Origin of the sequence: Ruminococcus albus 7 = DSM 20455 (assembly GCF_000179635.2) — a bacterium.
GTDB lineage: Bacteria > Bacillota > Clostridia > Oscillospirales > Ruminococcaceae > Hominimerdicola > Hominimerdicola alba.
In genome coordinates, this window is the sequence record NC_014833.1 from 996,713 (window position 1) to 1,054,383 (window position 57,671).

Below are 57,671 nucleotides of genomic sequence, written 5' to 3' on the forward strand. Positions count from 1 at the left end.
CAGCGAGCCAATTTTGCATTGGATAAAGAACTTTCCGATGCTTTGCTTGCTATATCCAATGGAAAAAGCGCTGTCCTGAAAATCCTGATCTGGACAGCATACAATATTTTTCTGAACCGGCTGACAGGACAGAAACAAGTAATATGCAGGTTGTATCAAAAAGGAGATCTGTGTTCCTATACAGTGGATATTGACGAAACGCGAACCATTCGGGAACAGCTGAATTATCAGTTGAAGCTCTGGAAATGTGAAGATACTGCTAATGACGGAATGATAGGCGCTGCGATACTGATGCAGAATGAAATAAAGGATACGGAAAGTCCTTACAGTATTGTGTACAGCAGCGATACGGTAAGCTGGATATATAACGAAGCATCATATTCAAAGGAACGTATCAGATACTATGGTGAAAAATACCTTAAGATCCTTCGTGAAATCCTGGTTGATCAGTATATTCCTATCAGCAGTATCGAATGGTATGATCAGGAAGAGCTGGAAGCATTTTCACGTTCGGAAAACGGCTTCAGGAAGGCGATAGATAGTTCTGGATCATTTCTTGTACGTTTGCAGAAACAAGCGCAGGCATCACCTGAACGTATCGCAGTTTTTCATCGTGACGGGAATGTGACCTATCACGAATTGCTATGTATGGCGGAGCATATACGACAGGAACTTTTGCGCAGCGGCTGCGGTGCGAAGGAAAAGATCGCTGTATTCTGTGCACATCGTCCGTTCACTATTGCTGCGATCGTTGCTATTGCAGCAATTGGGGCATTTTATGTTCCTGTGGATGACCGCACACCACCACAGCGAGTTCAGGAACTCTTGACTGAAAATCGTATCCGTGTTCTTTTATGCGAATCGGGGGACAGTCCGCAGGCAGATGGGATCTGTATCCTGCAGGTCTCTTTGGATCGCACTGAGATACCCATTCCTCCTGCAGAAGATGAGCAGACAGGATATGTGATCTTTACTTCCGGAACTACAGGAAAACCCAAGGGCATCCTGATCGATGAACCTAAGCTTATGAACCTGTGTGTCTGGTATGCAGAAACCTTCGGGATAGATCAGAACAGCCGTGTGATGCTCCTCAATAACTTTAATTTCGATGCATCAATAAAAAATCTGTACACGCCGTTGATGCAGGGAGCTGCTGTGGTATGCACGAAGAATGGTTTGTTCAATACATTTGAGATCATTGAAGATATACGTCAGTTTCAGGTCACGCATATAAACTGTGTCCCTTCGCTGATGGCAGCCATTCTGGATACTGCAAGACATGAGAATTTCAGACATCTTGAAAGTGTACAGGACACAATTCTGGGCGGTGACGTATTTGAATGCGGACCGCTGCGTCTTTGGGCAGGTGCGGAGAATTGTCACAGTACATTTGCTAATGTCTATGGCCCTGCAGAATGCACCAGTGTTTCTACCTTCTGCTGTATTGATCGGAGCGAAGTGCTTCAATCTGATAAAACGCCGATCGGAAGACCGATCTATAATAAAAACGTCTATGTACTTAATGATACACTGCGGCGTGTTCCGATGGGAACAGTCGGGCAGATATTTATTTCAGGCTTAGGGGTGATCACTGGGTATGAAACCGCAGTGAATGAGCAGGCACGTTTTATGCAGGCTCCCTGGGATTCAGATGAGCTGTTGTATGCAACAGGAGATCTTGGTGCATGGGATGAAAACGGAGAACTATTGTATTTTGGAAGAAACGATAATCAGCTGAAAGTCAACGGACAAAGGATCGAAGCGGAAGAATTGGAGATCCGTGCGCAGTCGTGCAGAGAGATCGAATCCTGCATAGTACGTCTTTGGAAAGATGAAGGCAACAATGGACATCTTGTGCTGTACTATACTGTAAGTCCCGGAGTCAAGGGGACAGCAAAAGAAGAGATACGTTCATATCTTCGCAGTATTTTCCCGCCGTCACTGGTGCCTCAGCAGTATGTCTGCCTGGAAAAGCTTCCGTTGACAGCAAATGGCAAAAAGGACAGAGATCATCTTCCGATGCCTGTGCAGGAACACACAGAACCTTGCATTTCTGATGCAAGCGAGCTGGAACAGAAGATACTTGAGGCGTGGAGACTTACACTTAACAGGCAGGATATTTCACTCAAGGAACATTTTTTTGAAGCCGGCGGTTCATCGCTTCTGCTATATAAGTTAAAATCAGAGATCGACCGTATCCTTGGTACGGACATCGAACTTGTATCGCTGCTCAATTATACAACGGTGAAGGAACAGGCAGTCTGGCTTTCCGGAAAGGATGAAGTTAAGACCGCAACGCTACAGTCTGAACCTGAGATCATGATACAGCGCAGCCAGATCCGCTCTAAGAGAAAACAACTGTTGAGAGGAGGGAAACCTTGAAATTTGATGAAATTGCCGTGATCGGAATGAGCTGTTGTTTCCCTAAGGCAGATACGATCGATTCCTTCCGCACTATGCTCTGTGAGGGCAAGGATGCTGTGCGAAGGATCTCTCAAAATAAGAAGTCAAGATACGGATACACTGACAGGATAGATGAGAAAGAATATGCTTTTCTGGAAACCGAAGATCATTTTGATCCGGAATTTTTTGGAATTTCTGAAACCGAAGCACTGGAACTCACCGCTGTTGGACGAAATCTTCTGAAGCTTTGCGTGCAGGCGGTTGAACAAGCCGGCTATTCGTTGGATGAACTGAAAGAACATCGCACCGGTCTGATAGTGAGTCTGTCTGAAGAAGAACTGACTGATCAGACAGATCTGCTGTCAGGAAAAGGCGGAATGGTGCTTGGTAAGATCGCACATTATCTTGGGGGCATTCATAAGGCTTATCTCGTAGATACGACTTGTACTTCGGCTTTGACGGCGATCCATCAGGCTTGCACTGAGCTGAGGGCAGATGAATGCGATATGGTAATTGCTGCATCATTTCATCTGACGCAGTTTCGGAATACTCCCCAGGGCTATCGCTGTGTGGAGGAACTGACGAAGATCGCATCACCGGATTTCCGCTCCTATCCGTTCCAGGAGCGTGCGAACGGAACGGGGATCGGTGAAGGCGGCGGTGCTGTTTTACTGAAACGAATATCGGATGCCATCAGAGATCGTGATTCTGTCGATGCAGTCATCTGTGGGTCTTCAATGGCTTACACAGGAAGTGAAAAGACAGATCTTTCGATCCCTGAGGAACGTACGCTGCTCAGGAATGTGACGGAAGCTATGAAGTATGCCGATGTTAAAGTATCGCAGATAGGTTCCATTGAAGCGCATGGGACAGGTACAAAGATCGGTGATGCCATAGAGCTCCAGGCTTATGCAAAGGCATTGACAGGCAGTGAAAGGAAATGCAGGATCACTGCTGTCAAATCCAACATCGGTCATCTGGAACATGCTGCCGGCATGGCATCATTTATTAAAATGGTCCTGCAAGTATCAGAGGGTAAGCATTATCCGATCTGTGGTTTTCATGATAAAACTACAGCAGTAGCATGGGAGAACTCAACCCTGCTGCCTTGTGATACACTTCTTGATTGGGATGAGGAGGAACGCTTTGGTATTGTAGGAAGCTATGCGATGAACGGCAGCTGTGTACATATGGTGATGCGGAACGCCAAGAAACAGCAGGTAGATGAAGTTGTGCAGCGTCCTTGTGTTCTTCGGCTTTCTGCACAAGCGCATGATCTTCTTGAAAAACTGATCGACTCATGCTGTACAGCACTTGGAAGTTTACCGCAGCAGGATCTGGCTGATTTTGCATTCACCATGAATACTGGTCGTCCAAAATGCAAATATACAGCAGCAGTCACAGGTTCTACCTGTGAGGAGATGATACAAGCCTTACACAGCTGTCAAACGGAAAAGATCACAGAACGGCTGAAAGCAACAACAGTCGTTTTATTGTGTTCAGGATCGGGAGAAACAAAAGCACAGACTCCTGAAGAATATGTCAAGGAGAAATTCAGGCAGATCAGTTACTTGAGAGATCTGGGCATCCCGGTCCATTCGGTGCTGGGATGCGGTCTGGGTAATGTTGTTGTAAGACATTGGCAGAATAACAGCATATCGGATGAAGAACTGCAGAGTGATATAGAACGTTGGAAAGATCAGAATGGCTGTAATGAAGAAAAATTTCTACAGTATATACACAAACAGACATCTGGCGGGGCTGTTATCTATCTGACCGCAGAAGAAGGGCTGCTCGGCAGTCTTTTAGAGCATGACGGCACAGCGGAACTGGTACGGCTGGAGAAAATAGCAGGAGCGGAAAAACTCCTTCAGATACTTTGCAGCAAAGGTGCAGATATCGACTGGCATATGTATTACCGTACTACAGGTCAGCATCTTCGTCGTATCGCAGTCCCTGCCAGTCCGCTGAAAGACAAAATAATATGGAGGAATATGCAGTGAAGCAATTATTGTCAGTATTAAGATCGCTGTCACAGATCAAGGATCTGCGCGTTAAGCGAACAGAAAACGGTGAGACCGAGATCTATCTGCTAGCAAAAGAGCCGGTTCCGGATGCGTACCTTTCCTATCTGAAACATCAGGAGCCGGATGCAGATACCATACGAATATATAAAGTGGATGAAGCTGCATTCTGCGGCATCAGCAGTGAACTGCAGGTATCTGTGGACGATCTCGAACAGGTACAGGCAAAGCTTTCTTCAAATGTCTTTTTTGAGCAGGAATTCTTCCCGTGCGAGGATAATCTTTGTATTCCCGACCTTACGCAGTACCCGGTCAGCTTTGAGAACAAGGCTAACAGCAAAAAAGCTATCTGCCATGGACGCGGTGACATCAGTTCTGAACTTGAAAAATTCCGTATCGGAGATCTGTCGCAGTTCCTGTTTCGCGCTGCAAAGTCAGATCAGAAGGTCGTTTTCATCAAGGCAGACGGTTCAGTTACGGAAGAATCGTATTCACTCCTTCTGGAACGCGCTAAGCGTATTGCGATGCAGGTACGCAAGCTTCCATACGGCAATTATCCGGTCCTGATGTTTCAGTTTACCGATAATCAGGATTTTATAGAAACATTCTGGGGATGCGTCCTGTCGGGTATCGTTCCTGTGCCTGTGCAGACCTGTGCGAATTATGGGATTGCTGATGCAAACACATCACGTGTTTATAATATCTGGAAGATCCTTGATAAACCCCCGATAATCACTTCGGATGCTCTTTACGGCAGTATGCTGGATATACAGGAAGTATATAAAGAACAGATGCAGATATTCCCGTTCAGCTGCCTGATGAAGGAGAACGATGAACCGTTTGAGCATATCGAACGCCCGATCGACGATCTGGCACTTATCATGTTCACATCAGGTAGTACGGGATTGCCTAAAGGCGTTAAGCTTTCACATTTTAACCTGATCTCGCAGGTCATCGGTCAAGTATCACTGAACGGATTTACGTCCGCGGATATCAGTATGAACTGGATGCCGCTGACGCATGTAGGCGGTATCATTTATTTCCATCTTCGTGATGTGTATCTGTGTGCCTTGCAGGTACATGTGGATACAGATCTGGTGCTGAAGAATCCGCTTTCATGGCTTGATATAATTGATGAGTACCGTGCGTGTATCACATGGTCACCGAATTTTGCATATAAACTGATCGTTGATGCACTGGAATGCGGCGATGTACACAAAGAATGGGATCTTTCCTGTATGCATACGTTCCTGGACGGCGGAGAAGCAGTAATAGCAGAAGTGGGACTTGCCTTCTTGAAGGGATTAAAACCATTCGGACTCAGGTCAACGGCATTCGTACCTAGTTATGGTATGTCGGAAACATCATCTGGTGTCATATATTATTTCGGATTTAATGAGGATACTATCCGCCCGACTGATAATTTTGTACCTGTCGGTGAGATCGTTCCGGGTGACAGTGTGCGTATTGTCGATGAACACGATCAGCTCAAATGCGAAGGTGAGATCGGACGATTCCAGGTGAAAGGCAATACTATCACCAAGGGGTATTTCAATAACGAGAAGGCGACCCGTGAAAGTTATACTGAAGACGGCTGGTTCAATACCGGAGATCTTGCATTCATCAAAGACGGAATGCTTTCGATCACGGGACGTGAAAAGGATGTCATCATCATAAATGGTGTGAACTACTACAATCATGAGATCGAGAGCGAACTGGAAACTCTGCAGGAAGTCAGGAGTTCTTTCTGTGTGGCAGGTGCTGTCACCGTGGTACCCGGAACTCCGGAAAAACTTCTTATACTGTACAGTGCTCAGGAAATATCCGATGATGTACTGCTGGAGCAGTCTGATGATACTATGGCGTACATTGATCGAGTAAATGAGAAGATACGTCGCGACCTTGCTAAAAACTTTAATCTGTTTCCTCATGATGTGGTTTGTATACCGTCATTTGAGATACTTAAAACGGATATCGGCAAACTGCAGCGCAAAAAGATGATCGAACTGTACCTGAAGGGAATGTACAGAAAATATACCGACTCTGCTGCGGGAATATCCACTTCGGAAACGGACGAGAAAAACAAACCGCTGATGACCAGGATCTGGCAGGAAAAGCCCTGCACCCATGAGGCGGAGCAGGACTGTACGGTACTTCTTGTCGGAACGATAAGGGGATCAATTCACTCTTTGATTGAAGATAATTATACTAAGGTACTTCCGTTCAGTAAATATGATACACTGCCTGCAGATACGCACGTATCCGTGATCATGGACTTCGGACAGGACAGCGATATTCACACTAAGATCACCATTCTTCAGGATACTGTCCGCTCGCTGGAAGAATATGGACTTGATCGGGTAGTGCTAAATGTTTTCACAAGCGGAGGATTCTATGCAAAACCGGGAGACAGTGTGAATGAAAATGCTGTATTCAACGGGATCCTGCAAAGCTATCAGATGGAAAACGGAAATATATTTGTCAAGCAGATCGATGTGGCGGAAGGCGATATGTTGCCGGGTGCTGAAGAGATCACGCAGACTAACGACCATGTTATAGTCTACCGCAGCGGTGTCAGATATGTTCCGTATCTTGTGTCAGCAGATGTGGATACATCTGTCACACAGCCGATCACAGAAGGCGGTCTTTATCTTGTTACCGGTATAACAGGCGGTGTGGGAAGAAAGATCACGTCCTTCCTGGCAAGAAACTATAACTGCCGTTTTATTGCTGTAGGCAGAAAGTCTGAGGAAGCTGCACGAGAGATATTCCGCAGCGAGCAAATGGATGAAAGTGTTCTTGCGTACCGAAACATCGAGCTTTCAGATACGGATCAGCTTTCTTCCTTTGTTGCTGATGCAGAGCAAATGGATGGAAGTACCCTCGCAGGTATACTGCATTTTGCAGGCAGCGTATCCGAACTGCATGGCGGCAGAGATCATTGGGAAGAGTTCCGATTGCATTTTCTGGTATCCGAAACGATGGGATCCTTCGATGAGGCATTGGCGCCAAAGGGATATGCGGTTTCATCTCTTTGCAAGCTGCTTGAAGGCAGACCTGATTGTCGTATGCTTCTGCTATCGTCGGTAAATGCATTTTTCGGAGGTTCCTCGCTTGCAGCTTATTCAGGTGCGAACAGTTTCCTTAATGAAATGGCATTGTCTTGTATGGAAAAGCATCCTCAGGTGTACTGCATCAATTTTGCAAATCTTTCTAATATAGGAATGTCAGCCGATATCCCCGACGGTCTTAAAGAATCATCGAAGAAGAACGGTTTCTATTTGCTGACACTAGAAGAAGCAGCTAGCGTTATGTTGTATGTGCTGGCGCATCATATCCGTTTCTCGTTCTATGGCATCAATTTACAGAATCGGAATATGCAGCAGTTCTGCTGCGAGCCGATGCAGCAGCGGATCATAGCTTATCTGCCCAAAGCACAGGAACCCGGACAGATCTCATCGATCCTTGGCAATACCGCAGAACTTCGCTTTGGCAGGCTGGCTGACTATGAAGTTCGTATACAATCTCTTCACAGTCGTATGCCGCAGTTGGAGGCGTGGAAGGATACTCTGCGCAGCAGAGGATTATTTGCTTCGGCAAGCAGACTTCTTCAGCCGTCAACTGAAACAGAACAGGCAATTTATAACATCTGGAAAGAGGTATTGCAGATCGAAGATTTCGGAATAGATAAGTCCTATTTCACCATTGGCGGAAACTCTCTGAACAGTTTCCGTACGCTTGAGAAGATGAACCGACATTTCAATACAGAACTGACAATAGCAGATTTCTTTACCTACAATTCGGTACAGGAGTTTGCTGAATTACTTGACCAAAGATCAAAGAATGACAATCAGGAGGAGGGCATGTTCTGATGAAAGCCCGGAAGGAGCATAAATGAAACGAATTGCCATATTAGGTGCATACGGGACAGTCGGACGTGAGGCACTGCAGCATCTGTACAGTACAGGGGATTATGAGTTATATGGGTTAGTCAGACAGCCTGAACGTGTGAAGGAGGATCCGTTCTTTGACGCTATGCCTGATGTCCGCTGGGAAAGGCTGGATATCACAGAGAATGAGCGATTGACTGATGCGATCTGCGGAATGGATGTTGTTCTGAATACAGTTTCCTGTTCAGGTAAGTACAGCAGAAAAATAGCAGAACTATGTGCCGAACGGAATACAGCCTATGTGGATGCAGGTATCCCGGATAATATCGGTGATCTGTCAGGACAGTCAGATAAAACTTTACTGTATGGCGCAGGTGCTTTGCCCGGATTGTCTTCAGTACTGGGGGTATATGCTGCACAGGGATTTGATACTGTCAGCGGATATCAGCACATCGCATCGATACACGGTGCATTCTCGTACGGTGCAGCTTATGATTATCTGCGTGGTGTCAGCGGAGAATACGGCGGACATCCTGTGAAGAAAACGGAACTTCCTCTGCTGGGCTGTACTGAGATCATGCAGTATACAGATGACGAGACACACTATGTTCTGCAAAAGATCGGCTGTCCGGACGGAAAACATTATGTCACGCTCGGATCACGTAAGTTATATGCTACGATCGAACGGGCAGTTTTGCGCTTTGAATCAGATCCTGAAGGTGCAGCTCGTGAACTGGTGACTTACAGTCAGCTATACCGCGTTCGTTCTCAGGAACATATGGCATTCATTATAGAGGTGCAGGGGACAACGGAGCAAGGGATACAGCAGACGAGAACTCTGCTTATGAAATACGATTCAGCGGCAGCACTCACAGGACTGTCTTCAGGACTTAGCACTGAAATTGCTGCAAATGCATCACAGCCGATAGGTGTATGCAGTCTGACACACTTCCCCGACGATCCGCTGTATGCCAAGGAAATGCCGCGGATACTTCGGGCGATCGATGAAAACAGACACAAGGTCGTATTTGAGACCTGCGCGTGCAGTATCAACGAGTGGATGCAGGAAAGTGAAGGGGAAATCTAATGAAATCAGGAGGGCAATATGCCAAGTAAATATGATGCAGCGCGGGAGCTGCTGGAAGCATTGGAAGCCAAGGGCATCACGTTCTGGTGTGAGGGAGATAAGATAAAATACAAAGCCGGTGCCGGTGCAATGCAGAAGGATGATATTCTCAGGTTAAAAGCCTGCAAGAGTGAGATACTGGAGCTTCTCGCAGCTGACAGCGGAAAAGTGAAACTTATGGAAAACAAGTCAGAACGATATGAACCGTTCGTACTGACAGACGTTCAGCAATCCTATCTGATGGGGCGCGGCAACTTGTTTGATTATGGAGGTGTAGCGTGCCATATCTATATACAGCTGTGTTATGAACAGCTTGACCCTGTTCGGGTCGAGCGTGTATGGAATGAGCTGATCGCCAAGCATGAAATGCTTCGTGCGGTGATCCATGAGGAGGGTTATCAGCAGATAATGAAGGAAGCACCTCCTTTTAATGTCCGTGATTATGGTGATCTTCCTGCCGATCAGATCGAGCAGGAGATGGGACATGATGCTTTTGAGATCGGCTCATGGCCGTATTTTGCAGTTGGTGTTTCCAATTATGAAAAGAAAGCGATAATGCATATTTCGATCGAGTTTATCATAGCGGACTGGACTAGCATCTGGATGCTGATGTATCAGTTTGAGCAGTTGTATTTCGGAGAACTGCAGGAGATACAGTCGGTACCGATAAGCTTTCGTGATTATGTTCTTACCGAACGCGAACAGAAGGAAAGTGCAGTGTATGCACAAGACAAAGCCTATTGGATGAAGCAGCTGGAAACTTTTCCGACACGTCCGCTGCTGCCTGTTATCCGCAGTAATGACAAGGAAAAAGCATATTTTGAACGTAAATATGTGCGCTTGTCACCTGACGAGTGGGGACGTGTCAAACAGTACGCGCTTGTAAACGGGATAACACCTACTACGCTGGTGTTGATGCTGTATGCAGCGGCACTGGAACGATACAGCGAAAACAAACGATTTGCCATTAACCTGACCGTACTGAATCGTCAGCCGTTTCATCCGGATATAGACAAGGTCATAGGTGATTTCACCACTCTGAGCCTTTTGGAGATCGACTTCGGAAGCGGAAAGGATTTTCTGGAAACTGCAAAGATCACTGGTGAAAGACTTTTCGGAAACATGGATCACAGCAGCTACTCAGGTGTGGAGTTTATGCGTGAGATCTCTCGCAGCAAAGGTCCGGATGCAGCATTCATGCCTTATGTTTTCACCAGTGCAGTCGGACTCTTCTCGTCAATGCCTGATATGATGATCCGCGGCATGGGGGAAGGAAGCGGCATCAGCCAGACTCCGCAGGTGTTTATTGATTGTCAGGTCATGGATGGAAACTTTGGTATGCAGGTCAACTGGGATATCCGCAAGGGTGTTTTTGAACCGTGTATTATAGAAGATATGTTCACACTGTTCCGTGAGATGCTGTGTTCCATTGTGGACGGAATGCCTGTGATCCCTGATCATCCGGCATATCAGGCGCAATTGCTTGCCGATGTCAACAGGACCGCTCAGAAACTTCCGACTCCGCTCCTGCATGAGAATATACTTCGTGCCGCGGCAGAATATCCTGATAAGACCGCAGTGATCTCGGGAAGGAATACCTACACCTATTCACAGCTGCTTTGCATCGCTGGAGGAATTTTCCAAAAGCTTAAAACTCTGTCGCCTTTGCGTGAAGAACCGATCGGTATCGCCGCAGAAAAATCTGTATACCAGCCTGCAGGCGCACTAGCTATACTCTGCGCAGGCTGTGCCTATGTTCCGATCTCGGTGGAGCAGGGAACTCAGCGTATCGAAAGTATACTCCGACGTTCAGGGATACGTATTATACTGACAACCACGCAGGATAATACACCGTATCCTGAAGATATAACCGTTATCCGTGCTGATACCCTGTCTGAGTGTGAACTTGAGCCCGAAGTGCTGCAGGATCGGTCTGACAGCGAACTTGCTTATATTATCTTTACATCAGGTTCTACGGGAGAACCAAAGGGCGTTGCTATTTCCCACGCGGGAGCTGTCAATACCATTGAGGATATCAACCGAAGATATAATGTTACAGAAAAAGACAGTGTACTCGGTGTATCTCAGTTAAGCTTTGATCTGTCGGTATATGATATCTTCGGTGTGCTGGGAACGGGAGGAACGCTGGTATATCCTGAAGATGAGCGCAAAAAAGAGCCTGCTCATCTGGCACAGTTGATCGCGCAGCATCACATAACGCTGTGGAACAGTGTACCGTCACTTCTTCGTATGGTAATGGTATATCTTGCATCCGAAACGAAAACTACGGAGATAGAATCATTAAGGCTGGTGCTGTTGTCAGGAGACTGGATTCCGTTGGATCTGCCCGATACACTGCTGAGATATGCACCTGATGCACAGGTGGTCAGTCTTGGCGGTGCGACGGAGGCTTCTATATGGTCAAATTATCACGACTATCACGGATTGTGCAGTAATTTTAGGAGCATACCGTATGGAAGACCTCTGGCGAATCAGGAATTTCGGGTGCTGGATGAACATCTTCGGAATTGCCCTGTTGGTGTCAAGGGTGATCTTTATATTCTGGGCAAAGGACTTGCCCAAGGGTATTACAGAGATCCTGAACGCACACAGAAGCAGTTCTTCATACATCCTATCACCGGTGAGCGTATGTATCGTACAGGCGATGTTGGTATGTATCATCACAATGGTGAGATCGAATTTCTGGGTCGTTCAGATGATCAGATCAAGTTCAACGGACACAGGATCGAAGTGGGTGAGATCGAAAGTGCCGTCAGCCGAACTCCTGGTATCGCACGAAATATTGTGGTGTATACAGATGTAGATGGAGAAAAGACATTGACCTGTTACTATGAAACAGCCGTTGCCGATGAAGCAAAGCGTACAGCATACACGGATGAATGGAATGCCATGACTGCCGACTTTCAACATGATCCATCTTTCGATCTGTGTGTTCTTGAATTTGTGAAAAAGTATGCTGCCCTGAATGCTGCAGCGAGGATACTGATCATCGGAGATGAAGAGTTCGCCGGTCATCTGGCAGACGAATTGCCGGATATTCACATTACACAATGGGTAGCCGACATATCGGAACAGGCAGATACAAATGCTTTTGATATCGTGATCTCCCGTGGTGGATTTGCAGGAGATGTACGTGCAGCAGTACGCACTGTAAGATCGTGCCTGAGACCCGGCGGGTATTTCCTTACAAGGGATGAAGCTTCTTACACTCTGCTTGATGAGATCGATAACAGCAATACGGGTGGTCTGCTTAATACAGAGTGTTTTGCCATGCAGTGCAAGACCGACAGATATAATGTAACGGTAAAGGAAATACTGGATACGATCAGGGATCGTTTGACGACCTATATGATTCCGACTGCATTCTGTATGCTAGATATTATTCCGGTCACATTCAATGGTAAGACTGATATGCGTGCGTTGGCTGCTCTTGCTGCTGCACGTAAACATTCAAAGGCAGGCACAGCGGCTCTGTCTTCGGGAACAGACCACATGACTGATCTGCAGAAGCAGCTTGCAGAGATCATTGAGCAGTCGGGGATCCACGGTGCAGGCTTGACAGATAACTTCTATGATCTTGGCGCGGATTCGCTGATGATGGCACAGCTGACGGGAAATCTCCGTAAAAGTGTGGCACAGGCGATACCATTTGATGAACTTCTCCGTTTCTTGCTAAATCATCCGACACTCGGTCAGCTGTCCGTTTTTCTTGCTGATAAATAGAGTGTACATCTGTCATAAGACCTTATATTGCTCTGAAGGAGGAAAAAACAGTGTACTCTGAATTAACCGGTATTTGTCATGAAAAAGTGAAGTGTGATCCGTTTCTTGTGCTGTTTGATGCACAGACCATTACCGATGCACAGCTTGAGAAGTTGGAGAGTATACTGCCTCCGTATCGGGTGAAGTACGCTGAAAGATATCGTAAACGGGAAGACCGTGTAAACAGTATGGTTGCATTTGCAATGCTGGCATATCTGCTGAAGACCTGCTATCATACTCAGCTGCCACAGACGGAGCATAGGAACGCTTACGGAAAACCGCTTCTGGATGCACCCCTTCAGATGAGTATATCGCATTGTAGCTGCGCCGTATGCTGTGCTGTTGCATCAGGGGAGGTTGGTGTGGATGTGCAGGAACTTGTGACAGATTGTTCAGGGATCGCCGAATTGGTACTGTCAGGATCACAGTATGAAACCTATTGTGCTTCTGATGCACCTGAACGATGTTTTACCGAATTCTGGACACAGAAAGAAGCATATCTGAAACTGCAGGGGACAGGACTGACCGATGATCTTTCACAAATTGATCCCATGATCTGTGCAGGATCACTGCAGCATAAAACTGTCTGGTACGATAATATCTGTATAAGTACTTGTTCCGAGAACCCGTTGGAGCATCGTATCATAACAGTGAATGAATTGCGTGCTGTGCTTCAGAGATCCTGATCCTGATATATATTATCAGATACAGACGGTGTTTTCTGTATGAAAAAATATAGTATCCTGTTCAACATCAAGGCAGATTATGTTGAAATGAACATTGGTCATAAAACACCGCTCTGTGATTTTGTAAGATAGTTAGAAAAAACTAACCGAGGCGTTTATCTGCATTGACATTACTCCTTCAAAGTGATATTATATTTTATGGTTAAGTACAACTAACCCGAACATAAGTGATCAAATCCCTTGTGTTTGATAAATATGAAGGAGAGTTAAAAATGAAAGAAACAGCGGTAGAATTCAAGGATGTTGTAAAGATCTATGGTAAAGGGGAGGGTGCTCAGACTGCTGTAGACAATGTAAGCTTTAAGATAGACAAAGGTGAGTTTGTGGTCATACTGGGTCAGTCGGGTGCAGGAAAGTCCACTGTGCTGAATATGCTTGGCGGCATGGATGTACCCACATCAGGCAAGGTGATAGTTGACGGTCAGGAGATATCGTCATTCAATGATAAAAAGCTTTCGCAGTACCGTGCGGAAGTTATCGGTTTTATTTTCCAGTTCTATAATCTTATCCCGGGGCTGACGGCTTATGAGAATGTTGCGCTGGTCAAGGATATTAAAAAGTCTGCACTTGATGCAAATGAAATGCTTGACCGTGTGGGGCTATCAGACCAGAAGCATAAGTTCCCGGCGCAGATGTCAGGCGGCCAGCAGCAGAGAGTTTCTATCGCACGCGCACTTGCAAAAGATCCCAAGATCATTCTTGGCGATGAGCCTACAGGTGCTCTTGATTCCGAAACGGGCAGGATAGTCATCGAACTGCTGCAAAAGCTTTCCACTGAGGACGGAAACACAGTCATTCTCGTTACCCATAACGCGGATATAGCGAAGTGTGCAAATAAAGTCATCCATATGAAGAATGCGAAGATAAAGTCTGTAAAGATAAATGAACATCCACTCTCGGCAGATGAGATAGAGTGGTAAGGGGGCGGCAGTATGCTTAGGAAAAAAATGCTGCGCGATATCAGAAGCAATTTTGCACAGTTCTTCTCAATATTCATTCTCGCTGTAGTGGCGATGTGGTGCTTTACGGGTTTTCAGTCGGATGTCATCGGCGGAAGACGTGCCATGAAAAACTTTACTGAAAGTACTAATTTCTCTGACGGCTGGATATACGGCAGCGGATTTGACAGCAAACAGGCGGATAAAGTAAAAAATATCGACGGCATCAAAGACGTTCAACTGAGATGTGAAGTTCTAGGCAAGGCAGATGAGAAGTACAACACAGCTGAGATATGGTGTTATTTTCAGAACGATAATATCGTAACAAGACCTTATACAGTCAGGGGCGCTGAATTTGATCCTGCAGATACCGATGGTTTGTGGCTGTTCGAGGCTTTTGCAAGTACATGGGGTCTTGATGTCGGAGATAAATTCACCGTACATGTTATGGGGCAGGACATCGAAAAAGAGATAAAAGGTCTTATAGAATCACCTGAGCACATTTTCTCCTGTGCTTCAAGTGATACCGATACCGATTTCCATAATATCGGATCTGCGTATCTGTCACAGAAAGTACTTCCCGAGGAAATGCGTATAAACAATGAGATGGTATTCACCTGCGATGGTAAGGCGCTTTCTTATGAAAAAGATATCGACAATGCCCTTGACGGCGGTTATTCCTTTATTGCTGACCGCAAGAGCATTGACGGCTACAACCGCCTTGTGGATGAATTGGATCAGCATGACGGTTTTTCATACATATTCTCATTTGTGTTCGTGGCGATAGCTATGCTCGTCATAACTACAACAATGAAGCGTATGGTGGCACAGCAGCGTACACAGATAGGCACTCTGAACGCACTGGGAATGAAGCGCCGCAAGATAATGCTTCACTATCTTGGGTACAGCTTTATTCTGTCTTTACTTGGCTGTATTACGGGCATGGTGCTGGGTATATATACTTTCGGCAGAATGATGATAGATATGTTTTCGGCATTTTATCGTTTGCCCGATTGGAAAGGCGGATTCGATTACAAGAGCGCCGCAGTTGCGGCTGTCATCGTGCTGGTATGCACAGGCGCAGCGTATTTCAGCTGTTATCAGATACTAAAGATACACCCGTCGGAAGCTCTTCGTCCTGCTGCGGCAAAAAACGCAAAGCCCTGCATATTCGAGAAAATGCCATTCTGGGATAAACTTGGATTTACTACACGTTACAGCCTGCGTGATATCTCACGTTCAAAGCTTCGTGCGGTTATGGGGATATTCGGCACTTGTGTCGGCATGATGGTGATGACCCTCGGTCTTGGTGCTTTGGATACACTTGACTATGTGCGAAGCTGGTACTTTGATGATATACAGAATTACAGCAGCCAGGTGATACTTTCTGACAGCTGTACAATTGAAGAAGCAGAAGACCTTTCGGAAGAATATGACGGCGAACTTATCGGTATGGGGCTTATATCCATAGCTTCAGACGACCACCCTGTTTCAGATGATATCATAAGCTGTAAACTGTCTATAACAGAGGGCAAGGGGTTGTTCTGTATATCAGACACCGACCTGAATGCGGAAAAACTGAAACCGGGAACAGTGGCTTTGACGATGAAACAGGCTGCTAAGCTTGGTCTTGAAAAAGGCGACAGCGTTTACTGGAAGACATCAGATGGTGATAAGTGGATAAGAAGTGAGATCGGATCCATATCACGTCATCCGTCAATAACCGGCATTACTATACTCCGCAAAGACTATGAAGGCGAAGGCTTTGAATTCAAGCCGCAGATGATGGTCACAAGGAAAGACTGTTCCGAGGCGGAGAACAGAGAATATGTATCCGCAGTGCACAGCATGGATGACCTAAAAGCCGCTTTTGACAAGACCATGGAGATCATGGACCTGCTGGTATATTTCATGGTTTTCTTCTCTTCACTCCTGATTATCATAGTTCTTTACAATTCCGGCAATCTCAGCTTCAACGAACGTGAGAAGGAATTTGCGACTCTGAAAGTTATCGGCTTTGGAAGTCCGAGAGTACGCAGACTTATATCTGTGCAGAATCTATGGCTGTCACTTATAGGCACGGTATGCGGAATACCATTCGGAAAGAAGATATTGCAGGCGATGATGGATTCAAACGGTGATGCTATCGACTGGCCGTGTTATATCAGACCACTGACATATATGCTGTCTGGCGCGTTCGTTATAGGTATTTCGGTATTGGTTGGATTCATGTTCTCAAAGAGGATAAAGCGTATAGATATGGTTGGTGTCCTGAAAGGTCTGGAATAATATCTTATATGGGTATCCCTAGGACACAAGAGAATAACTATACATATACTGTAAAAAAACTCTCCGCCCGTTAACTGGCAGAGAGCTTTGGATGTTATTATTTGAAAAAGTTTATGATATGATCTTTGTCGTCTTCCATGGACAAGAATTCAAAATCACCTGTATTTTCATTGAATTTTTCATTTGAAATCTTATCAGAACCGATATCCGAAATACTTTTTTCTATTGTTTTTAACTCATTTAGATTACCATCAGCAGTCTCATACAAAGTGAACTTCATCTTGCCATTATTTGTATTTACCGATAAAGCATATTTACCGCTTTGTGACAAGCAGACATGACCATTATTGCCGTTTGTATTAAGATCATATTCAGTTACAGTATAATTTTTGTCGCCGACTTTAACATTACCGTTAGCATCGGGTCTTATTGTTGAAACACGGTTATCATTTTCAAAAGCAAGATAAATAACGTCATTATCTTTTACTACGTGTGGTATGGGATTCGGATGGTCATTGGTTCCTTTCATAACATTGTGTGCTGCATTTTTATTGCTGCTGTTGGTGTCAAGGGTGTAAAGATCAATACCGTTGCTGCCATCTTTGTATCCGCATGAAATGACAAGCAGATCATTTGAAATTGCAGTTTGCTGGAAGTATAAATAATCTTTACTATAAAATTCAGCGATCTTAAATGCTTTTTTCTGATTTTCATAGTCGAAGCAGTAGTAAGCTGTTTTGGTAGCATCTTTATTCCAGATGTCAAAGATCAGTTTTTTACCGTTTGGGGTAGCATTTACCCCAGAATACTGTTTTTCGTTGTCGAATATACCTGCTTTTTTAATATCGATATTATAATCGTAAACCAAGTTTCCGTTTGTGTCATATATGGAGTATTCCACAGGGGCATCGTCAGGATTATATAATGTTGCAAATTTATCATCAAGTGTACCACTGAAGTTTTTGTCCATGGGAACAGTAGCGATAATAGAATCAGAAGGTACATCATATATCATATAATCACCTGTTGCATTTTCGCTCCAATCATATACAAGATACCTGTTATCATTTATTCTGTAAATTCCATGATTAGGATAAGCGTTGTCCAACTTTGCATCGATGTCTTCACGGATCCTGTCTTTCAGGCTATTCGTATCATCCGTCTTGTTTTCGTTGATATTATTATCCTTGTTGTTCTCTTTGTTGGCATCAACAACTATTACCGACTCATTATCATTTCGGTTGTCTGTTTTAGCGTCTTTCTTGTTATCTGTTTTGCTGTCATTATTGTCGTCTGTGCTGTCGTTTATGATATCTTCAGTATCCGTTTCGCTTTCGTTAGTGCTGTTTTCATTATCATCCTCGGGGTCTGTGGTGACAGCTTCATTGTATATTGAAGAATCTCTGTCGTTATTGGGAACAGTGTTGTGCATATTTCTGTTCAACGAGAATATAACTCCGCCTGCAGCGATTATTGCGATACAAGCTGCTATCGCACCGCCGCGCCTCAGCTGTATCTTTCCTGTGGACTGTTCTTCATTTGTACTGTTCGTTCTTGATGTAATATTTCTTTTTGCTGTTATCACACTATTTGTATTGTTCATCTCAAATCCTGCCTTTCTCATAACGGAAGAGAGTATGCGCTGCTGTTCCTCATCTGTGAGCTTGTCATCATCGAAGGAAGCAAGCTCATCAGCAAGCTTTTCTGCATCTGACAGAGATACGCTTTCTGTCAATGCGTTCAGTTTATCCTTCATTACACACCCTCCTCTAATATTTTCTTTAGCTTTTTCAGTCCGCGAGACAGCTTCATATTCAGCGTGCTGATATTCATGCCAAGGTCTTTGGCGATGTCTTTGTTTTTCTCGCCAAGATAGTATTTGCGTATAAATATCTGTTCATCAGGTTCGCCCAGCTGTTTTATGGCATCTATAAGGTCGGAATTTTCGCTGTTGTCTTCTGCGATAGTATTTTCCAGATCATCATAGTCAAGCATTTCTTCCTGTTTGCACTGTCGGTGAAATACATTTATACAGTGACGTTTTGCTATCACCATAAGCATCGCACGCACCGAACGCATATCAAAGCCGTTTTTCTTACCCAGCTCGTAAAAAATAAGAAAGATATCACTTACAGCTTCTTCGATGTCCTCTCTGGTGCATACATCACGAAGCCGTGTATAAGCTATCTTATGTACATAAGCACTATACTGCATTACAGTCTGTGCAAGTCCTTGTTGCGTATTGCTTTTCAGCAATTGCAGCAGTTCTTTATCATTCATATGAAAACCTCGCTTATTGAAACGTTTCACTATATACAGTCAAATGATATAAGCAAAAAATCACATAGGCATAAAATTATTTGCAAAAAATATTGTAAATAATCTATGAACGCATCCAAACGCGTTGATAAGTGTGGTATAACAGATCATAATATACCCGGGATCAGGCATATTTTTTCAGCCTTTCAATTATACACTAAATGCTCATAGTTGTAAAGATTAAAAGTATCAAAGCACTGCTGTACGTAAACTCCACAGATACTTCCTTGCCAAATATACATAAATAAGCTATAATGATATCAGCAAAAGCGCTTTTGTATCAGTACAAGGAGTGATAATGATGACAATAGGTTCAACTATCAGGCAACTCAGACAGGAACAGGATATCACACAGGAACAGTTAGCCGAAGCACTTGGCATAACATCAAGGGCGGTGAGCCAGTGGGAGTGCGACAGAACGACCCCGGATATATCTCAGCTTCCCGCCCTTGCGAATTTCTTTGATGTAACGACCGATCATCTGCTGGGTGTAGATATAAGCCGCAAGGAGTACGAGATAAGCAAGATACTGAAGCATATTCAGATATCGGGAGTATCCGGTGATCGTGAGGAAACAGAGAGATATCTCAGGGAAAAACTTAAAATATATCCCAACGAGCCCGTTTTGCTGTGCCATCTTGCATCTGCATTACAGGATATTTATTTTCGGCATGGTAAAGCAGATACAGATAAACTGAAAGATGAGATATCAGATGAGATCATATCTCTTTGTGAAAGAGCGCTGAGATACTATAAGCCCACTGAAGACAACAGCTTTCCGAAACTGCTGCTCATATTTCAATACGAATATATGAATGAAAAGGAAAAAGCAAAGGCGATCATATCGTCACTTCCATACATCAGCTGTACAAGAGAAATGCTTGAAGCTGATGTGTTTGATGGAAAAGAAGCGCTTGAAAAAAGACAGTCGGCACTGTTCAGCCTGACGGCATATATGCACAAAATGTTCTATGAGATATATCGTGATGCATCATACAGTAATGAACAGAAAACTGAGATACTGAAAGCAGACTCCGCTATGATCGATCTCATAACAGGCGGCAAACCAAGGTTTTTCCATGGTGCTTTGGCGGTCAATGCAGCGGAACAGGCTGTTTTGCTGCTAAAAACAGGGAACACGGAAAAAGCTCTTGATATGCTTGAAGCTGCATACTTTCATGCTCATAGCTACGAATCCCGCCCAGATGGTGAAAAATATGCACCCTGCTGGCTGTCCTAACTTTACGACAAGAGTGATCGTGTAGTCAAAACAAGTACCGATACCGCTTATGATCACCTTTATAAAAGAATTATCGATAACGATCTTTGTAAAGAATTATACGATAGTGAAAGATTTGAGAAGCTTTTTGAGAGCCTGAAAGAAAAGATAAGCAGATAACAGTACAAACCCGAAATGATATTTTTTTCGGTATTTATCATAGTCCTTTGATGATATGCAATAAATAACATAGTAAATAACTATTCAATCTGTAAAATATTAAGATATATGATATATTTATAATGTAAAACTATTGACTAATTATTATTCGTGTAGTATAATGAGACCGTCTTTGTAAGACCAATATCAGTTGAATGATATTGAACATCTGGCTAAGGAGGGTTTTTCAACATGAAAAAGACAAAAAGAGTAATTGCATCCGTGTTAGCGCTGACGCTGACAATGGGCTGCGCAGTACCTGCTTTTGCGGCAACAGATCCCTATGAAGATTATGATGCAAAAACAGATATTGAAGGTGCGGTGGCGATAGTTAAAGGTATAGTCGATCCTTTGGCTGCGGGCCAAAAATTTGCCGATGATCCTACTATCACGGATCAGGCTAATGAGTACGCAGGGTTTATAGACGGTGTGTACGACGCACTTAAAGATCCATTTGATATACTGAAATATATAGATGGTTTTAAAGAGTATTATGACAAATATGAAGAATACAAGGAAACAGGATATGTAAGTATCAGCAGAGAGTATGTAAGCGAGAATTTTGATGAGCAGGCTTCCATAGTTATGACAAAGGAGGACTATGAGGATCTTACTGCAAATCCCGAGAGATATGAGCTTCATTTCATCAATGGAGAAGCTGTGATTTACCGTGACGGACTTGTATATGGTCTGGAAAACAGACCTGATGCTCTCCAGGGAGATATATTTGTGGAAATAACTGTCGCTCAGGCGTGTGAGATACTCAAGCGTATGGACAAAATATTTATGGCAGTAAATACACGAAATGAAGCCCTTCAGCAGATAGAGGATTTCATGACAGAGTACGGCTACTGGAACATTGTGGAAGATGAAATAGTTATAAAGCCTTCTCATGGCGAGTACATCACCCCCTACAATGCAGGTTCGGGCAGCGATACATACAAGATACAGAAAGGCAGCGGTTATGTATATATCGGCGATTACTGTGAGCGCAATTCGGGTGACGAGGATACGATAATATTCGACTATGACACATCGGATACTCACTTTGCCCTTTACCGTGACGGTGGTGATCTGTATATACTTGATGTTGAAAACGAAACTCTCGTATTTGTTGATGACTACTTTGAAAACTCGCTGAGTAGGGTAGAGAATATACAGTTCAGTTCTGATATCACTCTTGAATATAAGGACGTAATCAAGCTGGTAAACAAAATAAAGGGCACAGCTGAGGATGATGAGCTGACTGGCTATAAAGAGTCTACCGTTATCTGGGGCGAAGAAGGAAATGATACCATTACAGCCGAGGGCGGTGATGAATACTATATCCACGCAGGCAGCGGTGATAACACTATTACTGCTTCTAACGGCAATGACATTATTATTTCTGAAAATGGAAACGATTACATTACTATATCGCGTGAAAGGAACAGGCTGTTTACTTCGGAAAACCCCGGATATAACGTGATAATCAGCGGTAAGGGTGATGATACTATAAATCTTGACGGCAATAATATAGTTGTTGCAGGAGAGGGCAATGATATCATAAACAGCGGTTTCGGTGACGATGTATTCGTATATTACTATGGTGACGGCGATGACAAGATAACAGATAGTGTAAACGCATGGTCAAACGGAGGAACAGATGTTATCTATTTTGCTGACCTTACTCCCGATGATGTATATGTTCGCAGAGAGAACGGCTTTACTTTCTATGTAAAGGGCGAAAAGAAGGGTTCTGTAAATATACCCGGTACTTATCAGAACGGTGCTTCAAAGTACAGGGAGCCAATCGAGTACGTGGCATTCAATGACGGTACTGTATGGAATCTACACGATTACCTCGAACAGACCAGATATGTAGAGGATACTACCTACTTCATTGGCAAGGATTCCTTTGGATATATTATAACAGGAACAGATGATGATGATACTTACTATACTGCAAACGGCGATGATTATATTGTTCCCGGCAAGGGCAACGATTACGTAAATGCAGGCGGCGGTACCGATACATTTGTATTCAACCGCGGTGACGGACATGATATATTTGATGAATCTAACGGTGGTTCATATCCTGCCAGCGGAGAAGACACTGTTTTCTTTGCAGATATCAATTCAGATGAAGTTCATGTGACCAAGTTTGGCAATAAAATTACCATAAAGGTCAACGACTCCGATGATGCAGTTGAACTGCCCGTTATATATCAGTCGGGATTTTCCGGTCCTCTTCACCCTATCGAGAAGGCTAAGTTCGCTGACGGCGTCGAGTGGACATTCCTTGAAATGCTGAAAATGGCGTGTGTAGAGGGTACTGACGGTGATGATGATTTCATAGTAGGTGACGAAACTCCTGCTATTTATTGTGGCAAGGGCAATGATAAGATACGCGGCAAGGAATTTGATGACGTGTATATCTATAACCTCGGTGACGGACATGATATTGTCAGAGATTACACTATATGGGGACGTTCATACGATGAGGTACGCTTCGGCAAGGGTATAACTTCCGATATGCTGTGTGTAAAGGTTGACGGAAATGAAGCAGTTATGTCCATACCCAATACCGAAGATTCCGTCACCATTATAAAGGGCGAGATCGAGCTCTTTACTTTCGTGGACGGAACAAAACTGGATGAGAGCGAGATCTTCGCAAAGGCAGCCGATCATCACTACTCCGAAACACCTGAGTGTGTATGGACAAATAATGAAGGCAATTACTCTGCAAAATTCGTGTTCGTATGCTCCGACTGCGGTGCAAAAGTAAGCTATGCAGCAGAAGTAGAGTGTGAAGAAGGCGATGACGGTGTTAAGGTATATACCGCCAAAGCGACTGTTGCAGGCAAGGAACATACAGCTGTATACAAGAAAACTCCTGTATCATATAAAGCCCCAAAGATATCTTATGAGGCTGGCGCAAATTCTGTAAAACTCAGCTGGACAAAGGTCGATGCTGCTGATATGTACGGTGTATACGGCTATGTAAGCGGCAAGTGGCAGCTGATAAGCGAGAGCAAGGATACTTCTTTCGTGCTTAATTCTCTGAAGGCAGGCACCGAATATAAGGTCGCTGTTGTTTCCAAGATCGACGGCAAGTGGAATAAGGATACCTCAAATGCTGTAACTGTAAAAACACTGGATCAAGCACAGAGCAGATATCCTTCTGTAACAAGTACACAGTACAATGATAAGTATCACCAGTTCAGACTCAACTGGACAAAGGTAAATGGCGCATCCCAGTACGGTGTCGCTGTTAAGATCGCAGGAAAGTGGAAAGTATACGCATATACCGATGCCAATACCACAACATTCACATCTCCCAAGCTGAAAGCAGGCAGCACATACGAAATGGTGATATGTGCTAAGGTTAACGGCAAGTGGGACACTTCAAACCTTAATGCAAGAGCATTCAAAGTCACTGTAAAGTGATCATGTGTACAAAATAACAGACAACACAACCGACGGTATCTTTTCGGATACTGTCGGTTGTGTTTGTATGACATCATCTCCATAGCGATTTAAATGACAGCTATGTAAATAACATATTAAAACTATTGACTTAGTATGATTAAGGTGATATAATAGATAAGATATTGAAAGGGGAGTAGATGATAATGGCACTCACCGATGAACAGCTTGAACGTTATTCAAGGCACATCACACTGAAAGAGATAGGTGTTAGGGGGCAGAAAAAACTGCTTTCATCAAGGATACTTATAATAGGCGCAGGCGGACTTGGCTCACCTGCAGCAATGTACCTGGCAGCCGCAGGTGTGGGCACCATAGGTATCGCTGACAGTGACAAGGTAGAGCTTTCAAATCTGCAAAGGCAGATAATACATACTACCGAGGATATCGGCAAGTCTAAAGCTGCTTCCGCCGAAGATACCATAAATGCCCTGAATCCCGATGTTACGGTCAATACCTACGAGATAAGGGTCAACAGCACTAATATCCTTGACCTTATAAAGGACTACGATTTCATCATCGACGGCACAGATAACTTTGCGGCAAAGTTTCTTATAAACGATGCCTGCGTGCTGGCAAAAAAGCCTTTCTCCCATGCGGGAATACTGCGTTTCACAGGTCAGCTGATGACCTGTGTTCCCGATAAATCCCCATGTTACCGATGTATCTTTGAAGCACCTCCCCCGAAGGACACTGTGCCCACCTGCCGTGAAGCAGGTGTCATCGGTGCCATGGCAGGTATAATAGGCACCATGCAGGCGCTTGAAGCCATAAAATATATCACGGGTCAGGGTGAACTGCTAACCGGCTTTATGCTTACCTTTGACGGACTTAAAAATGAATGGCGAAAGATAAAGCTCCCCGAGAGAGTAAAACACTGTGCCGTCTGCGGTGAGCATCCTGCTATAACCGTCCCCGTTGACTTTGAAGAAACAGAATGTGAGCTTTGCAAGGAGTAATATGATGAGCGAAAATATAGTGATACCCAACGATATCGAGCTTTCGGTGGTGAAAAAATTCCGCCGTGAGATATGGTCAGGATTCTTAAAAGGCATAAAGGAGTATGACCTCATCCAGGAGGGGGACAGGATCGCTGTCTGTATCTCGGGCGGCAAGGATTCAATGCTGATGGCACTTTGTATGAAGCGTCTGCAAAGGTATTCAAAAGTCCCCTTTGAAGTAGTGTTCCTGGTCATGGATCCCGGGTATAACGAGATAAACTATCAGAAGATAGTCGAGAATGCCGAAACACTGGAAATACCTATACAAGTATTTAAAACGGGAATATTCGATGCAGTGGCAAAAGTGGATGAGCACCCATGCTACCTCTGCGCCCGCATGAGGAGAGGTCACCTGTACAAGACAGCCAAGGAACTTGGATGTAACAAGATAGCGCTTGGCCACCATTTTGATGATGTTATCGAAACCATACTTATGGGTATGCTATACGGTTCACAGGTGCAGACCATGATGCCCAAGATACACAGTGAGAATTACGAGGGTATGCAGCTGATACGCCCAATGTATATGGTCAGGGAAGCGGATATCATCCGCTGGAAACAGTACAACGACCTGCAGTTCATCCAGTGCGCCTGCCGCTTCACCGAAAACTGTACCATGTGTGATAACGGCGGCGGAGGTTCTAAGCGTCAGGAGATCAAAAATCTGCTCAAACAGCTTCGTGCTGTAAATCCCGCGGTGGATAAGAATATTTTCAGAAGCGTTGAAAACGTTAATCTGCAGACTATCATCTCTTATCATATAGGTGATGAATACCACCATTTTCTTGACAGATTTGACGAAGGCAGAAGCGTTCGCGGCACTAAGGCGGAGGAAGAAAATGGATAATATATACCTTGACTATTCCGCAGATACTCCCCCCGATGAACGTGTGCTTTCGGTATACCTTGATACAGCCAAGGCTTGTTTTGCAAACCCAAATTCATCCCACAGCGCAGGCAGGTCAGCTAAAGCTATAGTCGATGATGCACTTGAAAAAACTGCCCGTCTGCTTGGAGTAGCTCCCGATGAGATAATATTCACAAGCGGCGCCAGCGAAGCCAACAACCTCGCAATAAAGGGTATCGCCCATTCATACAGAAGACGGGGCAAGCATATCATATCAACTTTTTTAGAGCACAGCTCCGTCAGCGGAACACTCACCTGCCTTCAGGAACAGGGCTGGGAGATAGACTTGGTCAATATACTCCCGAACGGTAAAGTTGATCTTGACCATCTGAAAACTCTCCTGCGTGATGATACTGTGCTTTGTGCCGTATGTGCCGTTGACAGCGAGCTTGGAACGGTACAGCCACTATCCGATATCGCTGATATACTGAAAAACTACCCGAACTGTCATTTCCACATTGATGCTACCCAGGCTATAGGCAAGACCCATACAGACCTTTCCCTTGCCGATACAGCAAGCTTTGCACCACATAAATTCTACGGGCTGAAAGGCAGCGGAGTGCTTTATAAGAAGAAAGGCGTCATCATCGAACCGCTGATACACGGAGGTGCAAGTACGACCATCTACCGCAGCGGTACCCCCGATGCACCTGCGGCAGCTGCACTTTCGGCTGCTCTTGGTCATGCTGCGGAGGAGTACAGCGAAAGATATAAGCGTGTAAAACTGCTTAATGAAAGGCTCAGGGAATACTTCAAAGCAAATAAGGATATACGCATAAACAGTCCCGATGATGCAGTCCCCCACATACTAAATATCTCCGTGAAAGGTATAAAGGGTGAAGATATGCGTCGTATGCTTGATGAAAAGGGCGTGTGCGTTTCGGTCAAGTCAGCCTCTTCTGTTGCGAACACTCCATCGCGTGCGGTAATGGCAATATCCCATGACAGAAAAAATGCTCTATCGTCATGGCGGATAAGCCTTTCACATCTTACAAAAGACAGCGAAATCGATGCTTTGATAAGTATACTCAATGCTGTGATATGTTAAATGAACAAGGGAAGAATAATGACCGTCAGATCAGGTGCACTCAGCATTTGGTCAGACGGTCATTTTCTCTGGAAGCAGAGAATATATCAAAAACATAAACTTGAATATCAAATATTTAAAATCTGAATTAAAATGTAATATCATTTAATGAATTTGCTGTGAATGCACAGCGAACTTGTTTCAATATGATTTTATGTTTGAAAATATTTACATATCGTCAAAGTGTTTGATCACAAAAGCGGTTGACATTTGTTTAAAAAAAATGTATAATTAAGCAAATGAAAAAATTTATTTTCATTGAAGGAATAGTTCTGTGACGTGAAAGGCATCCTCATGTCGCAGAGAAAACCGGTAAGCCGTTCATGGCGGAGAAAAGAAATCTCCTGCTGAGGACGGCAAAAACTATCGAGAGGAGAAATATCCTATGAAGAAGACAATTCAGGGCAGAGTTTTGTCAGTACTTTCTGCTGCGGCTATGGCTGCATCAGTAGCAGCTGCTCTGCCGAACACAGGCATCAAGGCCTCCGCACTTTCCGGACTTGATGCAAAGGGCATCGTTTCCCAGATGAAGATAGGCTGGAACCTTGGTAATACCCTTGATGCTCACAATTCAAAGGTACCCTCAGGTTCATCACCCGAGAAGTACGCTACCCAGTGGGGTATGCCCGCACCTAATGCACAGCAGTTCCAGGCAGTAAAGGAAGCTGGTTTCAACACCGTTCGTATCCCTGTGACCTGGTATGAGCATCTTGAACAGCGCGGCAACAGCTACCATGTAAATGATCAGTGGATGAGCTATGTAAAGCAGACCGTTGACTATGCTATCGACCGTGATATGTTCGTTATCCTGAACATTCACCACGAGGATTTCATCAATGTAGGTCAGTTCACCGATAACACCTACTATCAGGCAGAGATCAAGATGAAGAGCATCTGGTCTGAAGTTGCTGAGACATTCAAGAACTATGACCAGCACCTCATTTTCGAGGGCATGAACGAGCCCCGTGAGACAGGCAGAGGTTCCGCTATTGAGTGGGGCAGCGGTGATTCCAATTCCTGGAACTACATAAACAGACTGAACGAGACATTCGTAAGAACTGTACGTGCACAGGGTTCCAGCCAGAACCGTGAGCGTCTGCTGATGCTTCCCGGCTACTGCGCTTCCAGCAGCTACGATGCTATAAATAATATCGCTATCCCTAACAATGCAGGCAACGTGGCACTTTCTGTCCATGCGTATGCGCCTTACTTTTTCACAATGGCGAGCGATGCTCAGGCTAACCACAACTTCCCCGGTCAGTCCGGTTGGGGCGAGGATTATGAGTCTGCACTGAGCGATATGTTCGGTTACTTTGGTCAGCTCCAGTCCATAAAGGGCGCTCCCATAATCATCGGTGAGTTCTCTGCTTCTGATTTCAACAATACTGAAGATCGTGTAAGATGGGCTAAGTCTTATCTTTCAAAGGCTAAGGAAAAGGGTATCCCCTGCGTTCTGTGGGATAACAACGTTATAGGCGCAAACGATGGTGAAGCTCACGGTTATCTGAACCGTGCAAACTGCACATGGTACACCAATTCCAAGCCCGTTATCGAAGCTATGATGGAAGTTTACGACATCAACTCCAACACAGGCGGAGAGGTAAACTCCAACTACATCTGGTCTAAGGTAAATGTTGGTTCTAACTGGATAGAGCTGTTCAAGAGCAATGACGGCAGAACTATCGAGGCATGGAAGAACTTCACAGTTGCTGGCTGGAATAACTTCGCTAACGACAACTATGACTTCGTTCTCGTTTATGATTCCGCAAATGAGCCTGAGCTGGTTCTCCAGGATGCAAACTATGATTACTGGAACCGTGTATCTTCAAGCGATACCACCGGTACTCCTTTCGTTAAGAAATTCACTTATAATGATCTTACAGCTGCTATCGCTAACAGCGGTCTGTCCATGAACGATATGAGCAACCTCTTCATCAGCGCTACTACCAGCAGCATGACAGCTTATGGTCTGTATGCAGTACCTAAGAACGGTGGTACCCAGATCATTGATCCTGATCCTTATCAGCCTTCAGGCGATACATATCCTACAAATATCAGGGTTAACTACAGCTCTCAGTATCATCAGATCCAGTTCGTATGGGATGAAGTTCGCAATGCACAGAACTACGGTATCGCAGTTTATCTGGCAGGTAAGTGGAGAGTTCAGACTTCCTATATCCCTGCTTCTACCAGAAGCTATGTAACTCCCAAGAACCTGACACCCGGTCTTTCCTATCAGGTTGCTATCGCAGCTAAGGTAAACGGTACATGGGATACTGCAAATGCTATCAAGAACGCTGTATATGTTACTGTAAGATAATTATACAGTATCTGTTCCAAGCGAAAAAAACGTATTAAACAGATCACACCGACATCCTCAAAGGGTGTCGGTGTTTTTTGTATGCTTATTAGCGTTATACCATGACGTTTGTGAGGGCATACCATTATCCGTATCATATTTTGATACGCAAAAAAGAACGGCAGACCTGTCACGTACTGCCGTCCCTTTTAGAAAGAATGGTTGATTATTTCAGATCACTTTACAGTAACTGTAAATGCTCTGGAACCGATGTTGGATATATCCCACTCTCCGTTAACCTTAGCGCAAACAACCATCTGATAGGTGCTGCCTGCCTTCAGCTTGGGAGAAGTGAAGTAATTTGTATTTGCATTGGTGTAAGCCTGTACCTTCCATCTGCCAGCCAGCTTAACAGCTATGCCGTACTGGGTAGCGCCGCTAACCTTGTTCCAGATTACTCTGAACTGGTGGTACTGATCATTGTATTCTACTTTTGATACGGTAGGATAAGAAGATGTATTGTTTTCAGCATTGGGTGTTACAACGATAGCGTTGGAATCATCCATGTTCCACTGACCGTTTTTCATAGCAAAAACAACTACCTTGTAGTCAGTGCCAGCTTTCAGATCATTGATAACGTAAGATGTACCTGTGGTCTTGGTGATCATTGTCCACTTGCCGTTAACCAGACCTGCAACACCGTACTTTTCAGCCTCTTTTATTTCTGTCCATGTGAGCTTTACAGAACCATTACCTTTCTGGTAAGATATGGTAGGATTGGAAACTGTATCAAAGAAGTACATCTTAGCACTTGCCAGTACATCGTTGTTCTCACCGATCTCAACAGCATTCCACTTAGCATGTGAACCGTGGAATGTAACATTTTTTACAGTGGAGTTATTGAATGCCTGAGCACTTATAGTCTTCAGTGTAGAAGGCAGTACGATATCTACCAGTGACTTGCAGCTGAAGAATGCAGCGCCGTCAATAGCAGTCACACCCTCAGGTATCTCTATGTAGGTTATGCCTGTTGTTGCAAAAGCAGCCTGAGGTATAGCAGTCAGGTTCTTTGAAAGAGTCACACTGCTCAGAGCATGGCAGTTGGTGAATGTCCTCTTGCCGATAGAAGTAACGCTGTCAGGGATAGTGATGCTTTCAATGAGTTTGTCGTTTGCAAAAGCATCGTTTCCTATAGTAGTCAGGGTGGAAGGAAGGTCTATATTGGTAATGCCGGAGCAGGAGCCAAAAGCTGAATCGCCGATAGTCTTCAGACCCTCATTGAAATATATCTTGTTCATGCTGCTGCAGCCGAAAAATGCATATTCACTGATATCTGTAAGGCTAGAGGGCAGAACGATACCTTTAAGGTTCTCGCACTTGTAGAATGCCTTCTTACCTATAGTAGTGATGTTGCCCTTGAATGTGACATTCTGAAGATATTCGCACTCCTGGAATGCAAAAGGCTCGATAGAGGTTACATTTTTCGGTATGGTTATAGAAGTAAGACTAGGGCAGTTTTGAAATGCACCTTCACTGATTGCAGTCAGATTATCAGAGAGTATCACAGTGCTTAGGGACATACAGGTTGCGAAAGCACCGCGTCCGAGAGTTGTTACACTGCTGGGTATCAGAGCTCTTTTCAGATAAGAACAGCTGCAGAAAGCAAAATTGCCAATCTCTGTAACAGTGCTGGGTATAGAAATCTCTGTCAGAGCGTTATTTTTTATGAAAGCATTATTGCCGATCTTGGTAACTGTCTTGCCGTCTATCTGAGAGGGGATAGTTACTGTTGAACTGCTGCCTGTATACTTTGTCACAGATACAGTTCCGTCGGAAAGTACTTCATAGTTGAAATCACCGTAAACAGCATCAGCATTAGCTGTAACTGCGGTGTCAGCAAATATGCTGCCTATAGCAGTGCCTGGTACGTATGTAGCCGCACTGATAACAGCCAGCACACTTGCCAGTGTGGACTTCATAATCTTGTTAGCCATAATTGTTATTCTCCTTATAAGTTTTACCTTAATAAATTGTTGTCAGTACCCGGTATATCAGCATGAGATATGGATATATCAGTTTTCTCACAGCTTATAAACAGGCATCTGACTATGTGTTTGTGATATAAGTTAAGCAAACGTTTACTATTCTTAGCACCATTATTATATCATAGCAAATTGGGACATTCAATAAAAAGTATTAGATGATTTTTAAACTAACTGTACGAAATCACACAGTATAATGTGAATAACAATAATTTACATTAAATTATATTACATTTATGACTATTGTTAACGAATTAACGAAGTGAGATCCAAGTTCTGTAAAGTCCATAAACTTCCGAATATAAATGCCCCCGATACATCATGGTATTAGGGGCATATTTTCTGATGTTAAATTATTATCACGCAATCATTTTGCTGCATTTATGAGTTTTTCAACGCAAGCTTTGGGAGCGTGATGTATATCGAACAGCAGGGGATACTGCTTAACAACAGGCGCATTGTCATGTGGAACAAATCCGTCCATCCAGGTGTAGTCATCTGCAACGCCCCATGTTGTAACACAGTCGATAACATCGCTGTAGCTGCGGTATATCTCAAACAGCTTCAGGTATATGTCCTCCACCCTTGCGATATCCTCGGGCGAAGAAGCTTTCAGCCTTTTGATATCCTCCTCCGAAGGCGGAAATACATTGTGTCCGAAGCCTGCCATGATGGATACATCAAGCTCAGTTATATGCAGACGGAGTCCCAGCTGAGCATATACCTCTATCGAGCGTTTCAACTCGTCATAATCGGGGCATGAGAAGTAATGCTGCTGCATACCCATGCCGTCGATTCGGCAGCCTTGTTCCTTCAGACGCTTGATGAGCCTGACTATACGCTCACGCTTTTTCGGATCGCATTCGTTATAATCATTATAGAACAGCTGAGCGTTTGGCGAGTATTTGTCCATAGCTCGGAATGCGGCTGTTATGAAATCTGCACCGCAAAGCTTGAAGTATTCGCTGCTGCGGTATATAGCTGCATCTCCCTGAGCGCCGTCCTCCACTTCGTCTGTCACAGCCTCGTTAACAACATCCCATGCGTAAACATCATCGTTATATCTTTCACAAAGCGCCTTTATATGAGCATCTATACGCTGATATATAAGCTCGGGGGAAGCATCATGGTCACCGTCCTTGTACATCCATCCACCCGTCTGGTTGTGCCATACGGGCGCATGAGCACGTACTTTTATACCCAGCTTCCTAGCTGTGCTGAATATTTTGTCTGTTCTTTCAAATGTGAATCTGCCTTCCTCGGGCTCGGTCTCACTGTATTTCATTTCATTTTCAGGCGTAACACTGTTGAAATGCTCACGCAGCACATCTTCGTAGCTTTCAATATTGTGGGCGGCAACAGCAGCGCCTATCTTGAAATACTTCTCGTAGCTCTTTGCAAGTGAAAGGATATTGCTCATGATACTCCTCCATTTTTAGTTTCGATGTAAAATAAATAGTTTTCAATATAATAACATATTGTTCTCGGATGTTCAAGCGATTCCCGAACAATTGTAGATTTTTTCAATTTTCGTGTATAAAACTCATACATTTTCACCATGAACAGTGATATTATGTATATGCAACAAAATTCAGCTGTGCTGTTTGTTCTTCAGCCGGAACTGTTTTGGCGTCTGATCGCGGTATTTCTTGAAACTGCGTATGAAGTGGCTGCAATCCGCAAAGCCTGTCTTCTGACTTATGAACGTCATATCATGGTCGGTGAAAAGCAAATATTCTTCTGCCTTGAATATCCTCATGCGCTCGATGTACTCCTTGCAGCTCATGCCGTACTGCTCACGGAACTTCGCTGCAAAGCCCGAATAGCTCATGTGGCATATCTCGGCTATGTCCGCCACGCGGATATTGTCTTCAAGGCGGCTGTCTATGTATTCGGTGATATTCTCTATGCCGTATATGTCAGCTGAGTTCACAGGGCATTTGTTCATATCGAGTCCCTGTGTTGTCCATTCCCTAACAATGCCGAATATCAGCCTGTAGATATACGCTCTCATCATTATATCTCTGCCGTAAAGATAGTGTTCGCCTTCCTTTACGCATTCAGCGAATATCTCTTTGCATTTAAGCCGTTCAGATTGTTCGCGGCTGAAATGTATCTGCATATCATTTGTACGTGCGTACCGAAGTATAGCTGTTGCCGAAGGCGCATAAGAGGATGTGTTCGGGAATTTTACCGTGTCGAATTTCAATCCTGAAAAGAGTATGGTGCCGTCGCAGGCAGAATGGATAGAATGCACAGATGACGGATAAAACAGAAAAAGTTCACCCTCAGATACGGTATAGGCTTTGCCGTCGCAGGTCACCGCAACTTTTCCGCTAAGTATATATATGAACTCGGCAAAGTAATGCCAGTGCTGTTTTACAGGAAACGGATTTTTTTCGGTATCGAACAGGAAGGTTTCGATAGGCGAGTTCAGACTGTCTTGTTTTTCAAATAAATTGTTCATGATACCGACCTCTTTTCTGTTCAATGTTTTATAGAATTTTACAATTTATTGGATGATTTGTTTTGCAAGTTTTAAATATTTGTGGCGACGTTCAGGCAGGTGTTCGATCTTCAGAAGACCGCATATTTTATATAGTATATTATACCATATTATTACAATTAAATCAATAGTTAAGGAGAGTATTTAATGAATAATACCACCGATCTCACAAAAGGTGATCCCCGAAAACTTATACTGCGCTTTTTCTTTCCCCTGCTGATGACCAATACTCTTCAGCAGCTGTATTCTTTTGCCGATACTGCAATAGTCGGTAAAGGTCTGGGTGATGATCCGCTGGCAGCAGTGGGCAATATGTCATCTCTGTGTTTTCTTATAATCGGATTCTCTATGGGTCTGTCAAACGGCTTTTCCATTCTGATAGCCCAGAATTTCGGCAAAAAGGATATCAAAGCCCTGCGCAGGACAGTGGCGCATTCCATTGTGCTTGCAGTCATCATCACTGTGCTTCTCACAGCATTCAGTATGATATTTTTAAAACGTATACTCATCCTCATGCAGACTGACCCTGCTATCCTCGGGGACAGCCTTCGCTATGGATATATACTCTTCGGCGGACTTGCAGCGACTATCGCCTACAATATGTGTGCAGGTGTCCTGCGTGCCCTTGGGGACAGCAAAACTCCCCTCAAAGCCATAGTGATATCATCGGTTATGAATATCACCCTGAATTCTTTGTTTATATTCGTATTCCGATGGGGTGTCAGCGGTGCCGCTGCTGCTACAATAATCTCACAGCTGTTCTCAGGTGCGTTCTGCTTTATAAAACTCAGCAGGCTGGAGGTTCTTCATCTTACCCGTGAGGACTTCGCACATGAAAGCACCATGTATTTAAGACTCCTTAAAAACGGCATACCTATGGCACTTATGAATTCCATAACAGCTGTGGGCTGTATGGTGGTGCAGTATTTCGTCAACGGCATGGGCGTGGCATTTACCTCGGCTTATTCAGCTTGCAGCAGATACCTCAATATGTTCATGCAGTCCGCAGCAACAGCAGGCGCAGCAATGTCTTCCTTCACAGGACAGAATTACGGTGCGGGACGTTTCGACCGCATAAAGAGCGGATTGAAGGTATGCCTTGGTATATCCGCAGTAACCTATGTAGTGTTCGGTTCAGCTATGGTGTTTCTGCCAAGACAGCTTGCAGGTCTTATCCTCAACGGCAGCACACAGATAGGCTATGCAGCACAGTTCTTGCCTATATGCGGAGTTATGATATTCTCAGTGGATATGCTGTTCGTTATAAGGAACGGTGTACAGGGCATGGGTTTCCCCTTTGTACCTATGCTTTCGGGCATAGCTGAGATGTTCCTGCGTATCGGTGCCATGTACTTTCTTATCGACAAGTTTGCTTTCCGCGCTACCGCAGTTGCAGAGATATCTGCGTGGGTCGGTGCGCTTATAATAAATGCCGCAGCATTCGTGGTAATATTCATGCGTGAAAAAAACATCATCGAGAATAAAAAACTCAGCAAACACGCATTGTCCACGGTCTGAAAAAGCTATCTCCTGTATCATTCACCTTATAGATCAGAAGCCGAAGTCTTTGTACTTCGGCTTTTGTCTTATGTATCATTTAAACAACTTTACGGATTGAAATTTGTGCAGATATACAAAGTTTGATCTCCGCCATTGACTCTTACGTAACGTAATAGTTTATAATATAAGCACACAAGGAGGTAAGGCTTATGAGAACTGTTAATGAGGTAAGCAAGCTGACAGGGGTGAGTATACGCACCCTGCAATACTACGACAAGATAGGTCTGCTGATACCTGCGATGCGTACGGATGCGGGTTACAGGCTGTATGACGATACAGCGCTTGAACGTCTGCAGCAGATACTTCTTTTCCGTGAGCTTGAATTTCCCCTCAGCGATATCAGAGCCATGCTTGAAGCTCCCGATTTTGACAGAAAAAAGGCGCTCACACAGCAGGTCGAACTGCTCACACTTAAAAAGCAGCGTCTTGAAGCCATCATCGAAGCGGCTTGTGAATTAATTGACAAAGGAGATATAATAATGGGATTCAAAGCATTTGACACAAAAACTATCGAGGAATATAAAGCACGCGCAAAGGCAGAATGGGGCACGACTAAGGAATATGCCGAGTATGCAGAAAAGACCGGAGATCGTTCAGCGGAGGATGAGAAAAATACTGCCAACGATCTTATGAAAGTATTTGCAGAGTTCGGAGCTCTCAGGGAACATCCCGCAGACAGCCCCGATGTGCAGTCGCAGGTAAAGAAGCTTCAGCGCTTCATCACCGATAATTACTACAACTGCTCCGATGATATGCTCATGTCACTGGGGAATATGTATTCTGCCGATGACGAATTCAAGCAGAATATTGACTCCGCAGGCGGCGCAGGCACCGCTGATCTTGTCACCCGCGCCATAAGTGCATACATCAGCAGTAAGTGACAGCGGAACATCTACAAAAATACAATATATAAACCAAGCCCCGGAACGTACTAAAACGCTCCGGGGCATTGTGTTAGTCTTCATCATCCAATCCGCAGTTGAGTATCATATTGTAAGCCGCATTCGCCTGAAGGCTCTCCTTGCGTTCGCGCCATGCGTCTATCTCGCTTTTTATCGCAAGCATCTCATCGACTATCAGTTCGGTCTTTTCGGGTCGTACGTAGTTCACATACCACGTCATGCGCTGGATACCCTTGGGACTGCCGATGTACTTTGCTATCTCGTCTGCAAATTCCGTTGGGTAGCCAAGGGATGCGAGGGCATTTCTCAGCTCATCGCGGTTATCCGACCATGTGCGCTGGCTTTCTGCCGCATCGAATATATCCCTGTTCATGCCCATGTACCGTTTCGGAATATGGCGGTCCTTGTTCCATCGGGACGTATGCCGTCTATGGAGAGGTCATCAGCGCCCACCATGAAATCAACGTGTATTACCGAATCATTTATGCCTCTTTCCATAGCTTCCTCAACGCTAAGGTCATCCCCGTCGGGCAGCACTTCCTTGAAGCCAATTCCCAGCGCACAGTGACAGCAGGCGTTCTCATCAAACAGCGTTTCATAGAAAAGGAACCCGCACTGATTTACAGGGCTCTCCTTAGGAACAAGTGCCACCTCGCCCAGCATACACGCCCTCTCGTCCATTTTTATCATCTGCTCCAGAAGCTCCTGCCCCTTTGCCGCCTTGCATGATACAGCCTTGCCGTCTTTGAAAGTTATGGAAAAATCTTCTATAAGCTGGCTGTTCCACGAAAGAGGCTTTACTGCCACCAGTGTGCCGTCGCATCTTCCCGCATACGGCGATGTGAAAACTTCCTCCGTGGGAATGTTTGGTATATATGCAGCACCGTTCAGCGGATTTACGTCCCCTGCGCCCTCCCAGGCAGCATCAGGTATAAGCTCCACCCTGAAATCAGTGCCGTTGGAACTCTTGTATTCCAGTGAAGAAAATCCCTGCTCGTTCAGCCATGCCGCCTTTGACTTTATATTTTTCATGTGAGCATCCCATTCTGCAACAGGGTCATTGTCCTCGCTTACACGGACTGTTTTCAGTATAGCCTCCCACAGTCTGTCAACAGCATCCTCCGCATCCGGGAAACATTTCCTAGCCCACTTTTCCAAAGGGTGCGCTGCTATTACCCACTGATGCTTGCCTTCAATGGCGTTGCGGTAGGGCTTGAATACAGCTGTCCTGCTCTGTGTCACCGCGGATATCTTCTTCGGGTCGATGCCGCCCAGTGAATCGGGGTCATCGGATACTATGAATATCCTGCATGGCAGATCATCCACCATTTGCTTCATCTTGGCTTCCTCCCAGGGAAGTACCTCTGCTAGCACTTCCTGCTCCGCATAAAGGAAATCGAGCCTGTTCTTCATATCGCTAGTCCAGTTCATATTGACTTTCCGCGCCCCTGCCTTGTAGCATTCCTCTGTCACAAGCGCAGCAAATTCGTGCTGTTCCACAGCGGCGGTCAGCTGAACTGTCTGCCCTTTCTGGACATTCGCACCTGTGCATACTATAAGATGTGCATATTTTTTCAGTAAGTCTTTTGATATAGACATATTTTATCCTCCGTGTTCTATGTGAACTTATAATGTTCCGTAAGATCATTATACCACACCCTGCCCGAAACGTCAAATCCCGAATGGACATACCCGGTCACGATGATATCAGTCGGGATTTTTGCACAGCATTTCTATGTTGGATATGCACATATCCGAAACATGGATGCTGTACAAACAAATGATTTTAAATTTAACTCGGACATATTTCTGCAAAAGTTGTACAAAAACGTACAACTTTTGACAGTTTTTCGCTGTATATAGAAGGGGTTCATCGGGCAGACTCACCGATGACCTTTCGGTAAGAAACAGAGAACTTCCCGAATGATCCCTTTTATTTAATGCAAAAAGATCCCGGCACAAAAAATGCCGTTTACATATATAGATCACTGTACGCACGATGGCAGGCTGACGCTTGCCAGGACCCACTTCCGACACTGTCGCAGTTAAACTCTCTCTTGACCGTAGTGAGAGCAAGGTTTCGGGCGGGGTAGGGGGAACCCCATTTTAAATAACGGGATATGAAGCAACGTGTTATACTGTACAGAGGTCATCAGCATCTTGACAATTCCCGCGGAGACAGACATTCAATAAAACCATATCAGGTAATGGCTGCCGCGGGTACATATTATTATTTCGTCATAAGCATTCTTGTTTGAATATCTTGTGAAATACGCCTTCATCGCAGCGGTATCCGGATGTTGCCGCCAATACAGGTATTGAAAAATATCTGTGGATATGATATGATGAAAAAAACGTGCAGTACTATTATATATATGCATAGTACTATTATAATAAGACCACTCAAAAAAGATAAGGAAGGTGAACAGTGTGAAGAAAGCACTTATGGTCATAGATATGCAGAACGATTATCTGTGGGAAAAACGAAAGAGTAAATTTGCCTATGATACAGAACAGCTTGTAGCATCGGTAAATAGGCTGATACATGAGTACAGTGACAGCGGAAATGATGTTATCTATATACGTCATATCATACAGGATCTGCCCACTAACCGCCTGCTTTTCGGATTTTCCATAGCAGGAACCGAGGGGGCTGAGCTTTACAGCGGTGTTGATATCGTATCCGAACTTTGCTTTGATAAGCTGTTTGGCGATGCATTCACAAACAAGCAGCTTCTTGCCTTGTTCAGAAAAAACTCATACGATGAACTTCATATATGCGGCATTGATGAATACGGCTGTGTAACTTCAACTGCCTGCGGAGCAGTAAAGCGTCATATCCCTGTCAGGATAATAAGATCCGGTACTGCTACCGTGTTTACTGAAAAGAAAGCCGCAAAATACAGAAAAAAGCTGGAAACTGCAGGAGTCGAATATATATAGATATCAGTGACTGTTATCCATATAAAGGTCACGCTTTGTTGAATGTGTACTAATATATTCTGTGAGATTTGTTGATTATAACACCAAAAAAAGAGTATGCCTCATCCGTATATATATCGTAAGACAAAACAAAGGTGATGACCCCGAAAAGGAGGAAACAACATGAAAAATAATACTTTAAAGAAAACTGTATGCGCAGCCCTTGCAGGACTTATACTTACCATGACAGCCTGCGGCAGTGTGAATGAGAAGACGGACACTGACAGTAAACAGCCTGCGGCAGCAAATGCCGATTCCGAGACTACTCACGAAGCTGATATCCCTGCACCTGAAAGAACAAACAGTGCCAAGCCACTTTCTGCCGAAAAGCTGGCAAAGTCAGATTCAGCACCGGATGCGGCTTTCTATGACAGTTACAGCGATTATGCGGCAGAACTTTTCAGGCAAAGCTGTACCGAGGATATAAGAAACGGAAAAAATGTCATGGTCTCACCCGAAAGTGTTATGATGGCACTGGGTATGACAGCAAACGGTGCAAATGGCGAGACTCTTTCACAGATGCAGAAAGCACTTGGCGATATCAGTATAGATGATATCAACACTGCTATGCAGTATCGTCTTAACAAGTATGCTCAGGATAACGATATCAGTTTCAATGCGGCAAATTCCGTGTGGGTGCGTGATGACGAAAACGGCATTACATTAAGACAGGATTTTTACGATAAGGTAAAAAGTGCATATAACGCTGATACCTTCGCGCTGCCATTTGATGATGCAGCACTGAATGCTATAAATGGCTGGGTCAAGGAAAATACAAAAGATATGATTCCCGGCATACTGGACAAAATGGATGATCAGGCAAAGGCGTATATCATAAATGCCATGGCTTTTGAGGGCGAATGGGAAGAAGTATACGAGGATCACCAGATAAACGAGGATGATGTATTCACGAACAGCCGAGGCGAAGAGGAAACAGTAAGCATGATGTATTCCAAGGAAAACGGCTACTTTGAGGACGAGGATACTACGGGCTTCATAAAGTACTACAAGGGCGGAGATTATGCATTCATGGCTATGCTGCCTGCTGAGGGAACCGGGCTTGTTGATTATGTATCGGGCATTGACGGTAAAAAGCTTTCAAAGCTATGGTCATCTGCAAGCGGTGAAGTAAATGTAAGCATACCAAATTTCAGCTTCGATTATGAAAATGAACTCAGTGATGAACTCTCAGCTATGGGAATGCCCGCGGCTTTCTCGGATGCCGCTGATTTCTCGGGAATGTCTGATACCGATCAGCTTTACATAAGCGATGTTATCCATAAGACCCATATTGATGTGGATCGCAGCGGAACAAAAGCTGCAGCTGTTACAGCAGTAGAGATGAAGTGTGCAGGTGTTATGGGGAACGATGAAAACCGTAAAGAGGTTTATCTTGACAGACCCTTTGCCTATGCTATAATAGATACCGAGAGCGGAACACCTATATTTATCGGTGCTGTAAATACCGTAAAATAATGGCAGTTTACACAGTATGATAAGCAATAAATAAACAAGACCCGCAGTAGATCGAACCTGCGGGTCTTGCGTTATATCATTTGAGCAGAGCCTTTGCCGACTTTGCTATATTATCGGGAACTATGCCCAGCTCTTTGAGAAGCTCGTTAGCGTTGTAGCGGTCATAGAACTTCTTGCCAAGACCGAAGCACTTGACCTTCATATCGCTGTCGCCATAGAAAGCTGCGATCTTCTGACCGAAGCCGCCGTCAAGAACACCGTCTTCAAGTGTCACTACTACCTTGTGATTCGCTTTGAGTTTCTCAAGCAGTGCGGTATCCAGACCAGTGATATATCTTGGATTTATCAGTGTAGCGTCAATGCCGGAAGCTGCAAGTTCAGCCACTGTCTGCTCACCGATCTGATAGAAGTCACCGAGAGCTATCACTGCTATGTCCTTGCCCTGCTTTGTAACTTCAAATTTATTGAGGTCACTGTAATCGGTTGGGAATTTCTTATCGGAATGCTGAACACCGTTGCAGGGTACACGTATTGCTACAGGATACTTTGTCTGCTCTACTGACCAGTCCAGCATAGCGAGATACTCCTCTGCACAGGTAGGTGCCAGGTATACCAGTTCAGGCATATTGGAAAGCATGGGGATATCGTAGATACCTATATGTGTAGCGTCGCTCATTCCCCATACCGAAGCTGAGTATACAGCGATGGTCACGGGGTTGCTGTTGAGGCATATATCCTGCATTATCTGGTCGAAGGCTCTCTGCATGAAGGTACTGTTTACACCGAAAACAGGCTTGCCGCCGTTCTTGGCGATACCCGATGCCAGTGCAGCTGCAGTTTCCTCTGCTATGCCAACATCAAAAAACTGATCCTTGAACTGTCTGCGCTTATCCTCACCAAAGCCCATAACACCTGGGGTAGCGGCATTTATACCGCATACTGTCTTGTCGGAGCTCATCTTCTTTGTAAGGTAGTCTGCGGTCATGGAACCGTAGCTTTCACCGCTCCAGTCCCATTTGCCCTTACCTGTTTCGGGGTCAAAGGGCATATGCCAGTGCCATTCCTCACGATTCTCCTCGGCAGGCTTGTAGCCCTTGCCCTTCTGGGTGACGATATGCACTGCAACAGGCTTTGTGCTGTCCTTTACACTTCTGAATGCTTCTATCAGCTGAGGGATATCGTTGCCGTCTTTTACGAACACGTAGTCAAGCCCCATAGCTGTGAACAGATTTGTATCTGCCTTGCCGTTGCCTTCGCGGAGTGCTTTGAGGTTTTTGTACATACCGCCGTGGTTCTCTGCGATTGACATATCATTATCGTTTATTACTATTATAAAATTGGTATCCATCTCACCTGCGAAATCTATACCCTCAAGGGCTTCGCCGCCGCTGAGAGAGCCGTCACCGATGATAGCGATTATATTCTCCTTGCCGCCTGTCAGATCTCTGCCCTTGGCAAGACCGGCAGCAAGGCTGACGGAGGTAGATGTATGACCGATAAAGAACTGGTCATGCTCACTCTCGGGGGGATAGGTGTATCCGCATACATCATCAAAATGAGCTTCATCGGTGTAAGCGAGCCTTCTGCCTGTCAGCATTTTGTGGGGATAGGTCTGGTGAGAAACGTCAAACACCATTTTATCTTTTGGTGAATCAAATACATAGTGCAGTGCGATAGTTGCTTCTACCATACCGAAATTAGGACCGAAATGTCCGCCGTGTTTTGTAAGGCGGTTCATCAGGGCATCTCGTATATCGCCTGCCAGCTGTTTCAGTTCTTCGGTGCTGAGTTTTTTTACATCAGCAGGGCTGTTAATGTTGTTAAGTATCTCGTACATATCATCATCCTCGTTTCATATCTTAATAACATTTTCATAAAACTAAAATTGATCGTGCTGCATCACTGTAATATTATATCACATGCCGTCAGCGATGAGTATAATATTTTTATAAACAAATAGAACAAATCTATATTGTGTGTATTATAGCCTTATAAGTATATACTATACCGGTTATCCCGTTAACACAGCATCGCAAAGTGATACATAACAATGAAACATTGTGCAGATGTTATCTTTCCCACCGCCTGCAGCAGGGGAAGATGACCGCCGGGTATTTAAAGTTTTGATATAACACAAATTAATTATGGTGTATCAGCGGGATGATCATATATACTATTTATAATAGCATTCTAAGATCTGTCAGCAGGAGTTTTGATGCAGGCTGTTTATAAATTATACCATATCGCTTGGAGTTTATCAAGCCTATTTATACGTTTTTGTGAAATTTATTAAGTCGAAAAACATTTGATTAGCTGCAACAATGGTCGGCGGATGAGTATATATCAATAGATTTACCCCATTATACAGGCGTGTGAAGTGGTTGGCTGAACGGTCGATCATATTATTTGATGATGTTATGTAGATGAAAATATTTTTATAAATTTAAAACGTTTAAGTGGATTGACTAATTATAATAATTGTGATATAATTCATACAAGGTTCCTTTGATATGTATATATTATTGAGGGCAGGTGATCCTTTATGAATGATATGATCTCCCGAAAATCGCTGACGGTACGTATGCCGGTGCTTCTCACCATGAGCATACTTATGATACTTCTGTTTGTTCTTGCTGCTGTATTCATCAGATTCAGAGGGCGAATGATAGAAGACTATACCGACATGGGCAAAGGTTTGACTAACCTTATGGCTGCCTAGATAGATCCCGATATGGTCGATGAGTATATCGAAAAGAATTTTGAGATGAAAGAATATAACGATGTTCGCAGAAGGCTTGAGATGCTGAAGACCAATTCACCGAAGGTGCTGTATATGTATGTTTACAGATTCAAGCGGGACGGTGCTGTAGTCATATTCGATATGGACAGCGAGAATGGTGTTGCTGATGCGGATGCTCCGGGAGATATCTATCCCCTTGATCCTGAGCTTGAAAAGAACATTGATGATCTTGTGGCAGGAAATGAAACACCTGCGCTGATAGGCGATACTGAGGACGGTTACCTGCTTACGTACTGCAAGCCTCTGTTCGGTTCGGACGGAAAATACCAATGTCATGTCTGTGTGGACTTCTCGGTTGAAAAACTCCACCGTGAGGATATGAGATTTGTACTGGGTACGATGATACTATCGCTTGTGGCAGTAATGGTGATACTTATAGCGGATATTTATATAGTACATCGGCGCATAGCGGGACCGCTGAACAAAATGAAGCTGGCGACAGACGGCTTTGCCTATGAGAGCAAGGAGGATCATGAGAACAATATCCGCTTAATGGAGGCGCTGGATATCAGGACAAATGACGAGATAGAGGATATATATCATCTGTTCCTGACGTTCATGAGAAATAATCTTTTATATATGAATCGGCTTGAAAAAGCGAATGATACTATTATAGAAAAGGATACACGTCTGGGACAGGTGAGCATGAGGGCTTATTTCGATCCTCTTACAGGAGCGGCTTCAAAGGCGGCTTATGATGAGATGTCGGCAGGAACGGAATGGAGCGGGAAAGCGGTTCGCTGTGCTGGTATACGATATCAACGATCTGAAATATATAAATGACAACTATGGGCATAATTCAGGTGATCTTTATATAAAGGGCTGTTACGGAATACTTTCGGAGGTGTATGAAAGCTGTGTGGTATACCGCATCGGCGGAGATGAGTTCGCGGTAGTGCTGATGGATGAGTATTATGACAGAAGGAAAGAGCTGTTTGCAGAGGCGGCGGAAAGATTTGAATACGCAAGGGCTCAGACAGACCGTGAACCCTGGGAGAGATATTCAATGGCAGGCGGTATATCCGAATACACAGGATCAGATAAAAGCTATGAAGATGTATTCGAGTGTGCTGACAGGGATATGTATGAGAACAAGGACAGGTTAAAGAAAAAATACGGTGTTAAACCGAGATAAAAAAGACTGCTCAGGCAGTCTTTTTTATGTCTGCATCCCGAAAGGGACTTATATTGCCGTTACAGCTGTCGAACCGGAAGAGGCTCAGGATAACCAAATATTGTGATTTTTTGGAAACGGCTGTAATTGTGATCCTAAAGTATGATGATCAGGAAAGTTTCATGTCAGATATCATCGGCAGAAAAGCCTTGAAAGGTCTGTGTTCAGGGGAATGACGGCGCAAAAAACAGAAGTGAAAATATTACGAAATTATTTCATACTGTTTATTGTGATTTAAATGGTCAAAATATTTACATTTATTATTATTCGTATAATGTTGTGCGAAAAAGCCCCTAAATTCAATCAATATTGGACGGAATTTTTATGACTGATGACCATTAATCGCAATAATTGATATGTGGAAACGTTTCCCGCGCAAAAAATGACTTGTATATTTTCGCAAATTTGGTAAACTTGAATTTAAGGACGGTCGATTATTGCGAAAGCATTCAGATACTATATCACGGCCGCTGTATGATCTAAATGCGGGATGTAAACGTCGGCCGCGATGGTTTATCTGTGGGCCCGTGCTTTTGTACATATCCGGTGTAGTGTTCCTGATAAGATCATTTCACGATCGTCCGATCATAAGACATGAACTTAAAACTTGGAAAGCGAGGAGAATAGTTTATGAAAACAACTGTTTCTAAGCGCATAATAAGCGCTCTTGTTTCCGGTGTGCTGATGGCAACGCCAATAATGTCGGCTGTTACAGCATCTGCTGCTAAGACACTCACTACGAGCCCGTCACACACACAGGAAGTCGGCTGGTACAATGACTACCACCATGAGATCTGGCAGGCAGATACTCCAAACTCTTCTACAATGACACTGCACGACAATGACGGTGGTTTCAGCACACAGTGGAAGTGCGGTCCTAACAACTCGAGAGGTAACTTCCTTGCACGTCGTGGTCTGTACTGGGGCCTGAATAACCCTAAGACATATAAGGATTATAAGCCTTTCTACTGTGACTACGATTGCAGCTGGTATGCAGGTTCATCCGGTAACTCCCGTATCTGTATCTACGGCTGGGCACAGAATCCTCTGGTAGAGTACTACATCATCGAGGACTGGAAGAACTGGTCACCTGCACAGGACGGTTCTGCACAGTACAAGGGTCAGACCACTATCGACGGCAGTGTATACAAGGTATATACTACCAGCAGAAATTCTTACACCATTGAAGGCAACAAGAACTTCACACAGTATATAAGCATCCGTCAGAACCTGAGAACCAAGGGTACCATCAGCGTTTCCGAGCACTTCAAGGTTTGGGAGTCCATGGGTATGAAGATGGGCAACCTGTACGAAGTTGCTTTCAACGTTGAAGGCTGGGAGTCCGACGGTCAGGCTGATGTTACTCTGAATATGTATGAGGGCGAAAGTGGCTACCATCCCGATCCCGAGCCGGAGGAGTCGGAGATCGAAGGTACACTGTACTCAGCTACATTCGAGAACGGCACAAATTACTGGAGCGGCAGAGGTTCTGCTAGTGTAGCATCATCTTCTTCCAAGGCTTATGAGGGCAGCAAGTCCCTGTATGTAAGCGGCAGAACTGCTAACTGGAACGGCGGCGAAGTAGAAGTCAATACATCTACTTTCAAGCCCGGCAACTCCTACAGCTTCAGCGCTATGGTAAATCCTGCCGAGAGCACAACTGTTCAGCTTTCCATGCAGTATGATCAGAACGGTACTACAAAGTACACTCAGATTGCTGAGGGTTCCTGCACAGCAGGCAAGTGGACCAAGCTGGAAAACACTAACTTTACAATTCCTTCGGGCGCATCCAATGTAAAGATGTATGTTGAAGCTCCCGACAGCCTGTGCGACATCTATGTTGACAGAGCTATAATCGCAGACAAGGGCTATGTTGCTTCCGGTGATACCCCGGTATACAACAATGCTAATGTTCCTTCCAACGTAAAGATGGAATACAACAGCCAGTACAAGCAGATGAAATTTACTTGGGACGCTGTAAATGGCGCTGACAAGTACGGCATCGCAGTATACCTGGCAGGCAAGTGGAGAGTTCAGGATTCCAACATCTCCGGTACTTCCTACACTACTCCCAAGGGACTGACACCCGGTATGTCTTACAAGGTAGCTATCGCTGCTAGAGTAAACGGCAAGTGGGATACTACAGCTGCTATTGACAACTATGTTGTTGTTACGACCAGATCCTACAACAACATTCAGTATCACACACCTTCTAACACAAACACAAATACAAACACAAATACAAACACAAATACAAACACAAATACAAACACAAATACAAACACAAACACTAACACAAATACAAACACCAATACTAACACAAACACCAACAACGGTTACTATGTTGACCCCAACAAGCCTATGGTAGCTATCTCTTTCGATGACGGTACTGCACAGGGTTACTCCGGTCAGAAAATCATCGACGCTCTCTATAAGAACGGCTTCCGCGCAACATTCTTCTATGTTGGCAACTGGATCGGCAAGCCCGATCAGGTTCGCGATGCTTACAGCAAGGGCATGGAGATCGCAAACCACACCACTTCTCACCCCAATCTGACTGAGATACAGTCTTACCAGATCCGTTCTGAGTATGACAACTGCGCAAGCAAGCTGAAGAGCATCATCGGCGCAGAGCCTTCCAAGCTGATGAGACTGCCTTATCTGGCTTCCAACTGGCAGGTACAGCAGACACTGAACGATGTTCCCCTGATCAGCTGCGCTATCGATACCCAGGACTGGAACGGTGCTTCTGCATACCAGATCGAGAACACTATCAAGAACGCTGCTAACAACGGTTCTCTGAACGGTGCTATCGTTCTTTGCCACGAGACTTATGACAACACTGCAACAGCTATGGAGAACGTTCTTCCCTGGCTGAAGTCTCAGGGTTATCAGGTTGTTACAATCTCTGATATGTTCAAGGCTAAGGGCAAGACCCTGAACGGTGGTCAGGTATACACAAGAGTTTCTTAATTGATACTCAGATATATCTTATATGTTAATATTACGGAGGAGAGCTTGAAGTTCTCCTCCGTTTTATTATAAATGTATTGAGATACAGAAAATTCTTTGATTAACTGTGAATATTGTGAAAAATTAACCGAAATCATTGACTAAGCCGAAAAAATGTGTTATAATGTAAAAAATATAGCAAATAGAAGTATCCTGCTGATGATAAGGCTCTGCAGTGTAAACAGATAGCTGAACAGGAGCCGTGAACATCGACAGAAACAAGGGTAAAATGCACAGGTACTGAAAACGGTATATGTGCAGCGTAACGAAAGTTCACGTAAGGAGGAACATCTAAATGACAGAAAATATTACTTGGAAGAGAGTTACTGCAGGCCTTATGGCACTGGTACTTGCTGCAGGTGCAGTACCTACCGGTCTGGGCGGAGCATTTAAAGACAGGATAGCTGTTGTCGCTTCCGCTGAGGCAGAAACTGATACTGTCAAGGATACTGTAAAAGAAGAGACAAAAGAAGAAACTGAGATATGGAAGGGAAAAGGCAAGGGCACAAAGACTGCACCCTATCTTATATCTTCTGCTGATGAATGGAAACAGCTTGCCGTACTGGTAAACAAGGGCGAAAGTTTCAGCGGTAAGTATTTCAAACTTACAAAGGATATAACAGTTACTGAGATGATAGGCAAGAACGAGCATCCCAACGAGACCGTGAGCCGTCCTTTCTCAGGTATATTTGACGGCAACGGCCGTACTCTTACTGTTAAGATAGATGAATCTGAAAAGGATGATAAGACCCACGGCGCTGCACCTTTCTGCGGTGTCAAGGATGCTGTTATAAAGAACCTTGTTGTAAAGAGCAGCATCTACAGCGGCATACATTCTGCAGGTCTTGTAGGTGTATCACTGGGTACTCTTGAGATAAACAATGTACTGGTAGAAGCTGATATCAGCGGTGACACCCATAACGGCGGACTGGTAGGTCACAGCTTCAATACTGTGATGAAGATAACAAACTGCGGCTTTACCGGAAGAGTGAAGGCATCAGATGTTGCCTGTGCACTTGTTGGCTGGTGCGGTCCCGATGCGAATATAACTGTATCTAACTGCCTGATAAACGGCACTATCGCTGATGCAGGCACTGTAAATAATATTGCTGAAGGTATGGGCGGTGTTGTTACAATAAAGAATGTTTATTCCACACTTGAAGATAAGGGTAATAACTCGATGACTGTAAAGGGCAGTGTTACACCTGTTTCTGAGATAAAAGCACCTGAGGCTGTGGAAGAAGAACTTGTATACGACGGTGAGGAGCATGAGCTGATAACCGAAGGCTCTGTAAAGGGTGCGAAGATGGTCTACTCTCTTACTGTTGACGGAAAGTATACAACTGATATACCAAAGGTTACCAATGCAGGCGAGTACAAGGTATGGTACAAGCTTGAAGGCATGGGCAACTGCACAGCGAAGTTTGTAAAGGTAAATGTTGCTAAGGCAGATATAGAGCCTTCTGTATCCGTTGCAAACTGGGCATACGGCGATGAGGCGAGTGTTCCTGCTGTTGAAGGCAACACCGGCGAAGGCGAAGTTACCTTTGAATACAAGGTGAAGGGTGCTGACGACGAGACCTATACCGATAAAGTTCCGACAGAGGTCGGTGAGTACACTGTAAAGGCTACTGTTGCTGAAACTGAGAACTACAACGGCGATGAAGCTTTTGCTGATTTTGCTGTTGAGATAAAGTATACCAGACACGAGGCAAAGCCTTCATCCTGCAACACTATAGGCAACACCGAGTACTATGAGGGTTCTGACGGAAAATACTATGTGCTTGAAAATACACTTTACGGCGGATACAAGGAGATCGAGAAGGATTCCTGGATAATACCCGCAACACATCATCATTACGAAGGTGCTCCCGAGTGGAAGTGGACTGATGATTACAGCACTGCAACAGCAGAGTTCAACTGCGTTAACGGCGATGCTACCGAGAAGGTAAAGGCTGAGGTAACATCCGATGTCAAGAAGCCTACCTGCACTGAAAAGGGCAAGGCTGTATATACTGCCAAGGTTACATTTGAGGGCGAGGAATATACTGATACCAAGACCGAGGTGCTTGAAGCTACCGGTCATTCCTATGGTGAGCCTGTATGGACATGGGATAAGAACAATGCAAGTGTAAAGATAGTATGCAGCGAGTGCGGCGATGAGCTTTCAGCTGATGCTAAGATAACTGTTAAGGTGATAAATCCGACTTTTGAAGCAGACGGTGAGATAGTATACACTGCTGCTGCAACTATTGACGGCAAGGAATATACCGATAAAAAGGTAGTATACACTTCTAAGCTTTCTTCGGATACTACACTTTCCTACGTTCCCGGAAACGGTTCGGTATCCCTGTCATGGACAGCGGTAGATAATGCTGAGAAGTACGCTGTATGCTCTTTTGTAGGCGGCAAGTGGCGTAAATTTGCTGAGGTAGAGGGTACATCCTACGAGGTCAAGGGTCTTAAGAAGGGTGTAAACTACAAGACCGCAGTACTGGTTTATGCAAACGGCAAATGGAGCAGCGATTTTTCAAATGCTATTGGTGTAACACCAAAGTCTGATTTCCCTGTTGCTGATGTTGAAGTATCCGGCAAGAGATTCAAGCTCAGCTGGTCAACTGTTGAAGGCGCTGACAGATACGGCATAGGCATCTACAAGGATGGCGAATGGGAGCTTCTTGCAAGAGAAGACGGAGATGTTAACAGTGTTATATCACCTGAATTTGAAGACGGTACATACAGGATAGCTGTATTTGCAAGAGTGAACGGCGAATGGGATATGAGAAATATTGATTCAAGAGCATTCGATGTTACTATAGAATAATGATATGATATCTGAGCGGACGGTACTTAAAGACTGCGCTGATATAGAAGTTTTATGCCATAGTATTTCTGATATTCAGTCAGAAGTACTATGGCGTTTCTATTGACAGACATTCAATACTGTGCTATAATTGCTACTAACAAAAATCGGAATTTGTGAGGACGGTTATGAAAGTTTTGTTATGCGAGGATGCAGATTGGCTGCTGTCAGAAGAAGCGTTCTCGATCTATGCTTCCTGTATGTTTCAACCGACATACGAGGACTATAAAGCACAGATGGAAGACTGTTTGACCGATTCATCGGTAAAAGTGTTTGTATGTGAACATCGAGACAAGAAAACAGGAATGATGGTTTTGAAACTGTCAGAAGCTGTTGCGGAGATTGTCGGAATAGCTGTATCTGATAATGCCCGCCGTAAGGGAATTGGAAAACAACTGATCCAACGAGTAATGGAATCGGAGAATATGGAAAGCATCAAAGCTCAAACAGATGATGATTCGATCGGCTTCTACCGAAAATGCGGCTTTTCAGATGAGAGAATCGTCATTGAATACCCCGACGGGTCAGCGGTTCGATATAACTGCGTTCTGCGTTAATAGACAAATTCTGATTTAGCTTAGTAACAATAAGTACTATGCCCCTGAGCACTTTGAAATGCTCAGGGGCATAACTTCTATATGAGTACCCGCCATATGTGCTGTCCGCTTTTTGTGATGCGGAGAAAATAACACTTTTATTTTTCTTTGTCTTTACTTTTGCCGAGATATGTGCTATAATATATAAGTATAATTATTTTTATTTGAAAGAGGTTTTTTATAATGGATTACAGATTCTCTGAAAAAGTTTCACACATCAAGGCTTCAGCTATCAGGGAGATACTGAAGTTCACATCAGAACCGGGTGTTATCTCTTTTGCTGCCGGAAACCCTGCACCTGAGGCTTTCCCTGTTGACGAGATCACACGCATATCCAAGGAGATATTTGAAGAAGATCCTATACTGGCTCTCCAGTACAGCATATCCGAAGGCTATACACCTCTGCGTGACCTGCTGAAAAAGGAACTGGAGAAAAAGGGTGAGTTCGTTCCCGGCAGAGATGAACTGATAATCGTCAGCGGTGCCCAGCAGGCTAATGCCATGATGGCTAAAGTGCTCTGCGACCCCGGTGATATCCTCTGCTGTGAAGCTCCCAGCTTCATAGGTTCACTGAATGCTTTCAAGTCATATAACGTTGATCTGAGAGGCATAACCCTGAAGGAAGACGGCATTGATCTGGATGAACTGGAAGAAGTTCTGAAGACAGGCAAGGTAAAGCTGATATACCTGATATGCAATTTCCAGAACCCAACAGGTCTGACTACTTCACTTGAAAAGAGAAAGGGCGCTTACGAGCTTGCAAAGAAGTACGGCGCTGTTATACTGGAGGACAATCCCTACGGTGACCTGAGATTCACAGGTGAGGATGTGCCTTCCATAAAGAGCATGGACAAGGACGGAATAGTTGCTTATTCAAGAACATTCTCGAAGGTACTGGCACCCGGAATAAGAGTTGGCTACATCAGTGCACCCAAGGAGATCATCAACAAGATGGTCATCTGCAAGCAGGTCGACGATGTTCATACCAATATCTGGGCACAGGTACTGGCTTACAAGTTCATGACACAGTGCGATATGAACAAGCATCTTGAAAAGCTGCGAGCTATATACCGTCACAAGTGCGGTCTGATGATCGAGCAGATAGAGAAGAACTTCTCATCGAAGATCAGCTTCACAAGACCCGAGGGCGGTCTCTTCGTATGGTGCACACTGCCTGATGACTGCGATATGACAGCTTTCTGCACAAGAGCAGTCAAGGAGTTCAAGGTAGCGGTAGTTCCCGGAAACGCATTCATGATATCCGAGAGCGATCACACTACTTCATTCAGACTCAACTTCTCAACGCCTACCGATGAACAGCTTGTTGCTGGCTGCGAGATGCTGGGCAAGCTTTCAAAGGAAATGTTCGGTGAATAGACCTAAGCTCACGCTTACACCTGTTCAGCTGGGGCTTACCCTGCTGAACAGTGCAGGGCTGATATTCTGCGCGGCGGGAGATATGTTCCTGCTGATGTTTGACCGCGGAACTGTAAAGCGGGGTACGGTGATATCAAATCTGGCGCTGGCAGTGCTTACGGGTATCATATGTGTAGTGCTTATGTTCAAGGCGGGGGATATTGACCTTTTCGACAAGGACGAGTACAGGGACAAGCAGCCTGCTGTAAGCGCGCTGCGGACGTACTTCTGTATGCTGACACTGGATATAACCGTTGTGCTGATAATGATGCTGACGGGGGCAATGTTCTGGAACAGTGCGGGCAGGGCGATAGCCATAACCGCTCCGCTTTTGTTTCTGTTTTCAGGGACGGTATACTATCTCCGTACAAGAGAAATGGGCGGTGATGATATCGCCGATGACCCTGTGGATCCTGAAGACGACGAGAAAGCAGCGCTTATGAAGGCGGCTGATGATATTATCGCGGAGGGAAAACGTCCCAGGACAGCTGAGGATATACTTGCGAAGGCTAAGGCTGAGATCGGTGCGGATGCAGCCGAAGACGATATGGAGAATGGAAATGGACATATTCAGGATAATTAAGCAGGGGTTGGCGGTATCTGCGGCAGTGGTTATTGCTGCAGCAGTGAGCTCCTGTGCGGATAAAAGCAGATATAACAGCAAGGTGCATATAAATGAAGCACTGAGATACATGAACCAAAAATACCACGCAGAGTTCACTGTAGAGGAAGAAAATCCTGCGGCGGACAAGGACGATGAGGGATATGTTGATATCTATGTCAGCTGCAAGCAGCTGGGGGATATCAGGATAAGAGTCAGCAGCAGCGACGGCAAGACTTTTCTCGATGACCTTGTTCCCAAAAAGTATGAGCACCAGGCGCAGTCTGATATTCAGCTTGCGGCAAAGACAGCATTCACAGGCGATAAGCCGAAGGTGATGCTTTCGCTGAATGAAGAAAATGAAATGGCTGACAGGACGCTGCCTGCGGATACCACCTATGAGGACTTCATGCTTTCGGGGGCGCTGGGACTGGTTGAGGTATACACCGATGACAGTGATGCACCTCTGGAAGATTACAGGAAACTTGTAGATTTAATGGCTTCAAATAATATGAACTGTCTGCCGAGCGTGTATTATTTTACTGATAACAGCTACGAAAACATAACCAGAGATGCCCCTGCTAAGGTGTATGACGGAAATGATAAGAAGCTGGGCCATATCAGGATAAAAAACGATGCGTGTATACTGGACGAAGATTTTGACGGCGAACTGATGATAGATGATCTGTATGCGCTGGATACAGATGCGGTATATTTGCAGCTGTTCCCTGCAGATAACGAGGATACGGCTGCCTATGATGCCATGTTCGTGCCACATGAAAGCACATCCGGCAGTGAAAGCGGCAAGGAATAACGGTATAGTATTACCGGAATGTCCGGTAAAAAATAGATTCATGAAACAGGAGATCATTATGAGCGAATTGAATTTTTCTAAAGACAAGAAACTGATACTTAGCATGATACAGCCCACGGGTACTTTCACTCTGGGCAACTATCTGGGTGCGGTAAAGAACTGGGGACCTCTGCAGGAGGAGTTCAACTGTGTTTACGCAGTAGCCGATCTGCATTCCATCACAGTTACACAGGAGCCCTCTGCGCTGAGAAAGAATTCTATGCAGGCTTATGCACTGCTGATGGCTTGCGGTATGGATCCCGAGAAGAGCGTTCTGTTTTTCCAGAGCCATAACTGCAACCACCCTGAGCTGAGCTGGGTACTGGGATGTTCGACACAGTTTGGTGAGCTTTCCAGAATGACACAGTTCAAGGACAAGAGTGCTAAGCACGCTGACAATATCAACGCAGGTCTGTTTACATACCCTGTACTTATGGCAGCTGACATACTGGCTTACAATGCTGACCTGGTACCTATAGGTGCAGACCAGAAACAGCACCTGGAGCTGGCAAGAAATATCGCACAGAGATTCAATCAGCGTTACGGCGAGTTCTTCAACCTGCCCGAGCCTTATATACCAAAGATGGGTGCTAAGGTAATGAGCCTGCAGGATCCCACAAAGAAGATGTCCAAGTCGGACGAGAACCCCAATGCGTGCATATTCATACTGGACGACAAGGATACTATCATAAGAAAATTCAAGAGGGCTGTGACCGACTCCGAGACCGAGGTAAGATTTGCTGAGGGCAAGGACGGCATCAATAACCTGATGACTATATACAGCGTAGTTACAGGCAATACCTTCGAGGAGATAGAGAAGGAATTCGCAGGCAAGGGCTACGGCGATTTCAAGCTGGCTGTAGGTGAGGCTGTGGCAGATCATCTTGAACCTGTACGTACAAAGTTCGATAAGCTGATGGCTGATAAGGCATACCTTAAGGAGTGCTACACCGACGGTGCGCAGAAGGCTCAGCTGATAACCAGAAGAGTGGTATCAAAGGTTTATCACAAGGTCGGATTTGTTGACCGCTGATATTACTGTAAGGTAAGACCGATCATGACGACGGCACTTTTTAAGGATACTATACGTGAGATACTGCGCTCAAAGGGGCGGTTCCTGTCAGTTATGCTGATAGCCGCCCTTGGGTGCGGGTTCTTCTCAGGGGTAAAGGCAACTATGCCCGATATGGTGGATTCAGCGGCGGATTATTTTAATGAGTACCGTTTAATGGACTTGAAGCTTGTATCCGGCATAGGTGTAAGGTCATCGGATGTTGAAGCTGTAAAAGGGGCTGAGAATGTCCGCGGTGCTCACGCTGCGTATTCCAAGGATGTATTCTATCTGCATGAGGACAAAAATATCGTGCTCAAATGCATATCCTTCAACAGCAGTCTTGACGACAGCAGCCCTAATCTTATGAACAAGCTGCACGTTGTCGAGGGACGCTTGCCGGAAAAGGACGGCGAGTGTGCAGTGGAGATAAAGATCTCATCGCCCGATACTTTCAAGATAGGCGAGAAGCTGACGTTCTCCGACCCCGATGATACCAAAAAGCTGACGGATACCCTGCAGTCCGATACCTTTGAGATAGTAGGCATAGTGACATCACCGCAGTACATAGGTTACGAGCGTGACCGTACCACAGAGGGTGACGGAACTTGGGTCAAGCCTTTCGCGAAAGGCTTGCGGGAGTTTGAGGGCAGAGCCCTCAACTCAAGGCGCAAAAGCGACGCGACAATAAAGCAATAAATAGAACAGCAAACTCCCGATCATGTCAAAAAGCGGGCGGTCACAAAAATCTATGGGTGAACGAAATGAGCGATCCACGCTATTCTATTTTGGCGCACAGACCGCCCGCGCCCGTCGTCAAACAGCGAAGCGTTTTTGACGACTCGACCCGCAGGGGCGAAAAGTCAACCGCAGTACGTAAAAAAACCAAGGAGAACAGAAATGGACAGTATTATCGGTATAAAAGCTGACAAATTCACAGCGGCGGTCGCCAAGGTGATACGGGCTTATGAAGACGTTTCGATGTCCGAGATAAAGCGGCGCATAGCTGATGGTGATTATATCTATTCGGGTGATCTTTACAGGGCGGCTGAGATAAAGAAAGTTCTTAAAATAAATGATGAGCTTACAAAAGCGGGCATAAACTGCGAGATGTATGTGCATGACGAGGTTACGAATACGGAGTATCTGAACAATCTGCTCGTTTCGTATAAGCAGACCGAGGAATGGACGGAGTACGTCATGGATATGGAAGCACAGGCGGAAGAGTCCTCGGAATGACATATGGGACAGAAATAACAGATAATGATAAGCGAGAGCTTTTCATAATAAATCAAAAACAGGAGGTCACAAAAAATGGACGTAAAGGACATCACAAAGGCAGTAAGCGGAGACAGTATCGCTAAGGTGGTTGACAAGGCAGTTGACGCTGTGGCAGACAAGATACCTGTTTCCAAGTCAGTCAAGGACGATGTTAAGAAAGAGGTCAAGAAGGTAGCTACAAAAGAGAATATCGAGAAAGTAGCAACCAAGGAGAACATCGAAAAGGTAAAGGACGTTGCCGGCAAAGTCATCGATAAGGTGAAGGGCGACAAGTAAATAATGTCCGAGGGCGGCGGGACGGTATCATTATATCCGTCCCACTGACGTGCCCGATAATATGAGTAAGGATAATATCTATGAGCGAAAATTTTATCGAGATCAAAGATCTTCGGTTTTCATATATAAATGACCTTGAAGAACCTCCCGTAAAGACAGAGGTGCTCAAAGGTGTCACACTGAATATAAAAAAAGGCGAATTTCTGGCGGTGCTTGGTCATAACGGGTCCGGCAAATCCACCCTTGCAAAGTGCATAAACGCCATAAACCTCCCCGAAGCGGGCGGAGTATTTGTTGACGGTATGGATACACTGGACGAGGATAATCTTCTGCCCATAAGACAGCGTGTTGGAATGGTTTTCCAGAATCCCGATAACCAGATAGTTGCCACCATAGTTGAGGAAGACGTAGCTTTCGCACTGGAAAATATGGGCGTTGAACCCTCTGAGATAAGACGGAGAGTTGACGAAGCTCTGAAAACTGTCGGTATGTACGATTACCGTCTTCACGCACCACACAAGCTATCGGGCGGACAGAAGCAGAGAGTGGCTATTGCAGGCAT

40 protein-coding genes (2 of these 40 running past the window's edge) are annotated in these 57,671 nt (G+C 44.7%); 32 read left to right on the top strand and 8 right to left on the bottom strand.

The annotated features are described in order from the left end of the window. From RUMAL_RS04500 to RUMAL_RS04535, 8 genes are all read left to right on the top strand, one after another. Window positions 1-2,382: the 3' portion of a non-ribosomal peptide synthetase gene (locus RUMAL_RS04500; protein ID WP_013497586.1), read on the top strand. The gene continues 60 nt to the left of window position 1, outside the view; the window shows 2,382 of its 2,442 coding nt (coding positions 61-2,442); the start codon falls outside the window, past its left edge; the stop codon is at window positions 2,380-2,382. Beyond that, on the top strand, window positions 2,379-4,406 hold the full coding sequence (locus RUMAL_RS04505; RefSeq protein WP_013497587.1) for a beta-ketoacyl synthase N-terminal-like domain-containing protein: 2,028 nt from the start codon (window positions 2,379-2,381) through the stop codon (window positions 4,404-4,406). The genes RUMAL_RS04500 and RUMAL_RS04505 overlap by 4 nt, the downstream gene beginning before the upstream one ends. Continuing rightward, on the top strand, window positions 4,403-8,299 hold the full coding sequence (locus RUMAL_RS04510) for an AMP-binding protein (protein WP_013497588.1): 3,897 nt from the start codon (window positions 4,403-4,405) through the stop codon (window positions 8,297-8,299). Before RUMAL_RS04505 ends, RUMAL_RS04510 begins: the two co-directional genes overlap by 4 nt. Before the next feature lie 22 nt (window positions 8,300-8,321). Next, window positions 8,322-9,404 (top strand): saccharopine dehydrogenase NADP-binding domain-containing protein, encoded by a 1,083-nt coding sequence (locus tag RUMAL_RS04515; protein ID WP_013497589.1) that lies wholly within the window; start codon window positions 8,322-8,324, stop codon window positions 9,402-9,404. An 18-nt stretch (window positions 9,405-9,422) separates the two neighbouring features. Next, window positions 9,423-13,187, top strand: a complete 3,765-nt coding sequence (locus tag RUMAL_RS04520; RefSeq protein WP_013497590.1) for a non-ribosomal peptide synthetase — start codon at window positions 9,423-9,425, stop codon at window positions 13,185-13,187. A gap of 50 nt (window positions 13,188-13,237) precedes the next feature. After that, window positions 13,238-13,912: a 4'-phosphopantetheinyl transferase family protein gene (locus RUMAL_RS04525; RefSeq protein WP_013497591.1), complete on the top strand. Its 675-nt coding sequence runs from the start codon at window positions 13,238-13,240 to the stop codon at window positions 13,910-13,912. A gap of 272 nt (window positions 13,913-14,184) precedes the next feature. After that, window positions 14,185-14,892, top strand: a complete 708-nt coding sequence (locus tag RUMAL_RS04530; protein ID WP_013497592.1) for an ABC transporter ATP-binding protein — start codon at window positions 14,185-14,187, stop codon at window positions 14,890-14,892. 12 nt (window positions 14,893-14,904) lie between these two features. Continuing rightward, window positions 14,905-17,199, top strand: a complete 2,295-nt coding sequence (locus tag RUMAL_RS04535) for an ABC transporter permease (protein WP_013497593.1) — start codon at window positions 14,905-14,907, stop codon at window positions 17,197-17,199. A 97-nt stretch (window positions 17,200-17,296) separates the two neighbouring features. On the opposite strand, the gene RUMAL_RS04540 is transcribed toward RUMAL_RS04535, so the two are convergent. Continuing rightward, window positions 17,297-18,955, bottom strand: a complete 1,659-nt coding sequence (locus tag RUMAL_RS04540; RefSeq protein ID WP_013497594.1) for a hypothetical protein — start codon at window positions 18,953-18,955, stop codon at window positions 17,297-17,299. Beyond that, entirely contained in the window at window positions 18,955-19,479 is a 525-nt protein-coding gene (locus tag RUMAL_RS04545) for an RNA polymerase sigma factor (protein WP_013497595.1), read from the bottom strand. Before RUMAL_RS04545 ends, RUMAL_RS04540 begins: the two co-directional genes overlap by 1 nt. 337 nt (window positions 19,480-19,816) lie before the next feature. Here RUMAL_RS04545 and RUMAL_RS04550 point away from each other — a divergent pair, with 337 nt between their 5' ends. The 6 genes from RUMAL_RS04550 to RUMAL_RS04575 all read left to right on the top strand — a co-directional run bounded on the left by RUMAL_RS04550 (window position 19,817) and on the right by RUMAL_RS04575 (window position 29,739). Continuing rightward, a complete protein-coding gene (locus RUMAL_RS04550) occupies window positions 19,817-20,758 on the top strand; it encodes a helix-turn-helix domain-containing protein (protein WP_013497596.1) in 942 nt (313 codons plus the stop codon). 390 nt (window positions 20,759-21,148) lie between these two features. Next, window positions 21,149-24,385 carry a fibronectin type III domain-containing protein gene (locus tag RUMAL_RS20575; RefSeq protein WP_013497597.1) on the top strand — a complete coding sequence of 1,079 codons (3,237 nt, stop codon included), beginning with the start codon at window positions 21,149-21,151 and terminating at the stop codon, window positions 24,383-24,385. Between the two features lie 185 nt (window positions 24,386-24,570). After that, window positions 24,571-25,383, top strand: coding sequence for a HesA/MoeB/ThiF family protein (locus RUMAL_RS04560; RefSeq protein ID WP_013497598.1), 813 nt, complete (start codon window positions 24,571-24,573; stop codon window positions 25,381-25,383). A 4-nt stretch (window positions 25,384-25,387) separates the two neighbouring features. After that, window positions 25,388-26,272, top strand: coding sequence for a tRNA 2-thiocytidine(32) synthetase TtcA (locus RUMAL_RS04565; RefSeq protein WP_013497599.1), 885 nt, complete (start codon window positions 25,388-25,390; stop codon window positions 26,270-26,272). Next, window positions 26,265-27,380, top strand: a complete 1,116-nt coding sequence (locus RUMAL_RS04570; RefSeq protein ID WP_013497600.1) for a cysteine desulfurase family protein — start codon at window positions 26,265-26,267, stop codon at window positions 27,378-27,380. The genes RUMAL_RS04565 and RUMAL_RS04570 overlap by 8 nt, the downstream gene beginning before the upstream one ends. A 424-nt stretch (window positions 27,381-27,804) precedes the next feature. Further along, on the top strand, window positions 27,805-29,739 hold the full coding sequence (locus RUMAL_RS04575; protein ID WP_013497601.1) for a cellulase family glycosylhydrolase: 1,935 nt from the start codon (window positions 27,805-27,807) through the stop codon (window positions 29,737-29,739). A gap of 215 nt (window positions 29,740-29,954) precedes the next feature. Here RUMAL_RS04575 and RUMAL_RS20580 read toward each other — a convergent pair whose 3' ends face one another. The 3 genes from RUMAL_RS20580 to RUMAL_RS04590 form a co-directional block, all read right to left on the bottom strand. Next, window positions 29,955-31,712 carry a leucine-rich repeat protein gene (locus RUMAL_RS20580; RefSeq protein ID WP_013497602.1) on the bottom strand — a complete coding sequence of 586 codons (1,758 nt, stop codon included), beginning with the start codon at window positions 31,710-31,712 and terminating at the stop codon, window positions 29,955-29,957. Window positions 31,713-32,127: 415 nt separating this feature from the next. Continuing rightward, a complete protein-coding gene (locus RUMAL_RS04585; RefSeq protein WP_013497603.1) occupies window positions 32,128-33,180 on the bottom strand; it encodes an endo-1,4-beta-xylanase in 1,053 nt (350 codons plus the stop codon). 171 nt (window positions 33,181-33,351) lie between these two features. Next, window positions 33,352-34,227, bottom strand: coding sequence for an AraC family transcriptional regulator (locus RUMAL_RS04590; RefSeq protein ID WP_013497604.1), 876 nt, complete (start codon window positions 34,225-34,227; stop codon window positions 33,352-33,354). 186 nt (window positions 34,228-34,413) lie between these two features. On the opposite strand from RUMAL_RS04590, the gene RUMAL_RS04595 reads away from it, so the two are divergent. After that, window positions 34,414-35,784, top strand: a complete 1,371-nt coding sequence (locus RUMAL_RS04595; RefSeq protein WP_013497605.1) for an MATE family efflux transporter — start codon at window positions 34,414-34,416, stop codon at window positions 35,782-35,784. A gap of 191 nt (window positions 35,785-35,975) precedes the next feature. Continuing rightward, window positions 35,976-36,707 carry a MerR family transcriptional regulator gene (locus RUMAL_RS04600; RefSeq protein ID WP_013497606.1) on the top strand — a complete coding sequence of 244 codons (732 nt, stop codon included), beginning with the start codon at window positions 35,976-35,978 and terminating at the stop codon, window positions 36,705-36,707. A 73-nt stretch (window positions 36,708-36,780) separates the two neighbouring features. On the opposite strand, the gene RUMAL_RS04605 is transcribed toward RUMAL_RS04600, so the two are convergent. Together RUMAL_RS04605 and RUMAL_RS04610 are read right to left on the bottom strand one after the other, a co-directional pair. Continuing rightward, window positions 36,781-37,101 (bottom strand): hypothetical protein, encoded by a 321-nt coding sequence (locus tag RUMAL_RS04605; protein WP_013497607.1) that lies wholly within the window; start codon window positions 37,099-37,101, stop codon window positions 36,781-36,783. Continuing rightward, window positions 37,098-38,327 (bottom strand): aminopeptidase, encoded by a 1,230-nt coding sequence (locus RUMAL_RS04610; protein WP_013497608.1) that lies wholly within the window; start codon window positions 38,325-38,327, stop codon window positions 37,098-37,100. Before RUMAL_RS04610 ends, RUMAL_RS04605 begins: the two co-directional genes overlap by 4 nt. A gap of 831 nt (window positions 38,328-39,158) precedes the next feature. Here RUMAL_RS04610 and RUMAL_RS04615 point away from each other — a divergent pair. Together RUMAL_RS04615 and RUMAL_RS04620 are read left to right on the top strand one after the other, a co-directional pair. Continuing rightward, window positions 39,159-39,671 (top strand): cysteine hydrolase family protein, encoded by a 513-nt coding sequence (locus tag RUMAL_RS04615; protein WP_242837708.1) that lies wholly within the window; start codon window positions 39,159-39,161, stop codon window positions 39,669-39,671. 162 nt (window positions 39,672-39,833) lie between these two features. Beyond that, on the top strand, window positions 39,834-41,186 hold the full coding sequence (locus tag RUMAL_RS04620) for a serpin family protein (protein ID WP_013497610.1): 1,353 nt from the start codon (window positions 39,834-39,836) through the stop codon (window positions 41,184-41,186). 76 nt (window positions 41,187-41,262) lie between these two features. On the opposite strand, the gene RUMAL_RS04625 is transcribed toward RUMAL_RS04620, so the two are convergent. Beyond that, window positions 41,263-43,023 (bottom strand): 1-deoxy-D-xylulose-5-phosphate synthase, encoded by a 1,761-nt coding sequence (locus RUMAL_RS04625; protein WP_013497611.1) that lies wholly within the window; start codon window positions 43,021-43,023, stop codon window positions 41,263-41,265. Between the two features lie 705 nt (window positions 43,024-43,728). Here RUMAL_RS04625 and RUMAL_RS21670 point away from each other — a divergent pair. The 14 genes from RUMAL_RS21670 to RUMAL_RS04695 all read left to right on the top strand — a co-directional run. Continuing rightward, window positions 43,729-43,905 carry a hypothetical protein gene (locus tag RUMAL_RS21670; protein ID WP_154662779.1) on the top strand — a complete coding sequence of 59 codons (177 nt, stop codon included), beginning with the start codon at window positions 43,729-43,731 and terminating at the stop codon, window positions 43,903-43,905. A 12-nt stretch (window positions 43,906-43,917) separates the two neighbouring features. Next, entirely contained in the window at window positions 43,918-44,769 is an 852-nt protein-coding gene (locus RUMAL_RS04630; RefSeq protein ID WP_028504231.1) for a hypothetical protein, read from the top strand. Then, a complete protein-coding gene (locus RUMAL_RS04635) occupies window positions 44,684-45,121 on the top strand; it encodes a GGDEF domain-containing protein (RefSeq protein WP_242837709.1) in 438 nt (145 codons plus the stop codon). The genes RUMAL_RS04630 and RUMAL_RS04635 overlap by 86 nt, the downstream gene beginning before the upstream one ends. Window positions 45,122-45,790: 669 nt before the next feature. After that, window positions 45,791-48,133, top strand: coding sequence for a glycoside hydrolase family 11 protein (locus tag RUMAL_RS20585; protein WP_013497612.1), 2,343 nt, complete (start codon window positions 45,791-45,793; stop codon window positions 48,131-48,133). Window positions 48,134-48,467: 334 nt separating this feature from the next. Next, complete coding sequence (locus tag RUMAL_RS20590) at window positions 48,468-50,996, top strand: fibronectin type III domain-containing protein (protein WP_013497613.1); 2,529 nt, start codon at window positions 48,468-48,470, stop codon at window positions 50,994-50,996. 167 nt (window positions 50,997-51,163) lie between these two features. After that, entirely contained in the window at window positions 51,164-51,592 is a 429-nt protein-coding gene (locus tag RUMAL_RS04655; RefSeq protein ID WP_013497614.1) for a GNAT family N-acetyltransferase, read from the top strand. A 222-nt stretch (window positions 51,593-51,814) separates the two neighbouring features. Next, complete coding sequence (locus RUMAL_RS04660) at window positions 51,815-53,008, top strand: aminotransferase-like domain-containing protein (protein WP_013497615.1); 1,194 nt, start codon at window positions 51,815-51,817, stop codon at window positions 53,006-53,008. Then, window positions 53,001-53,630 (top strand): hypothetical protein, encoded by a 630-nt coding sequence (locus RUMAL_RS04665; protein WP_013497616.1) that lies wholly within the window; start codon window positions 53,001-53,003, stop codon window positions 53,628-53,630. Before RUMAL_RS04660 ends, RUMAL_RS04665 begins: the two co-directional genes overlap by 8 nt. Then, window positions 53,608-54,462 carry a hypothetical protein gene (locus RUMAL_RS04670; RefSeq protein ID WP_013497617.1) on the top strand — a complete coding sequence of 285 codons (855 nt, stop codon included), beginning with the start codon at window positions 53,608-53,610 and terminating at the stop codon, window positions 54,460-54,462. The genes RUMAL_RS04665 and RUMAL_RS04670 overlap by 23 nt, the downstream gene beginning before the upstream one ends. 58 nt (window positions 54,463-54,520) lie before the next feature. Continuing rightward, on the top strand, window positions 54,521-55,534 hold the full coding sequence (gene trpS / locus RUMAL_RS04675) for a tryptophan--tRNA ligase (protein ID WP_013497618.1): 1,014 nt from the start codon (window positions 54,521-54,523) through the stop codon (window positions 55,532-55,534). A gap of 24 nt (window positions 55,535-55,558) precedes the next feature. Then, on the top strand, window positions 55,559-56,251 hold the full coding sequence (locus RUMAL_RS04680; protein ID WP_013497619.1) for an ABC transporter permease: 693 nt from the start codon (window positions 55,559-55,561) through the stop codon (window positions 56,249-56,251). 201 nt (window positions 56,252-56,452) lie between these two features. Continuing rightward, window positions 56,453-56,791, top strand: a complete 339-nt coding sequence (locus RUMAL_RS04685) for a hypothetical protein (protein ID WP_013497620.1) — start codon at window positions 56,453-56,455, stop codon at window positions 56,789-56,791. A 75-nt stretch (window positions 56,792-56,866) separates the two neighbouring features. Further along, window positions 56,867-57,109 (top strand): hypothetical protein, encoded by a 243-nt coding sequence (locus RUMAL_RS04690; protein WP_013497621.1) that lies wholly within the window; start codon window positions 56,867-56,869, stop codon window positions 57,107-57,109. An 80-nt stretch (window positions 57,110-57,189) separates the two neighbouring features. Further along, on the top strand, window positions 57,190-57,671 hold the 5' portion of the coding sequence (locus tag RUMAL_RS04695; protein WP_013497622.1) for an energy-coupling factor transporter ATPase. 373 nt of this gene lie beyond the right edge of the window; only the first 482 of its 855 coding nucleotides appear in the window; the start codon lies at window positions 57,190-57,192; the stop codon falls past the right edge of the window.

Coding starts and splice junctions, on each gene's coding strand:
- RUMAL_RS04520 (WP_013497590.1), top strand. CDS start 9,423: ATGCCAAGTAAATATGATGCAGCGCGGGAGCTGCTGGAAGCATTGGAA.
- RUMAL_RS04560 (WP_013497598.1), top strand. CDS start 24,571: ATGGCACTCACCGATGAACAGCTTGAACGTTATTCAAGGCACATCACA.
- RUMAL_RS04515 (WP_013497589.1), top strand. CDS start 8,322: ATGAAACGAATTGCCATATTAGGTGCATACGGGACAGTCGGACGTGAG.
- RUMAL_RS20590 (WP_013497613.1), top strand. CDS start 48,468: ATGACAGAAAATATTACTTGGAAGAGAGTTACTGCAGGCCTTATGGCA.
- RUMAL_RS04670 (WP_013497617.1), top strand. CDS start 53,608: ATGGACATATTCAGGATAATTAAGCAGGGGTTGGCGGTATCTGCGGCA.
- RUMAL_RS04545 (WP_013497595.1), bottom strand. CDS start 19,479: ATGAATGATAAAGAACTGCTGCAATTGCTGAAAAGCAATACGCAACAA.
- RUMAL_RS04600 (WP_013497606.1), top strand. CDS start 35,976: ATGAGAACTGTTAATGAGGTAAGCAAGCTGACAGGGGTGAGTATACGC.
- RUMAL_RS21670 (WP_154662779.1), top strand. CDS start 43,729: ATGAATGATATGATCTCCCGAAAATCGCTGACGGTACGTATGCCGGTG.
- RUMAL_RS04530 (WP_013497592.1), top strand. CDS start 14,185: ATGAAAGAAACAGCGGTAGAATTCAAGGATGTTGTAAAGATCTATGGT.
- RUMAL_RS04685 (WP_013497620.1), top strand. CDS start 56,453: ATGGACAGTATTATCGGTATAAAAGCTGACAAATTCACAGCGGCGGTC.
- RUMAL_RS04575 (WP_013497601.1), top strand. CDS start 27,805: ATGAAGAAGACAATTCAGGGCAGAGTTTTGTCAGTACTTTCTGCTGCG.
- RUMAL_RS04625 (WP_013497611.1), bottom strand. CDS start 43,023: ATGTACGAGATACTTAACAACATTAACAGCCCTGCTGATGTAAAAAAA.
- RUMAL_RS04595 (WP_013497605.1), top strand. CDS start 34,414: ATGAATAATACCACCGATCTCACAAAAGGTGATCCCCGAAAACTTATA.
- RUMAL_RS04655 (WP_013497614.1), top strand. CDS start 51,164: ATGAAAGTTTTGTTATGCGAGGATGCAGATTGGCTGCTGTCAGAAGAA.
- RUMAL_RS04610 (WP_013497608.1), bottom strand. CDS start 38,327: ATGTCTATATCAAAAGACTTACTGAAAAAATATGCACATCTTATAGTA.
- RUMAL_RS20580 (WP_013497602.1), bottom strand. CDS start 31,712: ATGGCTAACAAGATTATGAAGTCCACACTGGCAAGTGTGCTGGCTGTT.
- RUMAL_RS20575 (WP_013497597.1), top strand. CDS start 21,149: ATGAAAAAGACAAAAAGAGTAATTGCATCCGTGTTAGCGCTGACGCTG.
- RUMAL_RS20585 (WP_013497612.1), top strand. CDS start 45,791: ATGAAAACAACTGTTTCTAAGCGCATAATAAGCGCTCTTGTTTCCGGT.
- RUMAL_RS04540 (WP_013497594.1), bottom strand. CDS start 18,955: ATGAAGGATAAACTGAACGCATTGACAGAAAGCGTATCTCTGTCAGAT.
- RUMAL_RS04605 (WP_013497607.1), bottom strand. CDS start 37,101: ATGAACAGGGATATATTCGATGCGGCAGAAAGCCAGCGCACATGGTCG.
- RUMAL_RS04660 (WP_013497615.1), top strand. CDS start 51,815: ATGGATTACAGATTCTCTGAAAAAGTTTCACACATCAAGGCTTCAGCT.
- RUMAL_RS04585 (WP_013497603.1), bottom strand. CDS start 33,180: ATGAGCAATATCCTTTCACTTGCAAAGAGCTACGAGAAGTATTTCAAG.
- RUMAL_RS04550 (WP_013497596.1), top strand. CDS start 19,817: ATGATGACAATAGGTTCAACTATCAGGCAACTCAGACAGGAACAGGAT.
- RUMAL_RS04620 (WP_013497610.1), top strand. CDS start 39,834: ATGAAAAATAATACTTTAAAGAAAACTGTATGCGCAGCCCTTGCAGGA.
- RUMAL_RS04570 (WP_013497600.1), top strand. CDS start 26,265: ATGGATAATATATACCTTGACTATTCCGCAGATACTCCCCCCGATGAA.
- RUMAL_RS04630 (WP_028504231.1), top strand. CDS start 43,918: ATGGTCGATGAGTATATCGAAAAGAATTTTGAGATGAAAGAATATAAC.
- RUMAL_RS04535 (WP_013497593.1), top strand. CDS start 14,905: ATGCTTAGGAAAAAAATGCTGCGCGATATCAGAAGCAATTTTGCACAG.
- RUMAL_RS04590 (WP_013497604.1), bottom strand. CDS start 34,227: ATGAACAATTTATTTGAAAAACAAGACAGTCTGAACTCGCCTATCGAA.
- RUMAL_RS04690 (WP_013497621.1), top strand. CDS start 56,867: ATGGACGTAAAGGACATCACAAAGGCAGTAAGCGGAGACAGTATCGCT.
- trpS (WP_013497618.1), top strand. CDS start 54,521: ATGAGCGAATTGAATTTTTCTAAAGACAAGAAACTGATACTTAGCATG.
- RUMAL_RS04635 (WP_242837709.1), top strand. CDS start 44,684: ATGAGATGTCGGCAGGAACGGAATGGAGCGGGAAAGCGGTTCGCTGTG.
- RUMAL_RS04565 (WP_013497599.1), top strand. CDS start 25,388: ATGAGCGAAAATATAGTGATACCCAACGATATCGAGCTTTCGGTGGTG.
- RUMAL_RS04680 (WP_013497619.1), top strand. CDS start 55,559: ATGACGACGGCACTTTTTAAGGATACTATACGTGAGATACTGCGCTCA.